54 protein-coding genes, 1 tRNA gene, 1 pseudogene and 1 other annotated feature (1 of these 57 cut by a window edge) are annotated in these 54,567 nt (G+C 42.0%); of the genes and pseudogenes, 15 read left to right on the forward strand and 41 right to left on the reverse strand.

Annotated elements, in window-relative coordinates:
* Positions 1 to 275: the 3' portion of a xanthine phosphoribosyltransferase gene (locus tag WMO37_RS09490; protein ID WP_349154876.1), read on the forward strand. 307 nt of this gene lie to the left of the window's left edge; 275 of the gene's 582 nt are visible here — the last part of the coding sequence; its start codon lies beyond the left edge, outside the window; its stop codon occupies positions 273 to 275.
* 78 nt (positions 276 to 353) lie between these two features.
* Positions 354 to 1,703: a uracil-xanthine permease family protein gene (locus WMO37_RS09495; RefSeq protein WP_349154877.1), complete on the forward strand. Its 1,350-nt coding sequence runs from the start codon at positions 354 to 356 to the stop codon at positions 1,701 to 1,703.
* Positions 1,704 to 1,862: 159 nt separating this feature from the next.
* On the opposite strand, the gene WMO37_RS09500 is transcribed toward WMO37_RS09495, so the two are convergent.
* The 12 genes from WMO37_RS09500 to uvrB form a co-directional block, all read right to left on the reverse strand.
* Positions 1,863 to 2,438 carry a GNAT family N-acetyltransferase gene (locus tag WMO37_RS09500; protein ID WP_022431986.1) on the reverse strand — a complete coding sequence of 192 codons (576 nt, stop codon included), beginning with the start codon at positions 2,436 to 2,438 and terminating at the stop codon, positions 1,863 to 1,865.
* 129 nt (positions 2,439 to 2,567) lie between these two features.
* Positions 2,568 to 3,350 carry an ExeA family protein gene (locus tag WMO37_RS09505; RefSeq protein WP_349154878.1) on the reverse strand — a complete coding sequence of 261 codons (783 nt, stop codon included), beginning with the start codon at positions 3,348 to 3,350 and terminating at the stop codon, positions 2,568 to 2,570.
* Positions 3,301 to 4,080 (reverse strand): Mu transposase C-terminal domain-containing protein, encoded by a 780-nt coding sequence (locus WMO37_RS09510; protein WP_349154879.1) that lies wholly within the window; start codon positions 4,078 to 4,080, stop codon positions 3,301 to 3,303. Before WMO37_RS09510 ends, WMO37_RS09505 begins: the two co-directional genes overlap by 50 nt.
* Positions 4,081 to 4,122: 42 nt before the next feature.
* Positions 4,123 to 4,914, reverse strand: a complete 792-nt coding sequence (locus WMO37_RS09515) for a class I SAM-dependent methyltransferase (RefSeq protein WP_318255921.1) — start codon at positions 4,912 to 4,914, stop codon at positions 4,123 to 4,125.
* A gap of 60 nt (positions 4,915 to 4,974) precedes the next feature.
* Positions 4,975 to 5,227 (reverse strand) — a binding site (T-box leader).
* A 51-nt stretch (positions 5,228 to 5,278) separates the two neighbouring features.
* The gene (locus WMO37_RS09520; RefSeq protein WP_349154880.1) at positions 5,279 to 5,794 is read right to left on the reverse strand and encodes a GrpB family protein; all 516 of its coding nucleotides are present in this window, start codon (positions 5,792 to 5,794) and stop codon (positions 5,279 to 5,281) included.
* Positions 5,795 to 5,810: 16 nt separating this feature from the next.
* Positions 5,811 to 6,065, reverse strand: coding sequence for an inorganic diphosphatase (locus WMO37_RS09525; RefSeq protein WP_227090030.1), 255 nt, complete (start codon positions 6,063 to 6,065; stop codon positions 5,811 to 5,813).
* A 65-nt stretch (positions 6,066 to 6,130) separates the two neighbouring features.
* Positions 6,131 to 6,565, reverse strand: a complete 435-nt coding sequence (locus WMO37_RS09530) for an NUDIX hydrolase (RefSeq protein ID WP_349154881.1) — start codon at positions 6,563 to 6,565, stop codon at positions 6,131 to 6,133.
* Complete coding sequence (locus WMO37_RS09535) at positions 6,565 to 7,200, reverse strand: HD domain-containing protein (RefSeq protein WP_349154882.1); 636 nt, start codon at positions 7,198 to 7,200, stop codon at positions 6,565 to 6,567. Before WMO37_RS09535 ends, WMO37_RS09530 begins: the two co-directional genes overlap by 1 nt.
* Positions 7,201 to 7,343: 143 nt before the next feature.
* A complete protein-coding gene (gene guaA, locus WMO37_RS09540) occupies positions 7,344 to 8,882 on the reverse strand; it encodes a glutamine-hydrolyzing GMP synthase (protein ID WP_022432577.1) in 1,539 nt (512 codons plus the stop codon).
* 203 nt (positions 8,883 to 9,085) lie between these two features.
* On the reverse strand, positions 9,086 to 9,748 hold the full coding sequence (locus WMO37_RS09545; RefSeq protein WP_227090015.1) for an HAD family hydrolase: 663 nt from the start codon (positions 9,746 to 9,748) through the stop codon (positions 9,086 to 9,088).
* Between the two features lie 57 nt (positions 9,749 to 9,805).
* On the reverse strand, positions 9,806 to 12,649 hold the full coding sequence (gene uvrA, locus WMO37_RS09550; protein ID WP_349154883.1) for an excinuclease ABC subunit UvrA: 2,844 nt from the start codon (positions 12,647 to 12,649) through the stop codon (positions 9,806 to 9,808).
* 46 nt (positions 12,650 to 12,695) lie between these two features.
* The gene (gene uvrB / locus WMO37_RS09555; RefSeq protein ID WP_227090013.1) at positions 12,696 to 14,690 is read right to left on the reverse strand and encodes an excinuclease ABC subunit UvrB; all 1,995 of its coding nucleotides are present in this window, start codon (positions 14,688 to 14,690) and stop codon (positions 12,696 to 12,698) included.
* 354 nt (positions 14,691 to 15,044) lie between these two features.
* Here uvrB and WMO37_RS09560 point away from each other — a divergent pair, with 354 nt between their 5' ends.
* The gene (locus tag WMO37_RS09560; protein ID WP_349154884.1) at positions 15,045 to 15,851 is read left to right on the forward strand and encodes a DUF4474 domain-containing protein; all 807 of its coding nucleotides are present in this window, start codon (positions 15,045 to 15,047) and stop codon (positions 15,849 to 15,851) included.
* Positions 15,852 to 15,858: 7 nt separating this feature from the next.
* Positions 15,859 to 16,743: a metallophosphoesterase gene (locus WMO37_RS09565; RefSeq protein ID WP_349154885.1), complete on the forward strand. Its 885-nt coding sequence runs from the start codon at positions 15,859 to 15,861 to the stop codon at positions 16,741 to 16,743.
* A gap of 169 nt (positions 16,744 to 16,912) precedes the next feature.
* On the opposite strand, the gene WMO37_RS09570 is transcribed toward WMO37_RS09565, so the two are convergent.
* The 7 genes from WMO37_RS09570 to WMO37_RS09600 all read right to left on the reverse strand — a co-directional run bounded on the left by WMO37_RS09570 (position 16,913) and on the right by WMO37_RS09600 (position 24,649).
* The gene (locus tag WMO37_RS09570) at positions 16,913 to 18,166 is read right to left on the reverse strand and encodes a S41 family peptidase (RefSeq protein ID WP_227090010.1); all 1,254 of its coding nucleotides are present in this window, start codon (positions 18,164 to 18,166) and stop codon (positions 16,913 to 16,915) included.
* Positions 18,167 to 18,272: 106 nt separating this feature from the next.
* Entirely contained in the window at positions 18,273 to 19,550 is a 1,278-nt protein-coding gene (locus WMO37_RS09575) for a murein hydrolase activator EnvC family protein (protein WP_349154886.1), read from the reverse strand.
* A 116-nt stretch (positions 19,551 to 19,666) separates the two neighbouring features.
* The gene (ftsX, locus tag WMO37_RS09580) at positions 19,667 to 20,572 is read right to left on the reverse strand and encodes a permease-like cell division protein FtsX (RefSeq protein WP_022432569.1); all 906 of its coding nucleotides are present in this window, start codon (positions 20,570 to 20,572) and stop codon (positions 19,667 to 19,669) included.
* A complete protein-coding gene (ftsE, locus tag WMO37_RS09585; RefSeq protein WP_022432568.1) occupies positions 20,562 to 21,248 on the reverse strand; it encodes a cell division ATP-binding protein FtsE in 687 nt (228 codons plus the stop codon). Before ftsE ends, ftsX begins: the two co-directional genes overlap by 11 nt.
* 15 nt (positions 21,249 to 21,263) lie before the next feature.
* Positions 21,264 to 22,355, reverse strand: coding sequence for a PucR family transcriptional regulator (locus WMO37_RS09590; RefSeq protein ID WP_022432567.1), 1,092 nt, complete (start codon positions 22,353 to 22,355; stop codon positions 21,264 to 21,266).
* A 181-nt stretch (positions 22,356 to 22,536) separates the two neighbouring features.
* Positions 22,537 to 23,646, reverse strand: coding sequence for an ABC transporter ATP-binding protein (locus WMO37_RS09595; RefSeq protein ID WP_022432566.1), 1,110 nt, complete (start codon positions 23,644 to 23,646; stop codon positions 22,537 to 22,539).
* 157 nt (positions 23,647 to 23,803) lie between these two features.
* Positions 23,804 to 24,649, reverse strand: coding sequence for a YitT family protein (locus WMO37_RS09600; RefSeq protein WP_022432565.1), 846 nt, complete (start codon positions 24,647 to 24,649; stop codon positions 23,804 to 23,806).
* 402 nt (positions 24,650 to 25,051) lie between these two features.
* Between WMO37_RS09600 and WMO37_RS09605 the strand changes: the two genes are divergently transcribed.
* A complete protein-coding gene (locus tag WMO37_RS09605; RefSeq protein WP_022432564.1) occupies positions 25,052 to 25,228 on the forward strand; it encodes a YjfB family protein in 177 nt (58 codons plus the stop codon).
* Between the two features lie 247 nt (positions 25,229 to 25,475).
* Here WMO37_RS09605 and WMO37_RS09610 read toward each other — a convergent pair whose 3' ends face one another.
* The 7 genes from WMO37_RS09610 to WMO37_RS09640 all read right to left on the reverse strand — a co-directional run bounded on the left by WMO37_RS09610 (position 25,476) and on the right by WMO37_RS09640 (position 31,014).
* Entirely contained in the window at positions 25,476 to 26,729 is a 1,254-nt protein-coding gene (locus WMO37_RS09610) for an SLC13 family permease (RefSeq protein ID WP_349154887.1), read from the reverse strand.
* Positions 26,730 to 26,890: 161 nt separating this feature from the next.
* The gene (locus WMO37_RS09615) at positions 26,891 to 27,826 is read right to left on the reverse strand and encodes a CPBP family intramembrane glutamic endopeptidase (protein ID WP_022432562.1); all 936 of its coding nucleotides are present in this window, start codon (positions 27,824 to 27,826) and stop codon (positions 26,891 to 26,893) included.
* 3 nt (positions 27,827 to 27,829) lie between these two features.
* Positions 27,830 to 28,204 carry a RidA family protein gene (locus tag WMO37_RS09620; RefSeq protein WP_022432561.1) on the reverse strand — a complete coding sequence of 125 codons (375 nt, stop codon included), beginning with the start codon at positions 28,202 to 28,204 and terminating at the stop codon, positions 27,830 to 27,832.
* Between the two features lie 17 nt (positions 28,205 to 28,221).
* A complete protein-coding gene (locus WMO37_RS09625; RefSeq protein ID WP_022432560.1) occupies positions 28,222 to 29,049 on the reverse strand; it encodes a CvfB family protein in 828 nt (275 codons plus the stop codon).
* Between the two features lie 289 nt (positions 29,050 to 29,338).
* Positions 29,339 to 29,411 (reverse strand) — tRNA-Gln (locus WMO37_RS09630).
* 154 nt (positions 29,412 to 29,565) lie between these two features.
* Positions 29,566 to 30,069 (reverse strand): hypothetical protein, encoded by a 504-nt coding sequence (locus WMO37_RS09635; protein ID WP_022432559.1) that lies wholly within the window; start codon positions 30,067 to 30,069, stop codon positions 29,566 to 29,568.
* 33 nt (positions 30,070 to 30,102) lie between these two features.
* The gene (locus WMO37_RS09640) at positions 30,103 to 31,014 is read right to left on the reverse strand and encodes a DUF2156 domain-containing protein (protein ID WP_349154888.1); all 912 of its coding nucleotides are present in this window, start codon (positions 31,012 to 31,014) and stop codon (positions 30,103 to 30,105) included.
* A gap of 202 nt (positions 31,015 to 31,216) precedes the next feature.
* On the opposite strand from WMO37_RS09640, the gene WMO37_RS09645 reads away from it, so the two are divergent.
* The gene (locus tag WMO37_RS09645; protein ID WP_227090003.1) at positions 31,217 to 31,810 is read left to right on the forward strand and encodes a hypothetical protein; all 594 of its coding nucleotides are present in this window, start codon (positions 31,217 to 31,219) and stop codon (positions 31,808 to 31,810) included.
* Positions 31,811 to 31,912: 102 nt separating this feature from the next.
* A complete protein-coding gene (locus tag WMO37_RS09650) occupies positions 31,913 to 32,251 on the forward strand; it encodes a P-II family nitrogen regulator (protein WP_022432556.1) in 339 nt (112 codons plus the stop codon).
* A 236-nt stretch (positions 32,252 to 32,487) separates the two neighbouring features.
* On the opposite strand, the gene WMO37_RS09655 is transcribed toward WMO37_RS09650, so the two are convergent.
* A complete protein-coding gene (locus WMO37_RS09655) occupies positions 32,488 to 33,123 on the reverse strand; it encodes a YesL family protein (protein WP_022432555.1) in 636 nt (211 codons plus the stop codon).
* Between the two features lie 187 nt (positions 33,124 to 33,310).
* Here WMO37_RS09655 and WMO37_RS09660 point away from each other — a divergent pair, with 187 nt between their 5' ends.
* Complete coding sequence (locus tag WMO37_RS09660; RefSeq protein ID WP_022432554.1) at positions 33,311 to 34,000, forward strand: hypothetical protein; 690 nt, start codon at positions 33,311 to 33,313, stop codon at positions 33,998 to 34,000.
* A 31-nt stretch (positions 34,001 to 34,031) separates the two neighbouring features.
* Here WMO37_RS09660 and WMO37_RS09665 read toward each other — a convergent pair whose 3' ends face one another.
* Positions 34,032 to 34,892 (reverse strand): GNAT family N-acetyltransferase, encoded by an 861-nt coding sequence (locus WMO37_RS09665; protein WP_349154889.1) that lies wholly within the window; start codon positions 34,890 to 34,892, stop codon positions 34,032 to 34,034.
* Between the two features lie 177 nt (positions 34,893 to 35,069).
* On the opposite strand from WMO37_RS09665, the gene WMO37_RS09670 reads away from it, so the two are divergent.
* Positions 35,070 to 35,684 carry a hypothetical protein gene (locus tag WMO37_RS09670; RefSeq protein ID WP_227090000.1) on the forward strand — a complete coding sequence of 205 codons (615 nt, stop codon included), beginning with the start codon at positions 35,070 to 35,072 and terminating at the stop codon, positions 35,682 to 35,684.
* 7 nt (positions 35,685 to 35,691) lie between these two features.
* On the opposite strand, the gene WMO37_RS09675 is transcribed toward WMO37_RS09670, so the two are convergent.
* Positions 35,692 to 36,696, reverse strand: coding sequence for a sugar kinase (locus WMO37_RS09675; RefSeq protein ID WP_022432552.1), 1,005 nt, complete (start codon positions 36,694 to 36,696; stop codon positions 35,692 to 35,694).
* Positions 36,697 to 36,890: 194 nt separating this feature from the next.
* On the opposite strand from WMO37_RS09675, the gene WMO37_RS09680 reads away from it, so the two are divergent.
* Positions 36,891 to 37,415, forward strand: a complete 525-nt coding sequence (locus WMO37_RS09680) for a peptidylprolyl isomerase (protein WP_227089998.1) — start codon at positions 36,891 to 36,893, stop codon at positions 37,413 to 37,415.
* Between the two features lie 452 nt (positions 37,416 to 37,867).
* On the opposite strand, the gene WMO37_RS09685 is transcribed toward WMO37_RS09680, so the two are convergent.
* The 7 genes from WMO37_RS09685 to WMO37_RS09715 form a co-directional block, all read right to left on the reverse strand.
* Positions 37,868 to 38,341: a flavodoxin gene (locus WMO37_RS09685; protein WP_022432550.1), complete on the reverse strand. Its 474-nt coding sequence runs from the start codon at positions 38,339 to 38,341 to the stop codon at positions 37,868 to 37,870.
* A 62-nt stretch (positions 38,342 to 38,403) separates the two neighbouring features.
* A complete protein-coding gene (locus WMO37_RS09690) occupies positions 38,404 to 39,657 on the reverse strand; it encodes an erythromycin esterase family protein (RefSeq protein WP_227089996.1) in 1,254 nt (417 codons plus the stop codon).
* 56 nt (positions 39,658 to 39,713) lie between these two features.
* Positions 39,714 to 40,073, reverse strand: coding sequence for a helix-turn-helix transcriptional regulator (locus WMO37_RS09695; protein ID WP_014078281.1), 360 nt, complete (start codon positions 40,071 to 40,073; stop codon positions 39,714 to 39,716).
* Positions 40,074 to 40,262: 189 nt separating this feature from the next.
* Positions 40,263 to 40,685, reverse strand: a complete 423-nt coding sequence (locus tag WMO37_RS09700) for a hypothetical protein (RefSeq protein WP_349154890.1) — start codon at positions 40,683 to 40,685, stop codon at positions 40,263 to 40,265.
* Between the two features lie 159 nt (positions 40,686 to 40,844).
* Positions 40,845 to 41,633: a TPM domain-containing protein gene (locus WMO37_RS09705; protein WP_349154891.1), complete on the reverse strand. Its 789-nt coding sequence runs from the start codon at positions 41,631 to 41,633 to the stop codon at positions 40,845 to 40,847.
* Entirely contained in the window at positions 41,630 to 42,700 is a 1,071-nt protein-coding gene (locus tag WMO37_RS09710; protein WP_349154892.1) for a TFIIB-type zinc ribbon-containing protein, read from the reverse strand. The genes WMO37_RS09705 and WMO37_RS09710 overlap by 4 nt, the downstream gene beginning before the upstream one ends.
* 429 nt (positions 42,701 to 43,129) lie before the next feature.
* Positions 43,130 to 43,420, reverse strand: coding sequence for a hypothetical protein (locus tag WMO37_RS09715; protein WP_227089992.1), 291 nt, complete (start codon positions 43,418 to 43,420; stop codon positions 43,130 to 43,132).
* Between the two features lie 189 nt (positions 43,421 to 43,609).
* On the opposite strand from WMO37_RS09715, the gene fba reads away from it, so the two are divergent.
* The 3 genes from fba to WMO37_RS09730 all read left to right on the forward strand — a co-directional run bounded on the left by fba (position 43,610) and on the right by WMO37_RS09730 (position 47,774).
* Positions 43,610 to 44,473, forward strand: coding sequence for a class II fructose-1,6-bisphosphate aldolase (fba, locus tag WMO37_RS09720; RefSeq protein WP_022431119.1), 864 nt, complete (start codon positions 43,610 to 43,612; stop codon positions 44,471 to 44,473).
* 15 nt (positions 44,474 to 44,488) lie between these two features.
* Positions 44,489 to 45,427: a class B sortase gene (locus tag WMO37_RS09725; RefSeq protein ID WP_349154893.1), complete on the forward strand. Its 939-nt coding sequence runs from the start codon at positions 44,489 to 44,491 to the stop codon at positions 45,425 to 45,427.
* A gap of 235 nt (positions 45,428 to 45,662) precedes the next feature.
* The gene (locus WMO37_RS09730) at positions 45,663 to 47,774 is read left to right on the forward strand and encodes a glutamine synthetase III family protein (protein WP_349154894.1); all 2,112 of its coding nucleotides are present in this window, start codon (positions 45,663 to 45,665) and stop codon (positions 47,772 to 47,774) included.
* 192 nt (positions 47,775 to 47,966) lie between these two features.
* Here the strand turns inward: WMO37_RS09730 and WMO37_RS09735 are convergent, their stop codons facing one another.
* From WMO37_RS09735 to WMO37_RS09750, 4 genes are read right to left on the reverse strand one after another with little or no spacing between them, the layout of a single operon-like run.
* Positions 47,967 to 48,446, reverse strand: a complete 480-nt coding sequence (locus tag WMO37_RS09735) for an S-ribosylhomocysteine lyase (RefSeq protein WP_022431122.1) — start codon at positions 48,444 to 48,446, stop codon at positions 47,967 to 47,969.
* Positions 48,447 to 48,497: 51 nt separating this feature from the next.
* Positions 48,498 to 49,055: an NUDIX hydrolase gene (locus WMO37_RS09740; protein ID WP_022431123.1), complete on the reverse strand. Its 558-nt coding sequence runs from the start codon at positions 49,053 to 49,055 to the stop codon at positions 48,498 to 48,500.
* 4 nt (positions 49,056 to 49,059) lie between these two features.
* Positions 49,060 to 50,016 carry an NYN domain-containing protein gene (locus WMO37_RS09745; RefSeq protein ID WP_022431124.1) on the reverse strand — a complete coding sequence of 319 codons (957 nt, stop codon included), beginning with the start codon at positions 50,014 to 50,016 and terminating at the stop codon, positions 49,060 to 49,062.
* 20 nt (positions 50,017 to 50,036) lie between these two features.
* Positions 50,037 to 50,219 (reverse strand): DUF6472 family protein, encoded by a 183-nt coding sequence (locus tag WMO37_RS09750; protein ID WP_022431125.1) that lies wholly within the window; start codon positions 50,217 to 50,219, stop codon positions 50,037 to 50,039.
* A gap of 260 nt (positions 50,220 to 50,479) precedes the next feature.
* Between WMO37_RS09750 and WMO37_RS09755 the strand changes: the two genes are divergently transcribed.
* Complete coding sequence (locus WMO37_RS09755) at positions 50,480 to 51,355, forward strand: response regulator (protein WP_349154895.1); 876 nt, start codon at positions 50,480 to 50,482, stop codon at positions 51,353 to 51,355.
* A gap of 43 nt (positions 51,356 to 51,398) precedes the next feature.
* Positions 51,399 to 54,107 carry a PocR ligand-binding domain-containing protein gene (locus tag WMO37_RS09760; protein ID WP_349154896.1) on the forward strand — a complete coding sequence of 903 codons (2,709 nt, stop codon included), beginning with the start codon at positions 51,399 to 51,401 and terminating at the stop codon, positions 54,105 to 54,107.
* Between the two features lie 133 nt (positions 54,108 to 54,240).
* Here the strand turns inward: WMO37_RS09760 and WMO37_RS09765 are convergent.
* Positions 54,241 to 54,567: pseudogene (locus WMO37_RS09765) on the reverse strand (hypothetical protein); the annotation flags it as partial.

Here is a 54,567-nt window from a genome sequence, read left to right on the forward strand (position 1 = left end):
GCAAGAATCAGGTGATTGTTTCCAAGAAATTTTTAAGCCCGGACGACCACGTACTGATTATTGATGATTTTCTTGCAAACGGCTGTGCGTTACAGGGGCTTATTTCTATCGTAAATGAAGCAGGCGCAACGGTCGAGGGTATCGGCATTGTCATTGAAAAAGGCTTCCAGTCCGGCGGACGCATTATCCGCAACCTCGGTTATCATCTGGAATCCCTTGCAATTGTAGACAGCATGGATGCCGCAACCGGTACAATTACTTTCCGCCATGAATAAAACAGAAATAAAATACAAAACAACTTAATGTAAAAAGGCAGCGGCGGTAAAACGCACTGCCTGCAAATGGAGAATATCATGAACAAAAATACAACGACCTCAACGGAAAATCTGTATCATCTGAATGGTAAGATTTCCGTAAAACAAGCCATTCCTTTTGGCTTACAACACATACTGGCAATGTTTGTTGCCAATATCGCACCTATTTTTATCGTTGCCGCAGCCAGCGGACTGTCCACAGCTGACAGCGCCTCTTTAATCCAGAGTGCCATGCTGATTGCCGGTATCGGTACTTTAATACAGCTTTTCCCGATTTTTAAAATCGGTTCGGGACTCCCGATTGTTATGGGTATCAGTTTTACGTTTGTATCCGTATTCTGCTACCTCGGACCAACCTACGGCTATAATGCAATTGTCGGCGCGGTATTGGTCGGCGGTATTATTGAGGGTATCTTAGGACTTCTTGCAAAATACTGGATCCGCCTGATTACACCGATTGTTGCCGCAACCGTTGTAACCGCTATCGGATTTTCTTTATTATCCGTTGGTGCGGCTTCCTTTGGCGGCGGCAGCGGCAGTGAAACCTTCGGTTCTGCCACGAACTGGATTCTCGGTACATTTACACTGCTTTGCTGTATCCTTTTTAATATTTTTGCAAAATCATATTTCAAGCAGTTGTCCGTTTTATTCGGACTGATTATGGGCTATATTGCGGCTGTGATTCTGGGTGCGGTGGATTTTTCTTCTCTGGAAGGCACTTCTATCATTGCATTTCCACAGCTACTGCCGTTTAAACCGGAATTTAACATAAACGCTATTATTTCTGTTACTTTAATTTTCCTTGTATCAGCAACAGAAACGATTGGTGATACCTCCGCCCTTGCCGCCGCCGGTTTAAACCGCGAAGCGACTTTAAAGGAAACCTCCGGTTCTATTGCCTGTGACGGTTTTATCAGCGCATTGTCTTCTGTTTTTGGCTGTCTGCCGATTACGTCATTCAGCCAGAATGTCGGACTGGTTGCCATGACAAAGGTTGTCAACCGCTATGCGATTGGCGCCGGTGCCGTGATTATGATTTTAGCCGGAATTTTCCCGTTTTTCGGTTCACTGCTTGCGACACTGCCGGATGCGGTTCTTGGCGGCTGTACACTGATGATGTTTGGTAACATCGTTATCAGCGGACTTCAGATGATTGGAAAATGTGGCTTCTCCCAGAGAAATATCACCATTGCCGCACTTTCTTTAAGTATCGGCATCGGTTTTACACAGGTTCCTGAAATTTTTGATATTTTTCCACAGATTGTAAAGACGGTCTTCGCCGAAAACTGCGTTGCTGTTGTTTTCCTCGTTGCCATTCTTTTAAATCTGGTTTTACCGAAAAACATGGAAGCCGCACCTGCCGCTTCTGATGAATCTGCTGACGCATAAGCAGACTGATGTACTTATTAAAATAAGCCGCAAAGCGCTTTATACCCACCCATAAAATCAGACATTCAGACCTGAATCTGACGATTTATAGGCGGTATATACATACTTTGCGGCTTATTTTTGCTTTACCGATTTCATTATTCTTTCGATATTTTTCTGCTATATCCTGTTTTTTTGTGCCGTCCGGTATGCCACCGGCAGCTGCTGGCTCTGATGCTCTCCAATCATCTTTTCCATCCAGATCATGTCGTACCAACGGTTAAATTTATATCCGCACCGGTGAAATGTGCCGACTGTCTGAAATCCCAGATGTGCATGAAACTGCTCGCTGTTCTTATCCAAATATTCGTCTTCCGTCTGCGGATATCCGATACACGCATACAGGTTGGTGATTCCCATTTGCTTTAAACACTCTGTTAAAGCGGCGTATAGCTGTTTTCCCAGTCCACATTTCTTCGCGGCATGGTCTACATAAATAGACAATTCACACGCCCAGTCATATGCCGCGCGCTCCTTAAATGGTCCTGCATAGGCATATCCGTATACCCTTCCCTCTTTTTCAATGACAAGATACGGATACTTCTGCATAGTCTTCCTCATGCGCTGTTTGAATTCTTCCTTGGACGGCACATCATATTCAAATGTAATCGCCGTATTTTCCACATAATACGCATAGATTTCAAGTATCCGCTGTGCATCCTCTATTTTTGCATCTCTTACTGTATATGCTGTCATGTTTATTTCTCCCTGTGTTGTGTTATTGCTGTTAAAAATTCCATGAGCTGTCACAACTCTGCTCTCACACGTTGTCACAAACTCACTCTTCTTTCTGTCACTGCTTCCGGGGCTCTCGCCCCGGATTTCTTACTCTATTCCTCCAACCATTTCATGGTCAGCTACAAATCGCACCATATGCTCATCTATCAGCCGTTTCTGCTGTTGATATGCGTACATCAGTGTTTTCTCGCAGATTCTGTTGATCATCCGTGGTATGCCTGCGGATACCTTGAAGATTTCATCTTCTGCTCCACTGGTGAACAGATCCTGTTTCACTCCTGCATACGCCATATGTGCCGCGATATATTTGCCAGTTTCTGCCCTGTCCAGGCGGTTCAACACGATATTCATAGCGATTCTCTGTCGGATAGCTGCGTAGCTCTGCAGCCTTAGCTTCTGATCCCACAGCTCTATCTGTCCTACCAGTATCAGACTCATGGGGCTGGCTGAATCAAACCTGTAATTCAAGAGGAAACGAAATTCTTCCAAAGTTTCCTTCCCCAGCAGCCTCTTTGAATCTCCCCGGTAGAACCTTGCCTCCAGTCCCATCTGGTCAAGAAGTCCTGCATACAGCCACCTCGGTGTCAGCTTCGAATCAGACAGATACAGCAGCATATATTTATCCTTTGGGAGTCTGCTTTCAAACATCCGGATAAGCGTTGATTTTCCACATCCCGGATCCGCAGTAACTACCGCAAACAACTGCCTGTCTGCCACGTATGTCAGTCTCCCCAGGGCATCTTCTATCTGCCTCGAACTGTACAGCCTGTCTGCCGGAATATCTCTTGTAAACGGCGTATGCATCAGCTCAAAGAATTCCTCATACATGGCTGCCACCTGCCTTTCCATAATCACCAAAAGAAAGGGCATTTGCTATCAGCCTGTGATCCTCTTTGTATTTCTTTTCCAGAGCATCCAGAAATCTGGATGTTTCCGGTATCTTGTCCGTCATTCCAACCGGTACATCCACCGTTTTATCACAGAAAGCTCCGATACTTACCCGGTGTGCCATGATTGGTTTCATGTCCTGATACACAACCTTTATAGTCTCTGTATTCATGGGGTCATAGGCGATTTCCACCTCTGCATTGGCAAGGGCTGTACTGGCCTCATATTTGACATCTCCAAAGGAAAAAAAGCCTGCATTATCCAGTTTTCTTGTCTCATGATGCAGAAATGCTTCACTTACCACTGTGGCATCCAGAAAGATTAGCCCCCGGGTATCCCTGTTAAACTCCCGCATGGGAGAAATCCCTTCCGCCGGCACCTTTACCCCATGGGATTCATAATACTCATAAATCCCGTCATGAGCTTCCTTCTGGTAATCCTGCTCCAGAAAACACTTCCATTTCTGATTCAGTTCCTCCAGGGAATGCACCTTCGCCACCCTTACTTCCGCGATGAACCGGTCCACCTTCTGGTGAAATTTTTCTATTTTTCCTTTGGACTGACAGGCTCTTGGTTTTGCATGAAGAACGCGGATTCCTAACCTTGCAAGGGCTGTGTGAAGCTGGTTTGTGGTGTACTGTGTCCCGTTATCGAGATAGCAGGCATCACATTTTCCCTGTTTTAAGATTGCCTTATGAAAGGTATCCTCCACTATTTCCTGACGCTGGTTTTGGTTATATCTTTCAAAATCTTATTATTTTCTCCCAATTATAATAACATGATTACTTGCTCCTAAAACCGACTGTTCACGGCATACACTATAATGATAGTCGCACCAAGTTTTGAACTGATTTTCATCCCATTTGTCAACCTTTTGTGATAAAAGAGGAGCTAAACCATCTTGAGCGAAATGGTCTACAATTTTTAATCCATATCTTCGATAAATTGATTCCATTTCATCTTTTGATGAGTAATAAGTATCTGTCCAAAAGCACTTCTCATCATCATGCTTCAGCACACCAGTTTCAATAAGTTGTTTCGCCAAGTGTTCATCCAAATATTTTTCATTGCTCGTAGCAATATATTGAAAAACATAGTATCTTGGAATGTACGCAGTAACCAAAAGCCCGCCTTTCCTTAACACTCTTAGACATTCCTTCATGCATTTTTCTCTCTGCTCTTCTGTAATCAAATGATAAAATGGTCCCATATTGAGAACAATATCAAATGAATCATCTGCGAAACAGGACATATCTGTAGCATCCAAAACAGAAGTATTCATATGATAATTTTTATTGGTAAGAGTTCGATTAATAATGTCTATATGCCTTGGCGTAATATCTGTAGCAGTTACATCATGCCCCTTATCTGCAAACCAGAAAGCATAAATTCCTGTTCCTGCTGCACAATCTAATATTTTACTATTGGTGCCGATAATCTCATCCAAAACTCTTGTAGTTGTTACAAATTCAATTCTTCTTGCATTATTTGTAGTCAAACGATTTTCCTCTTTGTAATTCTCGTAACTGTCAACAACATAATTCATCACTAATTCCTCCGATTCTATTATTTTATGTATTAAAAAAGCTACCCTCCTTAAATTAACTTTAAGGACGATAGCTGATAGCTTCGTGTTACCACCTTAATTCATCTATATTTCGCAATATAGACCTTAGCAAGTACGGAAATTTCTTTCGATACTCTGACGCTGTAATGGGCGTTCCCAGTGTAGCCTAATGAATAAATCAGTCGGTACACGGCTCCAAGACTGGTTCAATATTTCTTCAATAGAGTTTTCCACCAAGCAACTCCTCTCTGTAATTTCCAAAATATTTACTATCTCTCTTCATCGCTTTTTAACATAGTAGATTCATAATTATTTTTTGTCAAGACATACAAAATAAAAATTATTAATTATTGAGAATAATATCTATTATATCTTTCTTTCCTTTAGTGTACAATCCCCTATTATCAGCATACTTACTTTCCAGTTCTTCCTTTACCTTCTGATACTGCAAAGCCATATTCTCATTATCATTTAGATAATCTCTGAAATGAATATAATTTTTCCACTCAGTTCCGTTCCATTTCACAATATGAATATGGTGCGTTCTTGTATCATTTTCCATATCGCCCATTACATAAAGAAGCTGACGTTCCACATCTGAACCTCGATAAAATATTCCCACTTGTCGTAATTGCTCATTATGTAACATTACTTTATCAAAATCAGTTACCCCAACGACAATATCAATAATCGGTTTTGCTTTAATTGCCGGTATTGCTGTACTTCCAATATGCTGTATATCAATAGCATCATCTCCTAATATAGAATTAAGTATTTTGATTGTTTGAATGGCAGCCTCATCCCACTGTTTATCATGTGGTTCAAGCTGCACTATTCCTCTTTTTAATCCTAATGACATAGCAATCTCCTTAATATTACATCACAATTTCACTGTCGAAATATTGTTCCTGAAAATGAATCTGTCTCCTGATTTCTTCCTTTGAAAAAGTTACCCCGTCTGGCACAACTACCCACTTTTCTTCTATATCATCTTTTCTCCGAACAATGGCAATAATTTTACCTGTAAACTTCTTTAGTGGTTCATTTACACCTAATATATAAGCGTCCTGCTCTTCTCCATCTGGTGCCATAACTCCTTCAATGTAACCATAATTTATTGGATAATACATATCCTTATATTCAGGATGATAACTTCCTAATGGTCTATCGACTGTGACAGTTACTGTTGCTCCAATTATAGAATTATCTTTACCTGTAAATACTTTTCTATCAATTTCGGCTGTATCAACGGATATGTCCAGTTCTCAGGCAACTCATCCATAAGCACAACTTTCTCCATCTCGCTATGTAATTCTTTCGCAAACTCTGTTATCTCTGCAAAACAAAGCAGTCCAAATGTTTCTTCACCAGTATCATTTACTCTAGTCTTACCTGTCACCGAATATACGCATATTGGTTTTATCTCAAATTTGATAGCCCCAGTCTCTTCCTGCAACTCCCTTTTAGCTGTTTCAAAAATATTCTCCCCAGCTTCTCTATGCCCTCCCGGCACTTCATATGTATCTCTTTCTTTATGTTTGCAAAATACCCACTTTCCGTTACTCTGTGAGATAATTACTGCAAATTTCAATAGTTCATCATTAACTGTATCATAAAATTTTACTTCCATCACATTTTCCCTTCCCATTCCAGCATAAACTCATTCAGAAATTCCTGCATTACAACCTGTCTATGTTCTGCCAGTTTCTTTCCCTCAGTCGTATTCATCATGTCTTTCAACAAAAGCAACTTTTCATAGAAATGATTAATGCTTGTAGAATCTTGATTATTCCGATACTCTTCTTTATTCATTCCCATTTTAGATTTTATTTCCGGATCATAAATCTTTCTTCCCCTACTACCACCATATGCGAATGTTCTGGCAATTCCAATAGCTCCTATAGCATCAAGTCGGTCTGCATCCTGCACACATTTTCCTTCTATGGTATCAGGTACGACTGAATCAGTTCCTGCAAATGAAACCTCATCTATAATTTTGCATACCGCCTCTATCCTTTTACCATCTATTTTATTAATTGTCATAAAATCAACTGCATTTTTCTTGGTAACATAAGTGTCCGGAAAAAGCTTAATATCGTCAACATCATGTAACAGAGCCGCCAACTGCACTATTTTAACATCTGCATTTTCCTGTTTTGCGATTTTAGTAGCCAGTTTATATACTCGTATTGTATGATAATAGTCATGACCACTACTGTCTCCCGAAAATATACTTTTTATAAATCTCTTTTCATTATCTGTCATCTTTTCTCCTAATCAACCTAGCAAAGCAATATATTGATTTACGAAAGTCATTACTCCACCCACAAATAGAGCCAAAGTAGAGCCATTTTGTAAAACAAATGCCGGAAGCCCGCATAAATACAGGCTTTCGGCATTCTAATCCGTTATTCAAACTCAATCGTAGCCGGCGGTTTGCTCGTGCAGTCGTACAGCACTCTGTTTACCCCTTTGACTTCGTTAACAATTCTGTTTGCAACTGTGCTTAAAACGTCCCATGGAATCTGGGCGCAGTCGGCAGTCATGAAATCGGCTGTGCATACGGCACGGAGTGCAACGGCATAATCATAAGTACGCTCATCGCCCATAACACCGACACTGCGCATATTCGTCAGGGCGGCGAAATACTGTCCAAGACCTTCTACTCCTGCCTTAGCGATTTCTTCACGGTAAATGTAATCCGCATCCTGAACGATACGAACCTTATCTGCCGTTACTTCTCCGATAATACGGATACCAAGTCCCGGTCCCGGAAACGGCTGGCGGTAAACCAGATATTCCGGGATTCCTAACTCCAGTCCGGCTTTTCTTACTTCGTCCTTAAACAGCATACGAAGCGGTTCGATGATTTCCTTGAAATCTACATAATCAGGAAGTCCGCCTACATTATGGTGGGACTTAATCGTTGCAGATTTTCCAAGACCGGATTCAATGACATCCGGATAAATCGTTCCCTGTACAAGATAATCGACAGCACCGATTTTCTTTGCTTCTTCTTCAAATACACGGATAAATTCTTCTCCGATAATCTTTCTTTTTGCTTCCGGTTCTGTAACTCCTGCAAGTTTGCTGTAGAAACGTTCCTGTGCATTGACTCTGATAAAATTCAGGTCATATGGACCATCCGGTCCGAATACAGCTTCTACTTCATCACCTTCATTTTTACGTAGCAGACCGTGGTCTACGAATACGCAGGTCAGCTGCTTGCCGACTGCTTTTGCAAGCATAACGGCCGCAACAGATGAATCCACACCGCCTGATAATGCACAAAGTACTTTACCGTCACCGACTTTTTCACGAATCTGTGCAATCGTTGTTTCCACGAAAGAATCCATTTTCCAGTCACCGGTACATTTACATACATTAAATAAGAAATTGTGCAACATCTTCTGACCTTCTACGGAATGCATTACTTCCGGATGGAACTGTACCGCATATAACTTCTTTTCTGCATTTTCCATAGCCGCAACAGGACAGTTGCCTGTGTGGCCTGTAATCTTAAAACCCTGCGGTGCTTTTGCAATATAATCCGTATGGCTCATCCATGTTGTTGTCGTTGCAGACACTCCTTCAAAAAGCAGGGAAGACGTATCTACTTCAACATCTGTCTTTCCATACTCGCTGACCGGTGCTGTCGCAACTTCTCCACCCAGCTTATATGCCATAAGCTGTGAACCGTAACAGATTCCGAGAATCGGCACACCAATTTCAAAAATTGATTTATCATAAGACGGTGAATCCTCCTTATAAACACTGTTTGGACCACCGGTAAAAATAATACCCTTTGGATTTTTAGCTTTAATGTCTTCCAGACTTGTTGTGTATGGAATCACTTCTGCATATACATTACATTCTCTGACACGTCTTGCAATCAACTGATTGTACTGACCGCCAAAATCAAGAACCAACACTAATTCGCTGTTCACTGTTTTCCTCCTTCTTATTGCGCAATCATTTCCTAATTAACAGAAACTTTTACTTTTGCTGCTCATTGTATTATTTCATTATACAAAACAAATCCATACTTGGCAACCGCCAATTCTGCCTTATTCTGCCTGTTTTACTTCTCTTTTAAAATCTGATTTTTAAAAAGTCATTTTGTAATCCTCTTTGTCAACTCCCGGCAAATTTACACCTGCGCATTTAATTTTTCAATCACGTCCGGCACCTCGCCTAAATGCTCACACACGCAGTAAGTCAGCGCACGAATTGTATCATCAATCTGAATCGTATCCGGCACATGCACGACTTTCATGCCTGCGGCATGTCCCGCCTTAATGCCGTTAATGCTGTCTTCAATGACAATACACTCCTGTGGCGGCACACCAATTCTATCTGCCGCCGCCAGAAAAATATCCGGTTCGGGTTTGCCGTGTTCCACGCTGTCCCCATAAACCACATTGTCCAGATATTCCCATGCACCAATCGTATGCAGCGTCTTTTCAGCACTTTCCCTGCGGGTAGACGTTGCAACTGCACACTTTATTCCGTTTTCACGGATATAATCCAACAATTCAAACAGTCCCTTTTTTATCGGCAAACCTTCTTTTTCCCGAATTTTATAAATATGCTCCGTTCTGAGTTTTCGTGCTTCCCAATAGTCAATTTTGCCATGGTAATAATTGTCAAAAAACTGACAGCTCAATGTGTTGGGTGCGCCCTTAAAGCTGTCAATCAGCCACATCGGCATTTCAACGCCAAGCTGTTCTGCCGCCCAAAGCCACCCTTCGTTAGACTGGCGCTCCGAATCAATCATCACACCGTCCATATCAAATATTACTCCGCGAATCATCTGTCTTTCCACTCTTTCTCAATCGGCTGTATCGCCACACTACTTTTCATTCCCGAACTACTCCGTCTCCAGATACTTCTTCACATACTGCCCGGTATAGGACTTCTTGACCTTTGCAACTTCCTCCGGTGTACCCTTGGCAATCACTGTGCCGCCGCGGTCGCCGCCTTCCGGTCCCATATCAATGATATAATCAGCCGTCTTAATCACATCGAGATTATGCTCGATTACCACCACTGTATTGCCGCCTTCCGTCAGCTTATGCAAAATGTCAACCAGCTTATGCACATCGGCAAAATGCAGTCCCGTTGTCGGCTCGTCCAAAATATAAATCGTCTTTCCCGTGCTTCGCTTTGAAAGCTCCGTTGCCAGCTTGATACGCTGTGCTTCACCGCCGGAAAGCTCTGTAGACGGCTGTCCCAGTTTGACATAAGACAGTCCGACATCATTGAGTGTTTCGATTTTACGGCGGATACTCGGCACATTGTCAAAGAAGGTAACGGCTTCTTCCACCGTCATATCCAGTACATCGTAAATGTTCTTGCCCTTGTACTTAACCTCCAGCGTTTCCCTGTTGTAACGCTTGCCGTCACAGACTTCGCAAGGCACATAAACGTCCGGCAGGAAGTGCATTTCAATTTTAATAATACCGTCACCGGAGCAGGCTTCGCAGCGTCCGCCCTTAACATTAAAGCTGAAACGTCCTTTTTTGTATCCGCGTTCCTTAGCATCGGTTGTTGCCGCAAACAAATCACGAATCATATCGAATACCCCGGTATATGTTGCCGGATTAGAACGCGGTGTCCGTCCGATTGGTGACTGGTCAATATCAATGACCTTGTCCAACTGCTCAATTCCGACAATGTCGTCATGCTTTCCTGCAATACATCTTGCACGGTTTAAAGACTTTGCAAGGTGCTTATACAATATCTCGTTGACCAGTGAACTCTTTCCCGAACCGGAAACACCGGTTACGCAGGTCAGCACACCCAACGGAATATCCACGTCTACATTTTTGAGATTGTTTTCTCTTGCTCCCTTGACCGTAATCCAGCCTGTCGGCTTTTTGCGCTCCTTCGGTACAGGAATCTTAATTCTACCGCTTAAATACGCACCTGTCACCGATTCCTTACAGCGCATAATATCCTCAGCCGTTCCGACTGCCACGACATTTCCACCATTCTTACCGGCACCCGGACCGATATCCACAATATAATCGGCGGCACGCATCGTATCTTCATCATGTTCCACCACCAGCACGGAATTTCCCAGATCACGCAAATGCAGGAGTGTCTTTAACAGCTTGTCATTGTCACGCTGGTGCAGTCCGATACTCGGCTCGTCTAAAATATACGCAACACCTACCAGTCCCGAACCAATCTGTGTTGCCAGACGGATTCTCTGCGCTTCTCCACCCGACAGGGTCGCTGTTGCACGGGACAGTGCCAGATAATCCAGTCCGACATCCATTAAGAACTGGATTCGTGCTTTAATTTCCTTTAAAATCTGACTGCCGATTGCAAGCTGTCTTTCCGAAAGCTGCATATTCTGTAAAAACTCCTGCAATTTAACAATCGAAAGATTGGTAATCTCATAAATATTTTTATCCGCAACAGTCACGGCAAGGGAAGACGGCTTTAAACGCTGACCCTTACATGCCTTACACGGTGTAATCTGCATAAATTCTTCATACTGTTGTTTCATCGTGTCCGAACCGGTTTCACGGTAACGCTTCTGCATATTGCGGATTAAGCCCTCAAACGCTATATCGTACACACCTTCGCCGCGCTGTCCGCGGTAATGCACCTTTACGGAATGTCCGTTTGTTCCGTGAATAATAATATCGCGGATTTCCTGCGGATAATCCTGAAACGGTGTCGAAAGGCTGAAATGATATTCTTCTGCAAGAGCTTTCATAATCGCTCTTGTAAAGCTGCCCTCGTCCGTCACCGACTGCCAGCCCATTGCCACAATCGCACCTTCATCAATGCTTAACCGCTCATCCGGTATCATCAGTCCGACATCAAATTCCATTTTATAGCCCAGTCCGAAACACTCCGGACACGCACCGAACGGATTGTTAAATGAGAAGCTTCTCGGTTCGATTTCTTCAATACTGATTTCACAATCCGGGCAGGCAAAGCTCTGGCAGAAATGCATCGGCTCACCGCCAATGACATCCACTGTCATCAGACCGTCTGCCAGTTTCAGTGTGGTTTCAATCGAATCGGTCAGACGCTTCTGGATTCCTTCCCGCACGGATAAGCGGTCCACTACAATTTCAATATTGTGCTTTTTATTCTTTTCCAGCTTAATCTCATCGGTCAGTTCATACATATTGCCGTCTGCAATTACACGGACATAACCGCTCTTTTTAGCCTGTTCAAACAGCTTGACATGTTCACCCTTTCGTCCGCGGACAACCGGCGCCAGAAGCTGGATTTTCGTCCGCTCCGGCAGCTGCATAATCACATCTACCATCTGGTCAACCGTCTGTTTCTTAATCTCCCTGCCACACTTCGGACAATGCGGAATGCCGACTCTTGCATACAGCAGTCGGAAATAATCGTAAATTTCCGTCACCGTACCGACCGTTGAACGCGGATTGCGGTTCGTAGATTTCTGGTCAATGGAAATCGCCGGAGATAAGCCTTCAATACTCTCTACATTTGGTTTTTCCATCTGTCCGAGGAACTGTCTTGCATAAGAAGACAGGGATTCCATATATCTTCGCTGACCTTCCGCATAAATGGTATCGAATGCCAATGAAGACTTTCCCGAACCGGACAGCCCTGTAAGCACAACCAGCTCGTTTCTTGGAATATCGACCGAAATATTATTCAGATTATGTTCATTTGCTCCGCGTATTTTAATAAACTGCCTGAATTTTCCCTTTTCCATTGTTTCCTCCATTTTCTGACAATGTTTTTCCTTTATTTACTATCATCTACTTATTTTCATAAAGATACTGGTTAATCTCTATCATCTTATCACGCAGGGCCGCAGCTTCCTCAAAGTTTAATTCTGCCGCCGCCTTATGCATATTCTTTTCAATTTCTTTCTTTACCTTTTCCAGTTCCTTGACACTCATGGATTCATAATCCTTCTTTAACGTGTCGGACGGTCTGTCATCTGCCTCTGCCGCTCTTGAAATACTGATTAAATCACGCACTGCTTTGCGGATTGTCTGCGGTGTAATCCCGTGTTCTTCATTATATGCCTGCTGAATCTTTCTGCGGCGCTCTGTTTCCCCGATTGCCTTTTCCATAGACTCCGTAATCTTATCCGCATACATGATAACGTGTCCTTCGCTGTTTCGTGCGGCTCGTCCAATCGTCTGTACCAGTGAGGTTTCCGTTCTTAAAAAGCCTTCCTTATCCGCATCAAGAATGGCAACCAGCGAAATTTCCGGAATATCCAGACCTTCTCTTAAAAGGTTAATGCCGACCAGCACATCAAACGCATCCAGGCGCATATCGCGGATAATGCGCTGTCGCTCCAGTGTATCAATATCCGCATGCAGATATTTTACACGGATTCCCAGTTCTTTCAGATAATCCGTTAAATCCTCTGCCATGCGCTTTGTCAGTGTTGTCACAAGAATCTTGTTATGTTTTTCAGTTTCTTTGTGAATCTCCGATACCAGATCGTCAATCTGTCCGTCAATCGGACGCACGCTGATTTCCGGGTCTAACAGACCTGTCGGGCGGATAATCTGCTCGGCAGACAGCAGTTCGTGGTCCCGCTCGTATGCTGCCGGTGTTGCCGATACAAACAGCATCTGCGAAATCTTATTTTCAAATTCTGTAAAATTCAGCGGTCTGTTATCCTTCGCAGACGGTAGACGGAAGCCGTAATCCACCAGTGTCGACTTTCTGGACTGGTCGCCTGCATACATGCCGCGTATCTGTGGAATCGTGATATGCGACTCATCGACAATAATTAAAAAATCATCCGGAAAGTAGTCCATCAGTGTATACGGCGGCACCCCTGCCGGAAGTCCCGCAAGATGTCTGGAATAATTCTCAATACCCGAACAAAATCCCGTTTCCTGCATCATCTCAATATCAAAATTCGTCCGTTCCGCAATCCGCTGTGCCTCAATCAGCTTATCTTCACTTTTAAAGAACTTTACACGCTCCTCTAACTCCGCTTTGATATTCACAATCGCCTGTTCCATTTTTTCTTTCTCAACAACATAATGGGAGTTTGGGAAAATGGCAATATGGTCTAATTCCAGCTTGACCTCACCTGTCAGTGAATCAATCTGTGCAATCCGGTCTACTTCATCCCCGAAAAACTCCACACGGACCGCGTCGCCGCTGGATGCTGACGGATACACCTCCAAAACGTCCCCGCGCACACGGAATGTACCACGCTTAAAATCCGTATCGCTTCTGACATACTGAATGTCAATCAGCTTGCGGATTACGTCGTCCCTATCCTTTTCCATGCCCGGTCTTAACGAAATCACCATGTTCTGATAATCCACCGGCGCACCTAAACCGTAAATGCACGAAACCGAAGCTACAATAATCACATCCCGCCGCTCTGACAGTGCGGCAGTTGCCGAATGGCGCAGTTTATCAATCTCATCATTAATTGCCGAATCCTTTGCAATATACGTATCACTGGACGGCACATAAGCTTCCGGCTGATAGTAGTCATAATAGGAAACAAAGTACTCTACTGCATTTTCCGGAAAAAACTCCTTCATCTCCCCGTACAGCTGTGCCGCCAGTGTCTTATTATGCGAAATAATCAGTGTCGGCTTCTGCACCCGCTCAATAATATTTGCCATTGTAAATGTCTTGCCCGAACCGGTAACGCCCACCAGCGTTTCAAACTGGTTTCCCTCCTCAAAACCTTTCGCCAGTTTCTCGATTGCCTGCGGCTGGTCGCCGGTCGGCTGATATTCTGATACTAATTTAAAACGCTCCATAACCTCTATCCTCTACTTTCAACACTGCGGCTTCTTTTCTAACTGGATTATACCACACCCATTTTTTAATGTACAGCATTTTCAAACATTTGTTCTATTTTTATTTTCTTTCTATTATAAATGTACTTCATTTAATTATTTCAACATAGGCCACACTTTATACGAATCCGTTTCATCTTCATTTTATCCCGGTTTCTTTCGGCACACATTTCATCTCCACCCGCATATCATAATAAAAACAAGCTCAAGGATTTTCCTATGTACATTTTCTTCGGCATTTTCATCCTGATATGCATTTTTTTTGCGGTCTTTTTTCACCGGCGCAGAAAACGGATTATCCAAAAAATCCGCAATATGAGCCCCTGTGCACAGAAAAAGCTGCTTGACGAACTGATGCAGCCGTTTGGATTTCTCTCCTGCCCACAGCAGAATATTATCACATCCGATATTGATTCGTGGCAGCGCACCTTTGGCTATACACGCCTTTTTGACTACTCTGCACCACATTTTAAAATGGTATTTGACTGCGAACCGGTTTATTTTGACTATGATAACAGAACATGGCTGATTGAATTCTGGAAAGGTCAGTACGGTATCAGCTGCGGCGCCGAAATCGGCATCTACCGTGCCGATACAATTTTGTCACCGGACCGGCTTACCAATGCCCGCTTTGAAAGCATTTCCAATTCCCTCATGCTGCCGCTGTCCATGCAGCTTTTTTATCAAGGCAGACCACTGTTTTGCATCGGACAGACCCACTGGTGGCTGACGGGCTTCCGTCCGGGATTTTTTGCCTATCCACAGGATTTGTCACTGCGCATTTCCATCACCTTTTTAGACCGTGAAATGGCGGACAGCTTCGCCGATGCACTGATTGCCAAAGGGTACTGCCCTTACGATATTGAACTGTGCAGTGCTTCCGTTGCCTTTACCTTCGGCATACCGCACAGCTTCCAGCCGCGCTGTAAACGTCCGTTTGTTACGCACATGGCACAGCACGTAAACCGCATTTATTGTCGTATTTTTAATAAAATCACACGACCTTTTGCCGACTGTTATGAACAGATTCTATATCTGTACTTTTATCTGCCGTTTGCCTTCCGCCGCCTGCTGCGGATGAAACGCCACAAAACGCAGAAATTCCACCGATGCCGGAGGTGACCTGTCTATGAGTGCCAATTCACGTATTACAAATGCCTATGAAAACGCTTTCTGCCTGCCCTTAAATCCTTCATCAAAATATGTACTGTTTAGTGACTGCCACCGCGGAACAGGCAGAAGCAATGATAATTTCCTGAAAAATGAATATCTCTATCTTGCTGCCTTAAAATACTACTTTTCCCACGGCTTTACTTATATTGAACTGGGTGACAGCGATGAACTTTGGGAAAACCGCTCCATGTGCCCGATTCGCGAAATGCATGCTCAAAGTTTTGAACTGCTCTCCCGCTTTTATGCGAAACACCGGTTTTACGCCGTCTACGGTAACCACGATATTACCAAACGCAGTGCCCACTTTAGCGGACGTTGTTTTTCTTCGTGTTTCTGCTGGCAGGAGCAGTGTGAAATCCCGCTGTTTCCCGAAATTACATTTTATCCTGGAATTATTTTAAAAGACTGCGCCAAAAGAAAAGACCTCTTTTTACTGCACGGACATCAAAGTGATTTGTTAAACAGCACCCTCTGGCGGCTTTCACGGTTTCTTGTCCGCTATGTATGGCGTCCTTTGGAATCCCTTGGAATCCCTGATCCAACCAGTGCCGCCAAAAACCACACAAAGAAAAATGCTACGGAAAAGAAGCTGTCCGCATGGGCAAAACAGCACGAACTGATTTTGATTGCCGGTCACACCCACCGCCCCGTTATCGGAAACCGTACCTCTCCGTACTGCAACACCGGAAGCTGTGTATCCCCCGCTGGCATTACTGCGATTGAAATCGAAAACCGTTGTATGACACTTATCAAATGGTCACAGGGCACACGCAGCGATATGTGTCTTCAGGTCTTACGTGAACCGCTCGGCAGCCCGCTGTGCATTGACGATTTTTTGTAATAATTAAAGCCCCTGCAGCAGTCCGGGTTCTTTGTACCGCTCTCCAAAAGATTAGATTTTTACGTCTAACCTTTGGAACCGGTACAATTTATCATGTCTGCCAAAGGGGCTTATTCTTTATCTACTATATATTCATTTTATTTATTTTGTACAGGTTGAAAATTCATATCTATTTCTGCATTTCCTCCATCAGATATTCAACCGCTGTATTCCACTGAGCGTCCTCATTTTCATCTGTTCCCTGTTCTACCGTAATATCCGGTGTCACACCCTGTCCATGGATATTCTGACCGTTTGGTGTGTAATATTTTGCCGTTGTCAGTTTTATGGCACTTCCGTCCGTCAACGGCTTAATCGTCTGAACGATTCCTTTTCCAAAGGTCTGTGTTCCGATAATTTCACCCTTGTCGTAATCCTGCATGGCACCTGCAAAAATTTCCGAAGCACTGGCACTGTTGCCGTTGACTAAAACTGCTATCGGTATATCCAGTTCATGACCGTCTGTCCCCTTATACTCTGTCCTTTTGCCGCTTTTGTTTTCTGTATACACAATCAGCCCATCCGGAAGTGTATAATCCAGCATTTTGACAACCGTATCCAGCACACCACCCGGATTATCCCGCAAATCAATCACAAGTCCCTGCATGCCTGCATCTTCCAACGCCTGCAACGCATCCTTGTACTGCTGCGTCGTAACATCGTCAAATTCCGAAATTGACAAATATCCAATCTGATTTTCCCGCATTTCATATTTTACGGTCTGGGTATGAATTTCATCCCGCACCACATCAACGGAAAAAGCTGTTTCATCACGGATTGCATCCAAATGGACACTGGTTCCCTTGTCACCTTTTATCAACGCCACCGCACTGCTTAAATCCATGTCCGTAATATCAGTTCCGTCCACCGTTGTAATTTTATCGCCATTGCGAAGTCCCGCCGCATAAGCCGGTGCGTCTTCATACGCGTCAATCACCAGCACTGCACCGTCATCACTTTTCTGGCAGACCGCGCCGATACCATAAAACTTTCCGGTTGTGGATTCCACCAGACTCTGATATTCATCCGGTGTATAATAAACCGTATATTTATCACCGTAAGATGCCAGATACGCCTTATAAATCATCTCTTTTGCCGTGTCCGTATCCACATCTTCCATGTAGAACAAATCCATTAAAGAATCCATTGCATTCAGCTTTGCTTCTACCTCGCTGCCAATGCCTTCATCTTCTGTCGTTGCTGTATCCTGCACATAAATTTCACCATTTACGCCTATATGGACAAATCCTTTGTGATAAAAAACGTTTAAAAGAACAACACCTGCCAGTATGGCAATTGACAAACCGGCTATCACACCGAATATCAGACCTCTGCCAAATCCGCTCTTTTTCACCGTCTGCTGATTTTCTTCTAACTCATTCATGCGCTGTCTAAATCCTTCCTGCTGTTTTTACGGCTTCCTTCCTTATAAATATGCTGTTCTGCAGCTATATATCTTCACCTATGCCGTTCTTTATAAGTAATTTTCTTTACAAATACGACTGTGGATTCACATACGTTCCATTCTTAATCATTGCAAAATGCAGATGGACACCATTTGAATTTCCTGTTGTTCCCATCAATCCAATGGTCTGTCCCTGCGTTACGGTATCACCGACCGAAACCTTCAAAGCCGAACAATGCATATAAACCGTACTGAATCCGTTTCCATGGTCAATCGTAATATAATTGCCCGCAGTTGCACTATATTTTGCAATAATAACAGTTCCTGATGCTGAAGCATAAATCGGATCACCGGCAACACCAATACTGACTGCACCGATATCCAGTCCCTTATGCGGCGAACTTCGATCCTCCGTATCACCAAACGGCGATGTAATACGCTTTGAAACCGTTGGCCAGATAAATCCACTGCTTGACGGTGTTGAACTGTTTCCGCTGTTACTGCTGCTATTACTGTTACTATTGCTATTCTGTCCCGAGCTGCTGTTTTGATTCTTCTTTTCTTTCTCGGCTTTTTTTGCTGCCGCATCTTCCTGCTGCTTCTTCGCTACAAGATTTAAGATTTCATTCTCCTGCTCCTGCATCTCTTTTTCAAGCTGCGCCTTTGTCGATGCTGTCTGTGTCGTCTGTGTTGACAGCGCCGCAAGTTCCTGTTCCTTTGCCTGCTGTACCAGAGCCAGCGCTGACTTCTGATCTTCAAGTGAAATCTTCATCGTATCCAGTTCCGCATAATCGCTTTCCAAATTCTGTTTTGTCTGCTCAATATACTGAATCGTTTCTTCATACTCCTGAAGCTTCTGTCTGTCATACTCTGAAATTTTTGTAATATAATCCGCTTTATTTAACAAATCCGCAAGACTCGATGAAGACAGCAAAATGTCCAGATATGTATCTTCATTTCTCTCATACATAAACTGGATTCTTAATTTCATCGAATCATACTGCACATCTGCATCAATTTCAGCCTGTTCCAGATTGACCCTGGCTTCTTCTATCTGATTCTGCATATCCTCAATCTGCGTATTCAGTGACTGCAGACTGCTATCCAGCGTTGACATTTTTCCGTCCAGCTGTTCGATATAACTTTTCGTATCCGCAGATTCCTGTTGGAGCTGTTCCAGCTGTTTTTTCGTATCCTCATACTGACTGCTTAACTGGTCCTGCTTATCTTTTGCCTGATTCAAATCTGTTACTGTATCCCCAAATGCGCGGATTCCGTTTCCAAACGGCGCATTGACATAAATGACCAGCATAAACAGAATAAGAACTACGGAAATCCCTCTTTTTATTCGCCTATGTGCCATACTTTCCTCCATTCTTAAGCGACTATGCCCATCAGGGTATATGTTTCGCCCCAAAAACGAAAGGTGCCACGCAAGAGTCATCTCGTGGCTTTCCTGCGACAGCACCTTGTTGTTCATTAAACGTTTGCGTGCTTCCGTACAGCAAAGAAACTGCCCAGTGCACCAATTCCAATACCCAGCGCGATTGCAACCGGTGTAAGAATCCGGAATACTTCTGATACCGGGAGAAATGCCAGAATGTTATTCAAAATTGAGAATTTATTCAAAACATATGCAATAACATTCTGATACATATAACGGAAAATCACAATCGGAATAATCGCACCGATGATACCAATTGCAATACCCTCTACGAAGAACGGTGCATTAACAAACGCATCCGTTGCTCCGATAAATTTCATAATCGAAATTTCCTCTTTACGGACTGTAATACCAATGACAATCGTATTGGTAATCAGGAAGATGGAAACTGCGAGCAGAATTATAATCACTGCAATTGCCACATATCCAACCAGCTTTGCCGCACTTGACAGACCGCTCGCTGTTGCTTCGGAACGGTTGACCTGACGCACGCCGTCCAGATTTTCAAGATATGTAACCAGCGTTCCCTGCATTCCCGCATCACTTAAATAAACTTCATAGGATGCCGAATTAATCAGCGGATTATCCTTAAAGCCTTCCGCAAGATCCGGATATGCTGCAAAATATTCTGACTTAAAGTTATTCCATGCTTCTTCAGCCGATGTATAATGAACGCTTGAAACCTCTACACGGTTGCTGATTGTATCACCCAGCTTCTTAATCTCTGTATCCGAAAGTCCTTCATCAAAGAACACCGTAACACAGACTTCATTTTCAGCTTTCTTTACCATATACTCAAAATTCATCATAATAGAATAAAAAACGCCAAACAAAAATACACACGCTGTAATGGTGGCAATTGAAGCCAGGGAAAACAGCCTGTTTCTATAAATATTTTTGAAACCCTGTTTCAAATGATAAAATATTGACCTAATCTTCATAGAAATATCCACCTTTTTCCAAATCGCTGATTATTTTACCTTCACTCATGGTAATTGTTCTCTTTTTCATCTGCTGTACAATTTCCATATTGTGTGTTACTACAAGCACCGTTGTTCCCTGCTTATTTGCCTGATTTAAAATCTTCATGATTTCGGCCGAATTGGCAGGATCCAGATTACCGGTCGGTTCATCGCACAGTAAAATTGCCGGACGATTCACTAACGCTCTGGCAATCGCAACTCTCTGCTGTTCACCACCGGATAATTCATTCGGATATGCCTTATACTTGTCCAGCAGACCAACCATGGAAAGCATGGACAATACACGGCTTTTAACCTGTCTTGTCGGTGCTTCAATGACCTGCTGTGCAAATGCAATATTTTCAAATACATTTCTGTCCGGTAACAGACGGAAATCCTGAAAAACAACACCGATATCCCTTCTTAAATAAGGCAGCTTCTTTCTTGTAATTTTATTCAGATATTTTTTATTAACATAAATCTTTCCTGTTGTCGGGTCTAATTCCTTTAACAACAGCTTAATGAGTGTAGACTTACCAGAACCACTCTTACCTACTATAAATACAAACTCACCCTTCTGGACATGCAGATTAATCCCGTTCAACGCCGGGACACCAGAAGAATACGTCTTTGTAACATCCTCTAAGATTATCATCCGTAATCTCCTCCATTAAAATGTATCAATACTTTCCATATACTTCATATATTTTACAACCATCAGCGCAATTTTAAATGTAATCGCATCATCAAATATACGCAAATCCAGTCCTGTACTCTTTTGCAGCTTATCCAGACGATACACCAGTGTATTCCGGTGGATATAAAGCTGTCTGGACGTTTCTGAAACATTCAGGCTGTTTTCAAAAAACTTATTGATGGTTGACAGTGTTTCTTCGTCAAATTCATCCGGCGATTTGCCATCAAAAATTTCCTTAATAAACATCTGGCACAGCGGCATCGGCAGCTGATAAATCAGGCGTCCGATTCCAAGGCGATTGTATGCCACCACATTCTTGTCGCTGTAGAAAATCTTTCCGACATCCAGTGCCATCTTCGCTTCCTTATAAGAACGCGAAACTTCACGAATATCATTGACTATCGTACCGTATGCAATATGTGCAGCACTCATCGCTTCCGTATTGAGCATATCAATAATAACCTCTGCGGTCTTATCCAGCTCATCGTAAGTTTCCGTACCTTTGACTTCCTTTACGAGAATGATATTTTTCTCATCGACCGCCGTGATAAAGTCACGCACTTTTCCCGCAAACAATGTACGCACTGTTTCCAGCGCACTCGTATCCTTTTCATGTTTTGTTTCAATAATATATACGACACGTTTCACATCTGTTTCAATATGAAGCTTTTCAGCTCTTGTATACATATCTACCCTCAGCAGGTTATCCAGCAATAAATTCTTAATGAAATTATCTTTGTCAAACCGCTCCTTATATGCCACAAACAGATTCTGAATCTGAAATGCTGCAAGCTTTCCGAGCATATACACATCGTCGCTTGTTCCTTTTGCTAAAAGAATATATTCTAAATTCTGGTCATCTAATACCTTGAAAAACTGATATCCATTCACTACCTGGCTTTCTGCCGGAGAGTCCATAAATGCAATCGCATCTGCAATGCAGTTTTGCGCATCCTCAAATGTTTTCGCTGCCACTTTACCATCAGCATCTATTACACAGAAATCAACTCTTGATATAGCCTTCAATCCATCAACTGTCGTTTGTAAAATCTGATTTGATATCATCCCAAACTTCCTTTCCTTTGATTTTAGCTAGTTCTTTTACTATTGTAATGCAATTTGCCAAAAAAAAAAAGAGGAAATGCACAATTTCTATACATTTCCTCAAAAATTTCATGAATTTTAGATTTACATTACGATTCTTGGAACCATTTCTACAGATTTCATATCACGTAACTTATTCAAATTAGTGAGTGATAACCTGTTCTGTTTCCTTATCGAATACATGAAGTCTTGCAATATCCATCGCAAACTTAACTGTATCACCAGGACGAGCTGTTGTACGAGGATTAACCTTTGCTGTACATGTTGTCTGTGCAATATCATAGTGAAGGTTAACTTCTGCACCGAGAAGTTCATATACCTTAACCTGAGCTTCAAATGTATGATCAGCATGAGCTGCAACAAACTCTTCATCATCCTTGATATCTTCTGGACGGATACCAACTACTACAGTCTTACCAACATAGCTCTTAAGCTTTTCACTCTTTTCAGCCGGAAGTGTAATAGATACTGTATCGCTCATCTTTAATGTTACCTGTGAACCGCTCTGAACAACTTCAGCATCAATTAAGTTCATCTGAGGTGATCCGATGAAACCAGCAACGAAAAGGTTGTTTGGTGTGTTGTAAAGGTTGCTTGGTGTATCTACCTGCTGGATGATACCATCCTTTAATACAACGATTCTTGTACCAAGTGTCATAGCTTCTGTCTGGTCATGTGTTACATAGATGATTGTTGTTTCAAGTCTCTGATGAAGCTTAGAGATTTCGACACGCATCTGAACTCTTAACTTTGCATCAAGGTTTGAAAGAGGTTCATCCATAAGGAATACCTTAGGGCTACGAACGATTGCACGACCCATGGCAACACGCTGTCTCTGACCACCTGAAAGAGCCTTTGGCTTACGATCAAGTAAATGTTCAATATCAAGAATCTTAGCAGCTTCATGAACAGCCTTATCGATATCAGCCTTTGGTACTTTTCTTAACTTCAGACCGAATGCCATGTTATCATATACTGTCATATGTGGATAAAGAGCATAGTTCTGGAATACCATCGCGATATCTCTATCCTTAGGTTCTACATCATTTACTAACTTATCACCAATCCATAATTCACCTGAACTGATTTCTTCAAGACCAGCGATCATACGAAGAGTTGTAGACTTACCACAACCTGAAGGTCCTACGAAGATGATGAATTCCTTATCAGCGATTTCAAGATTAAAATCCTTTACGGCAACAAAACCGTTCGGATATACTTTACAAACATTTTTAAGTGATAAACTTGCCATTTTAAAATATCCTCCTAAATAAATGACGCCTTTCGCTTTCGCATCTTGCCCGCGTCTGTTGTTGTTATAAATAATACAATAATCAGCCGATAATTACCATATTGTATTTCAACAAATATCTGCGGATATTTTCGTCAAATTTACTATAGACACTGATTTACTGTAACTTTTGTACAAAACCATTCCCCATTACTTCACGAACATCACCAACGATTAAAAAGCTGTTTTCGTCTATTTCCATTACGATTTCTTTCAGATACGGTATCTGTTTGATTGAAACCACGCACAGCAGCACACTTTTTTCCTGCTGCGTATAGACCCCGCTTGCAGGAAACCGTGTAATGCCACGGTGCATTTTTTCCATAACCACCGGTGCAATCTGCTCATTTTTATCGGAAATAATCCACACTGCCCTTGCCTGCTTCGTGCCTTCCAGCACCGTATCTGTCACCAGCGCCGTGACATAAACGGCAATAATGGCATACAGACTGACACTCATTCCGAATACCAGCACACCTGCAATAATAACCGCCATGTCCAGCACCTGAATAATACTTGCCAGTGCATACTGGCGGAAAAACCGGTGCAGCAATACCCCCAGCATATCCGTTCCGCCGGTTGTAAATCCGGATTTTAACACCAGTCCGATACCGGCTCCGCAGGCTGCCCCGCCATACACTGCCGCCAGCAGATAATCCGCTGCATCTACGGGAACTGCCGGAAGCACCGCCAGGTACAGTGTAAGCAGTACCGCCCCGGTAACAGTGTTTTTTATAAATTCTTTTCCTTCTATATAAAATGCAGCAATAAACAATGGCACATTTAATGTAACATTGGTAATCCACAGTGGCACGCCGCCCGCCCATACGCCACCTGTTACACGGTTTACAATGACTCCAATTCCCGAAAATCCGCCGGTCACCATACCCACCGACTGATAAATGCTCTTATATGCTGCCGCCATCAAAAATGTCCCTGCCGCCAAATACAAATACCGCTTCATCCCACACTCCGCTTTCCTTACTTTTCCCACAGTATGCCCGGAAAATGTGCGGACTATACTAACCAGTGAAAATAGTTCGTTCGGCGAAGTTTTCCTCCACCATCCAACAAAGGTGCTGGATCGAAGTTAAGTAACACTATGATAAAATCCCTCCGGGCTGCCACCCTACTCCGGCGAAAATAGTTCGTTCGGCATCGCCACAGTCCAGCAAATGTGCTGGACCAAAGTTAAGTAACACGTTGAGGGACAGCACATTTGCTGGACCATATTTGTATAAAATGTGACATTTTTTCTCTTTTTTCTTCATTTTTTTGTAGAAAAGTGTTGCATTTTCCAAATCCTTGTATTATAATACATACATAAGATACAAACAGTTGATAAGTTATTTGAAAGAGGTGCAATATGGATATAGCTTCTTTATCAACAGCAATGAGCACACAGAACATTTTGAACGATGTCAGTGTTGCGATGCTTAGTAAATCGTTAGATACCGTCGAAGATATGGGCGATGGAATGGTAAAGATTATGGAATCTTCCGTTACTCCTTATCTTGGACAGAATATAGATTACTACGTTTAGTTTTTCTTATTATTTTTTCCTTTCTCATTTTCTTATAAAAAGGGAGTTGTTATGAAGTAATTCATATACAACTCCTTTTTTATTTAGTTTCTAAACATTACTTTGATGTAAGGTTCAGAAACTTTTATATTCTTTTTAACTTATGCATTTCCTTTATGTATCCCCCACTCTCGCTCTGTCCCGGCATTCCTGCTTTTCCTGCGGATTCCGGTTTGTGTTTTGCGCTTCCAATTTTCGTTTTTTCTCTTTAATAAAATACAGCCGCCACAATCCACAAAATCACAAGAAATACAACATTCCAGCCGGTAAATACCAACATATACTTTCCTTTTTCACTTTGTGGTGTAAGCGCATACTGCTTATAAGAAATCAGACTTGCCATTGATGCAATCAGTGTTCCCAGTCCGCCGATATTCGTGCCGAGAATCAGCGCATTGATATTTTCCGTAAAGCCCGACAGCAGCACCGCCGCCGGTACATTACTGATTATCTGGCTTGCAAAAATTGATGCTGCCAGTTCGTGTCCGCCCACATGTGTCCTTAAAAAAGCACTGAAGCCGTCCATATTTTTAATGTTACCCACAAGAATAAAAAATGCCACAAATGTTATCAACAGCATATAATCCGGCTTTGTGAACAACTGTCTGTCCAATACAAAAAGAACACCGATAACAATAGCCAGTAACATTCTGTAATCCAGTACATGAAGCACTGTCAGAATACACAGGAAAAACAATGTCAAATATCCACACAGCCGTACTTTCTCATCTTTTGCATTTTCCCGGACCATTTCCTCTTTATCCGATACTTCCGCCCCTGACATCTTTCTGTCTGACAGCCCTCTGTCTGCTGCCTTTCTGTCTGATATAGCCCTGCCTGCCGCTTTTCTGTCTGCCGCTCCCTGTTCCAAAATAGCTCTCTCCGCCTGCACCTTAATTTCCCTTTTAGGAATACAAAGCGACGTGACCAGCAGTAATCCAAGTGACACCGCCGTCACCGGAAACATCAGCTTTAAAAACGCTGTAACCGGACTGCCCGACAGCGAATACAGATAGAGATTCTGTGGATTCCCGATTGGCGTACACATACTGCCGAGATTCGCCGCAATCGTCTGCATAACAATGACAAAAATCAGATTTTCTGTCAGACCTGCCGCCTGTAATACCGCCACCGCAAACGGCACAAACGTCAGCAGGGCGACATCATTTGTAATCCACATACTGGCAAAAAAGCAGCCAAGTACCAACACCAGCTCCAGTTGTCTTGCATTTTTTACATAACACAGCATTTTTTTGATAAGCCATTCAAACAGTCCCACACTGCGAAAGCCCGCAACTACTGCCATAAAACAAAACAACAGCGCAAGCACGCGGTAATCGATATAACCAAAATAGTCTGCTGACGGGTGAATTATAAACATACTCACCACAGCCAGCAGACCCGCAATGCACAAAACCGTTTCTTTTTTAACAAATGTTACAAGTTTTTTTGCTGCATTCATTTTTCATTTCCTCATTTCAAAAACATTTTAATGTGCCAAATCCGAAAAGCCCATTCATCCCATCCACTTCATCTTTTCGCAGAAAAGGACAATATCGTGACATTTCTATCACAATACTGTCCCCAAAATATTTTTATCCAAAGCATTTTCATCCGGAAACTTTATATAAATTCTATATAAAGCATATATGCAAGTGCCGCCGCAACTGTTGCAATCAGCGGAGGTGTTATAAAACGCTCGCCGTTTTGCGGTTTAAAGCCCTTATGCAGCTGTTCTTTCAGATACTCCCATCGTCCGTTTCTGACTGCAATCTTTTTAAACAGCAGATAGGCAATTCCTAAAAACCCTGCCGCCACAAGTCCAAGCATCACAAGCTGTGCAATAATCACCGGCACACTGTTCATTGAACTTTCCGCTGCTTGCGCACTCTGTTCAAGCAGTTCACTGCCGCCTGATGTCATTGACACCAGCTGCATCAGAATCACCGAATAGGAATTCGCTGCAAAATGTGCCAGCATTGAAGAATACATAGAGCCTGTAGCCTCTACAAGCAGTGCAAATATAATTCCCATTACCGCCGCATAACTTAACTGATTGATATTCAAATGCATCAGCCCAAAGACCAATCCGCTAAGCACCGCTGCCCCTAAAATTCCATTTTTTCTGTAAGAATGATAAATCAATCCACGGAAAACGAATTCTTCCACACACGCAGGCAGTACTGCAATAATCAGAAGCTGCAGCCAAAATGGATATGCAACCAGTTCCTGCACAGATCCCTGCACATAATTTGTTGAAAACAGTCCTGATACACTGTTGATAAATAACATCAGCGGAATCAGCGTATAACCAATCAGCAGGCTTAACAGTCCGTCCGATATCCGCAGTTTCCGGTACGGCATACACGCAATAATATTAATCTTATGGACTGCTACGTAAACCAGTGCCGGAAGCAGTACAATTGCCTGACTGATAAGATAACTGCCCCAAAGCGGTATATTCACACCCGTTACCGCAATAACAGCTCCTGCAAGAATCGTCAGCACAATACTGCTTACAAAAAGTACCGGAATAAATCTGTTAATTCGTTTACACATAGATTACTTCCATGCAATCGCTTCAACTTCAAGTAAAACGTCCTTTGGCAGTCTTGCAACTTCTACACAGGAACGTGCCGGGAACGGTTCTTTGAAATATTTCTTATAAATTTCGTTGATTTTGCCAAAATCGTTCATTTCCTTGATAAATACGGTTGTCTTTACAATATTTTCTACCTTAGAGCCTGAATCTTCTACCAGATGGCAAAGATTTTCAAATGCCTGCTCTGCCTGTGCTTCCACACCCTCTGCAATTTCACCGGTTGCAGGATTTACAGGAATGACACCTGATGTAAATACCATATTATTAATTTCAATTGCCTGTGAGTAAGGTCCAATTGCCCCCGGTGCTCTCTTTGTACTGATAACTTTCTGCATAATACTTTCTCTCCTTTTTACTTTTTCAGCTTGATACAGCTTTCTGCAATCTCAATTTTTCCTTCTTTTAACAGACGCCCGACCGCACGTTTAAACGCATTCTTACTCATATCAAATTCGGCTTTGATAATCTCAGGCGCTGCTTTATCTGTAAAAGGAAGACTTCCGCCTCTTTTTTCAATTGCATGATATATTATACTGGAATCTTCATCCATTTGTATATAGGCTTTTTGTTTCAGACTGATTGACAGTTTATGGTCATCGCGCACTTTCGATACTCTGCCGTGAATTGTATCGCCTATCTGAATCTTTCCGAATACTTCATTTTTCGGAATCATGCCAAAATAACGGTCATCTACCGCTACGTACACACCGTAATCCGGGTTAATTTCAATGACTGTTCCCTGTACGGCGCTGTCTTTTACATATGGACTGTCACAGCTTAAATAATCATATACGCGCATGGTTGCTGCCAGACGGTTACTCTTATCAACATAAAGTGCCGTCAGACAGGTATCACCTTTTTCCACATGCGTTGTCTGCTCTTTAAATGGAAGGAACAAATCCTTTTCCAGTCCCCAGTCTAAAAATGCACCGATTTTACCAACTTCCGAAACCTTTAACTTTGCAATCTGTCCCAGTTCCAGCTTCGGTGTCTTCGTCGTCGCAATCAGACGGTCACTGGAATCACGGTAAACAAAAACCGTCAGTGCATCGCCCACTTCAATATCCTGCGGAACCTGCTTCTTTGGCAGTAAAACTTTATCTTCTTCTGTACCAAGGTAAATACCAAAATCTACGATTTTTACAACATTCAAACATTGTGTTTTTCCTAATTCAATCATACCAATCTCCATTCCGCAGGCATTTTAATGCCGGAGGAATCGCGAACTGAATCTATTCAGTTCTGCGATAAGGACAGTTTTGTGACGCCTGCGGCACAAAACTGTTGTGTAAAAATCTTAGATTTAAGGATTTTCACACCAATCTCCATTCTGAGCAACTTGTTGCGAAGCGGCGATGAGAAATTCGCGAAAGCGATTTCTCATCTGCCATCATAGCTATTTGTTTTGCTCCGAAACAAATAGTTCTATAATGCAAAAAATCCCTCGCAATCATGCGAGGGATAAAGGACTGGGCTTGAGGGACTCGAACCCCCACAATGCTGGAATCAGAATCCAGTGCCTTACCATTTGGCGAAAGCCCAATGTCGTTTGCCGTATGTCGTAACGACAAGATGTATTATATAATAACAAAAAACAAAATGCAAGCACTTTTTTCATTTTTTTCGAAATTTTTTGTTATTTTTTTGCAATTCCAGTATTCATGCGGCTTCCCAGCATTTATTTCTTTGTTATTTTTTAAAATGTCATCAAAACCGGAAACCCTTCCCGGTATTCCTTTACAATGTACGGATGCTCCTTCGCATATTCATAAATGGTTTTTCCAAGTCCGTCTTCAACCAACGCCTTCATCTGTTCCAGCGGCACCTGATTAATTGCCGGACAGGTCGGTGTCAGTGCAATGACATACTTTTCATTTTCCTTCATAATCCGGAGCGGCCATATTTTACAATCAAACGGCTTTTCTTCATTATTTAACGTACAGCCCTTGTGCGCATCCAGAAATTCACAGGCGGCTTCCTCCTCGGAATCCTGCGTACGATATTTCCCTGTTAAATCCATCTGACCGTATTCTTTTCCCGAAACCGTCTGCTTTTTAAACACAACCGGACTGCCCTTCTTTTCCAGTGAATCCATAACCTCTTTCGGAAACAGTGGTGTTTCCCAAAGACTGCATCTTCTGAACGAACAGCAGAAACGGCACTCGGCACACGTTTCTTTTTTCAAAACTTTTGAAAGCATTTTCTCTCCTTCTTTCCAATCAGACCCGCAGATTTATTTTGCAATGTCCTGTGTTTTTAAATGTGCATTATATTTCTTAACCAGCATTTTAGGATGGTAGGACATTTTTGCCTTACGAAGCCCCTCAATTCCGATATCTTCTTCGCGATTCAGCCATGTGCAGTTTAACGTCTGTGCAAACAGCCTGTTAATCGCCGCATATGCACCATTTGTCACACATTCACCGACCGCCTTTTCAAAATGAATATCACACGTATCTTCATTAATATAAGAAGCAACCGTCATCGCCGCCGGTGTATCATTGACGTATAAAAGCCCGCCTGAAAGCTCTAACTGTTCAAAATGCTCCAGCGCTTCTTTGACCGCCGCATATTCTTTTTTCTGCGACTCGTCTTCTTCCTGCAAATGTTCATAATACCACATATCTTCCACAAGCACCGCATCCTGCCAGTTTGCCGCGCCTATCTGCTCAAAGCGGTATTCCGGATACGTCCTTACAAACTTTGAAAAATGATTTTTCTTCTTATGAAATGCCTTTCCTGCCAGATTTGCCAGTTCTTCCTGCGAATAAATGTAGTCGCTGTCCCCCGGATTGCTCTCAAATACAAATGTATCCGGGAAAAACTCCTCTAACATCTGCTTTTGTTCTTCCGTGAGCAGACAGAAGCACAGCGGCTCCCTGCGTTTTTTTGCATCCTCTTTTAATGCTTGCAGTGCTTTTTCCGGGTTGCCTGTGCCTATCGGAAAGGTATATCCCTTTCTTCCGTAATAGCCATTGTAGTGCCGCAGTAAAAAGCCTCTGTAACTGCAAATCTGTATGTCATATTTTTCACGAAGCAGATACATATTGGCAAATGAAACATCACTGCCCATATTTCCTGATTCCGCAATTATTTTCCGAATCCAGTCACCATCGGAAATGGAAGGTGTTGACCATTCAAGCATAACCTTAAAGCTTCTCCGTTCTATCATTATTAAGCGTCTTACGCATTTAATATCCATATTTTGCCCTATTTTAGCATATCGACCGGTACTTCACAACCAACGCGCCATAAAATTTCTCTAAAATCCGTCAAATACATTGACCCTGCATTTTGTTTCCAGTAAAATAGATTATTAGCATATCGAAAGGAGCTCTTAAAAACGTATGAATAAAAAAAATATTTCACTGATTTTAATTGGCATTTTACTGCTTGTGTTACAGTTCTATGTCCGGGTCGGCAATGCCACGATTGATGTCTTTTCTGACGTCATCGGCTTTATCCTGATTGTCATTGGTATTTTACCGCTTGCCCCACGTAATGTGTTATTTAAAAAAGCAAGACTTGCCGCTATTTTAGGAACGGCTGCCGCCGTTATCGGTCAGGCACTACTTTTTAAGGACTGGGGTGACAGCGCTTCCCAGATGCGCACAATGGCTGCCGGTCTTTCTACTATTTTTACAATTTACTTTACTTATTATTTTACAGAAGCCATCATATTAGAAGCAAAATTTCAGGAAAAATCTGCCACAACACGTTCTTTCAGAATCGTATGGCTGTTGCTGGGTGCATTGGTATTTATTCATTATATCGCATTTATGTCCAATATTTCCCTTGCCTCGATTCTTGTCGGTGCAGGTTCCGGCATTTGTGCCATTTACTACTGTTCAACCATGCTGACTGCCTGTAAGCAGCTTTATATGGAAGGTCTTCCTACAAAGCATATGGACATTTCCGCAGAAAAAGCTTCAAAAAAATAAGTGCAGGCAATTGCTGTATTTACATTCTTCGTTTCTGTCTGTACCACATTGACAGATACAGCTGTTGTAGATAAAATAAGCACATAGAGATGGAGATTAGAAATGAAAAAGCTTGAAATTATTATAAGACCTGAGCGTCTTGACGATTTAAAGACAATTTTAAACAGCTGTAATGCACACGGTCTGATGATTACCAATATCATGGGATACGGAAGCCAGAAAGGGCATAAACAAGCTTACAACGGTGTTGATTTTGGCGGTAACCTGCTTCCGAAGGTTAAGGTTGAAACGATTGTCGATGATGATACCGCAGAAAAGATTATTGATTTAGTTATTGAAGAAATTAATACCGGTCTTTACGGCGATGGTAAAATCTTTGTCTACGATGTCTGCGATGCGGTTCGTATCCGTACCGGCGAGCGCGGTGTTGATGCATTATAGTACATTTTTTTAACAGAATATATTTTACGATTATCAACGGGGATAATTACAGACTGTTTCGACAGAGTAATTATCCCCTTTTTGTATATTATTTTCGTTATCTGTATCCCATAACCGTACAGATATAGACGGAATATTTTATTCCAAAAAAAGTCCCGCAGGATACTACCCAATCCTGCGGGACTTTTTATTTTGGTCTTTTACTGCTTTCATTTTCACTACATTTTAACTTTTACTTACAGCTCATCTGTATCCGCTTCATCTTTTTTCACATACTGCTGCAAAATTCTTGAAAAAATAAATGAATCAATATAAAAAATCAATGGAATCGATATAAACATGATACCGACATACTGCATTGTAAAATAAATCAGTCCATATGTAGCAATCATCATGCTGATGGTCTGTGGCAGATGGTGCATGCAAAGCACCAGTGCATTCTTTATCGTTGCAAATACGGTATTGTCAAACTTTGCAAGCACCGGAAATACATACAGCACAACCGCCGCCAGCACAATTAAAATACCGATTGCCGCAAACATCAGCAGCTGTACCAGCGTACCGCCGCCGTCTGCTGCCCATTTTGCACAGACATTAATGTCTACCAGAAGGATTGCCGCAAACGCTGCTAAAATCAGTTCAATCAAAATACTCTGCTTTAAATTCTGCTTAAAGGATTTAAAAAATTCCTTCCAGACATAGCCTTCTTCATCTCTTGCCATTTTCAAAGCCGCATAAAACACCGCCGTCAGCGATGCACCGATTGTAATAACCGGAATACTGCACACCATCGCCAGCAGGGTCAGAATAATAAAATCACCGGCTTTGGTGAGTGTCTTAAAAAATTTACCGTTTATGTCAAATACGCCCATTCTTCTACCTTTCACTCTCTGTATTGATAACATGTATGATTATATATGGATACTGTCGAAAAAGCAAAGCATTTTTCTTACTTTTTCATTAAATATTTCTAAAAGCAAGTGCCTTTTATACAAATTTATGTTACACTGACTAATGTCTTTCAAAACGAAACTGTAAACATTTGCAGAAAGGAGTACTATGAAGCCATTTTTTAAAAAGAAACCTGTAAAAGAACAGATGACTCCGTTTAAAGATTTGACTTTCTCCGAAAAAGTCCACTATATCTGGGAATATTACAAATATTTTATGCTTGCGGCAGTACTTGTAATCATTGCTGTTGTAAGCTTTGTCATCTCTTTTCAGCGTAACAATTATACAACCGCTTTCAGCATGGTTATCATTGACGGCAAAATGACCGGCTACGATACCGGAACCGATGCCATTACGACCGGTTTTACCGGATATCTTGGCATTGACGGCAAAAAGGAACGTGTGGAATGTGATTACAACTATTCCTTAATTCCAAAACTTTTAGACCAGGACGTCAGCGCCAGCCAGCAGAAAATCTACACACTGGCATCCACCGGCTCGATTGACGGTTATATCGCAAGTCCTGATTATATCGATTACTTCTCTACGGATAAAGAGCCGTTTTTAACGGATTTAAGAGAAGTTTTAACCGATAAGGAACTGGAAACCTTAGCCGGTAAAATCATTTACTATACCAAAGAAGACGGTACAAAAATTCCGATTGCACTGGATTTAACCGATACCAAGATCAAGACCGAAACGGACTTTACCATGGATAATCCGTGCTACGGCATCGTTGTAACCGCGCCGAACTTAGAAAATGCTGTCGCCTTTATCCGCTACGCATTCGACTTATAAGTTGATACTGCAGCAGTACCGATTCATTCCGTTAATTGATACTGCAAACATACAGATTCATTCCGTCAATATCCTCCGCATAAACTGTAAATCCCAGTTTTTGTGCGAGGCTGATTGACGGAATATTTTTTTGATGACAGCATAAAAATAAATGACTGCAAAGCTCTCGCTCCTTTACATAATCAAGAATTGCAAGGCACGCTTCCGCGGCATACCCCATGCCCTGCCACGGCTTTCCGATAAGATAGCCCAGTTCTTTTTGTAATTCTCCGTCAATTTCGCGGTTTTCAATCCCCGCCCGTCCGATGACTTTATTATCTTCCTTACGGATCACCAGCCACAAACCATGCTCGAAAAAGCCGTACATATTTTTGATGTACTGTCTTGTAAATTCTTCTTCCTCAGCCCTTTCATACAGCGGTTCAATATACGGACAGTCCCGCAGTGTATCATAGACCTCGTACAGACTGTCTAAATCCGCAAGCTGCATTTCCCGTAAAATCAGCCTGTCGGTTTCTGCAATCTCAAGGGGAAATCTGTAATATCTGCAATAAACGGTTTCCAAGTACATTTTGTCGATTGAATCGGTATTTTCCACGACATATTTTGCACTACCCCTGTAATCAAAGCCGTAACCGATTGACGGAATATTTTTTACAACTTCGGGCAGTTCCGTATCCTGTAAGTCTGTTAAAAGCACCCGCCCCGCCAACGGTTGTAACCGTTTCAACCGCTTATTAAATGTTTCAGACGGTCCTAAGGACTGCAGCTGCTCCCGGCAGAGAATTTTTAAGTCCCTTAGTTCCGGCTGTCTGCGCAGTTTTTCACATATCTTATATTCTTTTTCTTTATCCTGCATGATGACTGCGATTTCCCGCACATTTTTCTGCATATTTTTTATCCACTTTCTTATTTTCTCAATCTTTTTTATTTTTTGCCGATACACATAATATATATATATGATATCAGGGTCAAAGGGTTATTCACCCACATGAGCTTGCTCATAGGTGGGTGAATAACCAACACAAACTTATACCGTTATAATATCAAAGATAAGGAGGACCTGCAAATGTCATCTGCTTTTATAAATTCACTGGGCAGCAGCTTTGGCAGCCTTACAACAACACAAACGAAATCACAGTCAAGAACGAAAAAGAAAACTACGCAGTCCGGTAAAATTGTCGTTAAAAAGAACATGACCGCACAGGGGTATCTGATCCGCATGGCAAATGCCAAATCCCCGGCACAGGTTGCCGGCATTATCCGTGCCGCACGCGCCGATGCCAACGCCATGAAAAATTCAGATGCAGGAAAAACAGCCATTGCCGAAGCCCAAAAAATTGCCGATGCGATTGAAAATAAAGGGACTTTAAAAATCAGCCGTTTAAAAAAGGAACAGCTGCTCCGTCAGAAAAAACAGATTGAAGAATCCTGCGGTGCAAAGAAAAAAGCCGCTTTGACGTCCAAACAGCTTAAAAAGAAAAAACGCGCCCGCAAAGCCGAGGAACGCGCCGATGCCGCAAATGCCATAACACCGTATAAAAAACAAACAGAGGAAGACAACGAATCCAATCCCTCATCTTCCTCTGATATGACTACGCCCGGCAGTGTCATTGACGTTGCGGTTACGGCTGATACCGGCTGCGCACCCGCTGACGCTTCAAGCGTTGATGTCAGTTTATAAAATTTTTTTATCTCTGTACTTCATTTCCGCTTTCAGAAAATGCGAGCTGGCTGACTTCATCTGCCGTAACAAGGTTGAAATCACCGCTTACGGTATGCTTTAAGCAGCTGGCTGCATTTGCAAATTCAACCATTTTCTGAGCATCGTACTTCTGTAAGCAGGCATAAATCAGACCTGCACAGAACGCATCGCCCGCACCGATATAATCTAAAATGTGCATGAAATATTCTTTGCTGTAATAAGCCTTTCCGTCTGTATAAATCATAGACTGTAACTTAAAGGTTGTGATAGAAGTTTCTGTACGCCAAACTGCTGCCACCATTTTAAACGGAAAACGCTTCATGAGTTCTTTTGCAATGTACTCGTTCTTTTCTGTGCCTTCTCCGACCGGCTCAAGCTGGAAAATACCAATCGCATCGTCTTCATTGGCAATACAGATATCTACATACTGGCAGATTTCTGTCATAACCTTGTTTGCCTTTTCACCGCTCCAGAGCTTGCTTCTGTAATTTAAGTCACAGCTGACAGTCATTCCCTTTTCTTTTGCTTTTTTGCAGGCTGTTAAGCAGACCTTAGCCAGTGTATCGCTGATTGCCGGTGTGATTCCTGAAAAATGGAACCATGTTGCATCTTCAAAAATGGCATCCCAGTCAAAATCACTTTCTTCTGCCAGTGCAATTGCTGAACCGCTTCTATTATAAATAACGTTTGATGGTCTCTGGCTGGTCTTCTTTTCCAGAAAATAAATACCAATCTGGTCGCCGCCGCGGACAATCTTACTGACGTCCACACCGTACTGACGCAGTGCATTGACTGCACTCTGACCGATTGCATGTTTTGGAAGCTTAGTTACATAAGCCGCATCCACACCAAAGTTGGATAAAGAAACGGCTGTGTTGGCTTCTCCGCCGCCGTATACGGCTTCAAACGAATGACACTGTGTAAAACGCTCACTGTTTTCCGGTGAAAGACGCAGCATAATTTCACCAAATGTAATAATTTTTTCCTTCATTTTATTCTTTCTCCATTTTCTATATATTGATATGAGTGTCAAAATACCTTTTTCCACTTATTTCATTTTGTGTCGTATTATAGCACATTTTTTGATACATTGTATAGTACATTTGCAAAAAATTTACGTTGACTTTTATGCAATGACTGGATACAATAACGAATATACTTGATATTCAGAAAGGAATTATTATTATGGCAAATCAAAATCCAGTTGTTACATTTACAATGGAAAATGGCGATATTATGAAAGCCGAGCTTTATCCGGAAGTTGCACCAAACACTGTCAACAACTTCATCAGCCTTGTAAAGAAGGGCTTTTATGACGGATTAATTTTCCACAGAATTATTGCAGGTTTCATGATTCAGGGCGGCGACCCGGAAGGTTCCGGCATGGGCGGTCCGGGATATTCTATCAAGGGTGAATTTAACATCAACGGTTTCCAGAATGACTTAAAGCATACAAAGGGTGTTCTTTCCATGGCGCGTGCACAGCACCCTGATTCTGCCGGTTCACAGTTTTTCATTATGCATGAAAACGCACCGCACTTAGACGGACAGTATGCGGCATTCGGCATGCTCACAGAAGGCGTTGACGTCTTAAATAAGATTGCCGAAACCGATACGGACTGGAGCGACAGACCACGCAATCCTCAGGTTATGAAGACGGTTACGGTTGAAACTTTCGGTGTCGATTATCCGGAACCGGAAACACTCTAATCGTTATTGCACATTTTAAAAATTGATAAATTAATAAATTGAACCCGGCAGAATTTCAAATGTATCCGATACATTAAAACTCTGCCGGTTTTTTATTCTGTTTGGCAGGATTTGATAGTCTTAATAGTTTTACTGCATCCATGTCTGGCTTTTTTTCAGTGTAATAGTTAAAGTTCACTTTAAGTCAAGCTTTTTACTTAAATTTTACATTTTTATTATGATGAGCTTTTTGCTGGAATGTCCAATATCTATTGTGCATATGGTGGTATGCGTTTTATGTATAATAAAAGCGGTACCGCATAGACATTTTATCTATACGGTACCGCCCTTTTTTCTTTTATTACATTTACAATACCCGTGCGCCGTTTATTCCATAGACACACACCAGAATGTACAGCACGTATCCGGGAATACACACTGCCTTAAAAATCCCCCTGATTCAGAAAGACTGCTCACTTAATATCCTTTACAAACTGCTCCAGCTTTTCCTTATTATCCTTTGCCTTATCACTGTGACGGTCTGCGAGGGCGACTTCACTTTTTAAATTTTTAAGTTTCTTTGACAACTGTGCAATACATCTGTCATTGTCCCCGCCGCCGCTGAATGTAAAGACAGCATTTATTCTATCAGCCACTCCGTACTTTTTAATAAAGGTGTTTACCGGAGATGCCGGTAAGCCCGCCCATATGGGTGTTCCCAATATAATTTCATCGTAATAATCTATATTATCGGGAACGCCTTTTATTTTCGGTGTTCTTCCAAATGTGGACTGCATTCCGCCGACAAGCATTTTCGCCGCCGGTTTTCGCGGAAGCGGCTTTGCCAAATCGATCTCAAATAATTTTGCGCCCAGTTTTCTTGCAATCTCTTTGGCGGCTTCTTTTGTATTTCCTGTTAATGAATAGTAAATAACTGCTTTGCTCATTGTGTTGTTCTCCATTTGTTCTTTATTTTATATGATTTGATAAACTTGAAGTTTTGCATACGTTATTCTTCTAATATTTTTGTAGGGTTCGCATCCGTTACAAATATCATACTATCATAAAGCACCGCAGGAGGTTGAAACATTCGATAACTTGGAGGAAGAAGTCGCATAATGATTGAGTAGCTTTCTCCAAGTGTTCCCATATAGGTGTATTCAGAAGCCTGCCTACCCAGTTCAGAATTTTCCGGGACTTTAGTAAAATCCAACCAACAAATATCAAATCCCGCCAGTTTTGCCGCCTTTGCTAAAGGGTCATGGGAATAAAACACCTGAATTGTACGCTTTTCAGGCGAACGGGTCGGCATATTGCAATGGGTTTTATAAAAATCGGTACCAATGACATAGTAACCGTTTGCTGCGTCCTTGGAAAGAAGTTTACCCATCGAGTCAGAACTGCCCCATTTTGCGACATGGCTGTTGTGACCTGTCACAAAGATTTTTTCATGCCCATTTCGCTGCTCCTGCTGTAAAATCCACTGTACATTTTCTGCCATAAATTGATCTCTTAATGTAGCACCATCAGCATTTGTCAGAGTTTGAAGCTCGGAATGCTGCATTAAAATATCTACAAAGTGAATTGCATTTTCCGAACCGTTCTTGCTTTCCAATTCTTTCTTCACTTGTGTAAGGGTTTCAATTCGAGTAGATAAATCGCATTCACTGCTCCAGTTTTCACCTTCCACAAGTTTCTGCAAGTTTGTTGTGTCCACTTCCAGTTCTTTGCAAGATTCTTTCAAAAACCTCATGCTGTAAGAAAGCCTCTGCATATCAAAACCGTAAAAGCGAAGGTCTTCGCCTTCCAATGCACTTTCATTGTACTGGCGCATATAGGAGATAAGTTCTGCCATCTCTTCCGTTCTATAAATGGAAAATCCAATCGCTGCGGCTGCTTCCTGTGCTGTCCCCTCACCGCCGTGTATATATCGGTTTACCTGCTCGCAACCGCCGTAGTCACCTTCAAGGGCAAACGCCCTAACACCATTCTTTTTTACCAGCTGCTTGAACACTTCCAGCTTCAACTGCTGAAATTCTGCATTTCCATGAGTAGCTTCTCCCAATGCAATTATTTTTGCACTTTCAGGCACGGTTATATTTTCCACGGGTTCAGCATAAGCTAAAAACTCTTTTGGATTCACATTTTCTCCTGTGCCAAAACCTCCAAAACGCATAAATACAAGTGCCGCTAAAGCCATAACACCTAATAATCCAAAAACGATATATCTTATCTTAAATCTTCTTGTCTTTTTATTCTTCATATCTAATAGACCTTTCCTTTATAATGAATCAGTTGTCTTACATCCGTTTTACACGCTTATTGTACTTCACGTAATAGTTCTTCTGCCGTAGTGTTGAACAATTTTGCAAGTGTAAGCAGATTGGAAGTGCTTGGGTCAGATGCTCCGGTCTCCCATTTAGAGACAGCCTGCCTGCTTACGCCGATAGATTCTGCAACAAACTCCTGCGTCATCTTACACTCTTCACGATGCTGCTTCAAAACCTCACCGAGAGATTTCTTGATGCTGGACTTTTCTTTTCTGACATTGCCTGATTTGACATATCTACTCAATGCTCTTATGAGGAAAATTCCCACAGTGATAAATGCCGCTATCACCGCCACCCCAATTAGCAGTACAATACCAAAAACAATAACTCCTAAAAAATCATATTTCACTTAATTACCTCCTTTCGTGACTTCATGATAGCGAAATTTCATGGTTGCTACCACCAACTATCACGATATTTCTTTGGTTGCGAACGGTTGCGGAACTAAAATAACACTTTTTTATGTAAAAGGCATATATGTAAATTAATAAAACGACAAATCCCGATTTCTCAGTTTCAAAAATTGGAAGTTATCGCTTTACTTTTGTTGTATCTTAGCCAAAATACTTTCTATTACAAGTGTTACTGTTATAAAGGCTCCTACAAGGGTATAGTAGTTTAAGCCATACATCAATGGCAAAAGAGAAATAACTACTGTAATAATGGAAAGGACAAACAATGCTTTGAGAACACCTTTCTTCTTCAATGAAAACAATGAAAGTAAGAAGATGGCAACAGTAAGTGTGGCTGTAATAAGTGGAGCAAAATTTGCATAGCCAAACGGTGTAAGGCTAAAGTATGAGAATGTTTCTTTTACTCTTTCTGTTGGAGATGTTGCAAAAATACAAACTGCTCCCAAGGGTAATAATTCTAACACTATTGTTAAAGCTGGCAAAACCGCTAAGCAGACTTTCTTCATGTTGTATATCTCCTTTACAAATTCCGATTTAATTAACTTCATTATATATTTTCCGGCTAGAGTTGTCTATACATTATCCCCCCCCCGGCAAAGTATTCAAAAAAGCGGAAACCATACTCCTTTCCGTGACCCTGTCACGAAATCGCAATATGATTTCCGCTTCTGCTATTCTTTTAATATTTCACAAAATACCTGTTCAAATTAAAAATGTCCGCCTGAGCTGCCGGAGTTTCCTCCGCCGCCACCGCCGCCGGAACTTCCCGAACTGCTGCTGGATTCAATATGACGTGTAACAACCGTTGTATTGATAAAACGGTCTTCACGTCTTCTGACGTTGAAGTTATGATTCCTGGTATACGTTCTGCTGTCCACTGTCATCTTAGACTTTGCCTGAAACATCATGGCAATGACCGCAGCCGCAGCAACTCCCAGTGAAATTAAAAGCTTCTGTGGCAGATACAGTGACAGTCTGTAAGAAAGGCTGGTATCGAGCTGTTTGCGTACACCTGCAATATATTTTTTACAGCCTGCATAATAATTGCCATCTGAAAGCTTATCTTCCGCTTTTTCACGGATAGCATCTAATTTACTCTGCGTAAAGCTTTTCGTCGTTCTTGCAATACCTGATGTAACCAGCATATCCGCCCGTGACTTCATATCAATGACATAGACAATTGCATCCGGCTCCGAACTGCTTTCATCATAGCCGTAGCTTTCATTAATAATGCCGCGTACATCATTTTCCAGTTCTTTATCGTCCAGTCCTTTGCTCTGTGTCAGAATCACGACATCCGTCTTGCAGGCATCAGATGCTTTCCGGCACATTTTAGTAAGCTGTTCCTTTTCCTTATCGGTAAATAAACCCGCATCATCGACCACATACTCTTTGGACTGCGTATCTGCCCATGCATCCTGCGGCATACCGCCTAAAACTGCTGCCGCTAAAAGGAGCAGGCTCACGAGTAAAATCATTTTCTTTTTCATGTTCATAGCGCAAGCCCTCCTAATGTCAGCACAATCATCATGATTACAAAAATTCCTACAAAGTAAGCAGCTGCTTTTCCTTTGCTGATTGGACGGTCTGCTACGATTTTACCCGTCTGTCCGTTTAAAACGAAGTTAAAATCTTTTCCGTGATAACGGCAGTTTAACATCCATACCGGAAGCAGTGCATATTCGTTGTGCTTATTATTCATGGAAATGTGATTATCCAACACGCTGACAGTCGAATATCCAAGCATTGTGCTTCTTGCAATCTCCGTAATATAACGGTCTACCCTTTTTCTGACACGGCTCTGCATCTGCTCATCGGTGAAATTATACCGTTCTGAAAGATATCCTGACAGATATGGCATTGCAAACGGTTTTAACGCCGTATAGTCAAACGGCTCTAACTTATCCATCGTATCATCGTCCATTTTTTCCGAAGCATCTGCCGGCACTTTTTCAAACTGTGCCTCTACATCACGGTATACGTGAAAATGGTCTGTATATGTATACTCTGTATCGCCGTGGCGCTCGGTTCTGATTTTTTCGGCTTTTGCCGTCATCTCGGTTTCGGCATCGAAATCATACAGCCAAAACGGCACATAAACACCGGAAATTTTTTCAATGGTGCTTTCTGTTGACAGTGTCTTTGGCGTAAGCAGCCCTTTTTTTACCCAGCTTTTATACATTTTCTTTGCTGCTTCCCGGTCAATCTGAAACGGAATGACCGATGACGGTGAAAATTCTCCGCTTAAGCGGTCTTCCACCAGTGACGGATTGCCGCAGAATGAACAGATTGTTGCAGATGTATACTCATCTGCCAGCAATTCTGCACCGCAGCTCTGGCAGTGATACACTTTCATATTCATGCTGCCTTTACCCTTTTGTCCCTCTGACTGTGCAGACTGTGCGTTTTCCCCGGCTTCTGCATCGCTGTAGAGATGTCCGTACTGCTTTTCGTAGTCCTGTACATCCATTTCCATCTGGCAGGATGGGCACTTAAGTTTTTGTGCCGTGCTGTCAAATTCCATTGCCGCCCCGCAATTCGGGCATTTGTACGTTATTGGCATATTCCCTCCATTCCCCTTGATACTTCATCAGGTACACTTTAGTATATTATGATACTTATTATATGATACGCTATCCGTGTAAGCAAGAATCCGCATCATTATATCATCTTTTCTTTAATGCCTTTCGCTGCTTCGCCATGCACGTTATCGTTCTCAAGCCTGATGCAGAACTTTTTGCAAGCACAGTTCTGCTTCGAGCTTTCGTCCGGCACGGCTCATAGCTTTCGGGCATTCATATTTTGTTCATATTTCTTTTAATATCTCTTAACAATATGCACACGTTTTCTTCACTTTTCCTGCATATAATACATTTGTATTAAGAAATTAGCCAATATTTTTTTAATAAAGATTTTTTTCATAATCCCAGTTGTTTAAGTGAATAAACAACTCCTCCCTCTTTTCATCGCCCCTAGCCAGGGCGATGTTTTTTTATCGGATCAAGAAGGAAACAATCATCATCACAATTCCCACAACCAGCATGATAATTCCGGTTTTGCGGTCTTTGTTGACTGCCGGTGACTTTAAATCTTTACGGTCTCTTTCATCATAGAAAATATTCCACTGGTGTCTGGAATTGGATATTTTTACAATTCCGATAAATGCAATCATCATGCCTGCAAAAAACACCATAAACCCCAAAAACGGCAGATATGAAGTTCCACGATAACTCTCACTGTCATTAAAATCAATATCACATAATACACTCTGTAATAATCCCATTGCCTGCACTCCCTTCTGCCTCACCGGCGGATTTTGTATTTATTATACAACATTTTTCACAATACTAACAGTCTGTTATTTTGAAAACATCATAAAACCTTTATAAATTGAGATTGCCGCTTTTATTTTCAGTCAATTTGCGGTATAATCAACCTATATTAAATTAAAAAATATCAGGAGGTACGATTTATGTTGGTTTCTGCAAAAGAAATGTTAACAAAAGCCCGTGAGGGTAAGTATGCTGTAGGTCAGTTTAATATTAATAACCTGGAATGGACAAAGACCATTCTTCTTACAGCGCAGGAATTAAATTCCCCTGTTATCCTCGGCGTATCAGAGGGTGCAGGTAAATACATGGGTGGTTTTAAAACTGTTTCCGGTATGGTAAACGGACTGCTTGAAGGATTAAATATTACCGTTCCTGTGGCTCTGCACTTAGACCACGGTACATATGAAGGCTGCTACAAGTGTATTGAAGCCGGTTTTTCTTCTATTATGTTTGATGGTTCCCACTACCCAATCGCAGAAAATGTTGAAAAAACAACAGAGCTTGTAAAAATCTGTAATGAAAAGGGACTTTCCCTTGAAGCGGAAGTCGGTGCAATCGGCGGTGAAGAAGACGGTGTTATCGGCATGGGTGAGTGTGCTGACCCGAATGAATGCAAGTCAATTGCAGACCTTGGTGTTACAATGCTTGCTGCCGGAATCGGTAACATCCACGGCAAATATCCTGCCAACTGGCCGGGTCTTAGCTTTGAGACACTGGCTGCCGTAAAGGAAAAGGTCGGTGATATGCCGCTCGTTCTCCACGGTGGTACAGGAATTCCTGAAGATATGATTAAGAAAGCCATTTCTTTAGGCGTTGCAAAGATTAATGTCAATACAGAATGCCAGCTTGCTTTCGCTGCTGCCGTAAGAAAGTACATCGAAGCAGGAAAAGACCTTGAAGGCAAGGGATTTGACCCGAGAAAGCTTCTTGCACCTGGCTGTGATGCAATCAAAGAAACTGTCCGTGAAAAAATCGAATTATTCGGTTCTGCAAATAAGGCCTGATTCCGGTAATACAGCATGAACAACGATAAAGAACAGATAACTTCCAATGAAAAATCCGAAGACGTTTTAGCAGATTTATCAAAAGATGAGCATTCCGGAGAGGAGACATCTTCTCCGGAATCTTCCGGTAAAAAGACATTTACGGACACTGACGGTTCAGATTCTGTAAATGCGGACGTTGCCGCAAAGCCGTCTATTTTACGGTGCATTATTTTGATTGCGGCAATATGTGTCTTTTGCTATTCTGCTTTTATGTTGTTTCAGATTTTCTGGGAATACAAAAAAGGCAATGATATTTATGATACCATTCAAAATCAGGTATTAGATACAGACACACCAACTTCTGTCACGCTTGACGATGAAGAAGTCGAAATTCCGTTTGTATATGACCATAAGCAGCTGCTCTCCATCAATTCCGAAGGACTTGGCTATCTTTACATTCCTTCAATTGATGTACGGCTTCCGATGGTCCAGTCTACAGATAATGATTTTTATTTGACCCACACCTTTAATAAGACCGCTAATAAAAACGGCTGTCTTTTTGAGGATTACCGGATTACCGGCGGACTTTCCGCTACCAACGTCATTATTTACGGACACAATATGCACAACGGCAGTATGTTTGGAAAGCTTTCCCGCTATGATGATGAAAGCTTCTATTATACGGAAGGCCACGACATGTTTTATATTTACACTGAAAATAAAATCATGCAGTACCGCATTTTCAGTGCATATATCAGTGAACCTGTCAGTGATACGTACACCTTTAATTTTTCAACGCTTTCCGGATTACAGGATTATGCCAGATCCATGAAAGCACTTTCAATTTATAATACCGGTGTTTCTGTTGATGATGTTTCGCAGGTTGTAACACTTTCTACCTGTACCTCTGACGGTTCGAAGCGTTTTATCGTTCAGGGTGCTTATGTGGGAGAAGCCTTATTAACCTACTGATTTTTGACATTCTTTGTGCTTTTAATTTAATTTTTAAATAAAATACAAAAAAGAACTTGCATTCTTAGACATTTTGCGTTATTTTATTTAAAGACAGAGAGCAAACAAACAAAGTGCTGTCGATAATTAAATAGTAGAACAAAGGTGTTCCATATTTATCTGCATATAAATTGGAATGCCTTTTTTGATTTTACTATTAATATATTAACATAATAAAAGGAAGGAAGACAAAGTTATGAGTGAAAAATTTAACGTAGCTGACATCTTTGGTGAAAATGTATTTAACGATACTGTCATGAAGGAGCGTTTACCAAAGAATGTCTACAAAAACCTCAAATTAGCTATGACAGGCGTTCAGGAATTATCTTTAACAGATGCCGATGTGATTGCAAATGCAATGAAGGACTGGGCAATTGAAAAGGGTGCTACACATTATACACACTGGTTCCAGCCATTGACAGGAACAACTGCTGAAAAGCACGACTCTTTCATTTCAGCACCAAAGGAAAACGGAAAAGTTCTGATGGAATTTTCCGGCAAAGAATTAATCAAAGGTGAACCGGATGCCTCTTCATTCCCTTCAGGCGGACTTCGTGCAACATTTGAAGCAAGAGGCTATACAGCATGGGACTGCACTTCACCGGCTTTTGTCCGTGAAGATGCTACAGGTGCTACACTTTGTATTCCTACCGCTTTTTGTTCTTATACAGGCGAGGCACTTGACCAGAAGACTCCGCTTCTTCGTTCAATGGATGCTATTAATGAACAGTCATTACGTATTTTAAAATTATTCGGCAACACACATTCTAAGAAGGTTACACCTTCTGTCGGTGCTGAACAGGAATACTTCATCGTAGACAGAGAAAAGTATTTACAGAGAAAAGATTTAATCTTCGCAGGCCGTACATTATTCGGTGCCATGCCTCCTAAGGGTCAGGAACTTGATGACCATTACTTCGGTGCTATCCGTGAAAGAATCGGTGCATTCATGAAGGATGTCAACAAGGAACTCTGGAAGCTTGGTGTTTCCGCAAAGACACAGCACAACGAAGTTGCTCCTGCACAGCACGAACTTGCTCCGATTTATGCACAGTGCAACACAGCTACAGATAACAACCAGCTGACAATGGAAGTTTTAAAGAAGGTTGCTTACAGACACGGTCTTGTATGTCTGCTTCATGAAAAGCCATTTGCAGGTGTAAACGGTTCCGGTAAGCACAATAACTGGTCTATCACAACAGATGACGGTATCAATTTATTAGAGCCTGGTAAGACACCTCATGAAAATATCCAGTTCTTACTGGTACTCGGTGCTGTCATGAAGGCTGTTGATACCCATGCTGATTTACTTCGTGAATCTGCTTCTGATGTCGGCAACGACCACAGACTCGGTGCGAACGAAGCACCTCCTGCTATCATCTCTATGTTCCTTGGAGAACAGCTTGAAGATGTTGTTATGCAGTTAATCGACAAGGGTGATGCTACAAGCTCAATCCAGAAGGGTAAGTTAAAGACCGGTGCTTCTACACTTCCTGACTTAAATAAGGATGCTACCGACAGAAACAGAACATCACCGTTTGCTTTCACAGGTAATAAATTTGAATTCCGTATGGTTGGTTCTGCCGACTCTATCGCTCCTGCAAATGTTGTATTAAATACTATCGTTGCAGAAAGCTTTAAAGAAATCGCTGATGAACTGGAAAAGGCTGATAACTTCGACATGGCATGCCATGATATGATTAAAAAGCTTTTCACAGACCATCACAAGATTGTATTCAACGGAAACGGCTATACAGATGAATGGATTGCAGAAGCTGAAAGACGCGGTCTTCCAAACATTCCTTCTATGGTTGATGCAATTCCTGCTCTTACAACACCAAAGGCTGTTAAGCTGTTTGAAAGCTTTGGCGTATTTACAGAAGCAGAATTAAAGTCAAGAGCTGAAATCAAGTACGAAGCTTATGCGAAGGCTATCAATATCGAGGCAAAGGCTATGCTTGATATTACAGGCAAGCAGTTAATCCCTGCTGTAATCGCTTACTCAACAGAACTTGCAAACTCTGTTCTTGCAGTAAAGGAAGCCGGTGCCGATGCTTCTACACAGGCCGATTTATTAACTACCGTAACCGGTTACTTAAAGGAAATGAAGACACAGCTTGCTGCACTGGAAAAGGCTATTGCTGACGGTGCTGAAATCAGCAATGTAGAAGAACAGGCGAAGTTCTTCAGAGATACCGTAAAAACTACAATGGATGCTTTAAGAGCACCTGCCGACAAGCTTGAAATGATTGTTGACAAAGACTTCTGGCCATTCCCTTCTTACGGTGATTTATTATTCGAGGTTTAATTTATAAAGAATTTTACTTAAAAATCGTATGATAACTATATAAAATAAGGGTTGTTCCGATATTTCATTGTCGGAACAACCCTTATTTTGGTCTTTATTGCTTTATTACTTTATCCGCAGCTCTTTAAGCGCAAGGCTAAAACAGCGCTTAATCACTCCGTATCAGATACCCGTTCTGTCTTGTGCTGTTGTCTACTGCGGATACACAAGACGCTCCGGCGCCGGATTATCTAAGACTTCCTGCTTGAACTTTCTCATATAAATCTTGGCAAGATTTAAGTTGTTGTCCAGATAATTTCCGCAGTCCCTCGGAGAATATCCCGGAATTTCGCCCTCATAAGACAGTACGAAATCTGCGGCCTCACGCAGTACCGGCAAAATATCTTCTGATTTTAAATCTCCTGCAAAAATCACATAAAACCCGGTACGGCAGCCCATTGGTCCGAAATAAACCGTCTTATCAGCCCATTCCCTGTGGTTTCTTAAAAATGTCGCAACTAAATGTTCAATAGAATGAATCCCCGGATTGTCCATCGGCGGTTCTTCGTTTGGTCTTGTAAAACGCAGATCAAAGGTTGTCAGCACCTGATCTCCTAAATAATCTTTTCTTGAAACATAAACACCAGTGAGTAAATCAAGATGATTTACCGTAAAACTTGCAATTTTATTCATTTTTTCTGTCCTTTCCTTCTATTCCTGCAATTCAACCGGAATTGCTGTACATCATCCGCGGATTGCTTTTTCCAACATCTTAAATTCACTTTCAAATATACAGTTGCGGATTTCACCTGTCCACAGCTTGTTCTTACATTCGTCAAAATCAATCCAGCGTACAGACTCCACTTCTTCTTCCTGAAGCTTAAAGTCCGAATCCTTCACCGGTTCATCATAAATGTAAACGGCGCTTAATTCATGGTTTTTAAACGGCTTTCCGTCAAAAACCGCTTCCATTGTCCCGTCATGCATTCCGATAAATTTAAGCTTCTCTGGGTCTGCCTTAATTCCCAGTTCTTCTTCCAGCTCCCGCACCGCCGATTCCAGATAATCCTGTCCTGCGGGAATATGCCCTGCCGAGGATATATCATAACAACCGGCATACGCATCTTTTGTTGCGGCTCTTTTTTGCAGTAAAATATCAAATTTCTTTTTATTTTTGTCTGTATAACGCACAAGCCATACGTGCGATGTTCCGTGAATATCCCCGTCCGTATGCACCTGTGTACGCTCTTTGATTTCGCCTGTCAGCTCACCATTTTCTGTACGAATATCTAAATACTCCATGCGCTCACCTTTCGTTTCCTTTTATATATACCATTTTGCGGTTTTCATGAACGGATTCAATCTTTAACACCTTAATGGAACTGATAAACTTCGACAATGTGGAATAACCGTATTCCTTAGCTTTAAATCCCGGATACTTTACATGGATTTTCTGTCCCAGTGCGGCAAGTTCAACTCCTCTGCTGCCGGCTTCCCGCACGCAGGCGATTGCAAAGTCCGTTACCTGCTTTTTATTGCCGTTGTCTTCTTTTAAACGGACAATCACGGTATTGTTGACTTTCTGTAAGTCGAAATTATCAATTTCCTCGATAAATGTAGACAACGAACTGTATCCGTAGTTTCTGACATCAAAATCCGAATATTTCTTCTGCAGACGGCTGCCAATCTCGCCCAGTCCTGTCGGTCTGCCCTTGTCGTCATTTTCAATGACAATTTCAATGATGGCATTTTCAATGACCGCCTGACTGATGATATTTTCAGGAATCCTTTTCTGCTTCCTGACCGGTGTTTCTTCTTCTTCCTCCGCCGCCTCTAACAGCAGTTCCAGATCCGTAAAAACGGAACAGGCTGCCCTGAATGACCGCGGGGTTTTATTTTCTCCCATGCCGATAACGTCCATGCCGGATTCTTTTAAGCGGCTCGCCAGCCTTGTAAAATCACCGTCACTCGATACAATGCAGAACCCGTCCACATTCCCCGTATACAAAATATCCATGGCATCTATAATTAATGTGGAATCGGTTGCATTTTTCCCGACCGTATTGCGGAACTGCTGAATCGGCACAATTGAATTTTCCATAAGTGCATCCTTCCATCTGCCCGCCTGCGGACTCGTCCAGTCCCCGTAAATTCTTTTATATGTAATCACACCGTACTTTGTCATTTCGTCCAAAATATACGCAATATATTTTGAGGAAATGTTATCGGCGTCAATTAACACTGCATAGTGCTTATCTTCCATTCCCTTCTGCCTTCCCTGTCCTACATCTGATGTCTTACAATCTTATATTCATCGTTGCTCTGATAGTATGGACAATTCTTATATTCCGATGCACAAAAACGTGCATAATCATCTTCATCCATATTCACATCACATACATATTCTTCCATTTCTTCATCGTAAACTAAATTGTTGCAGTAATCGCAGCTAATCTGTCCCGCCATGTTATACCTCATTTCCGGACGATTCAATCGCAAAGGTATTTCCCCTGCCATAATGACTATCTGTTTTCGCCCGGAAACAATATAGCCCGCGGCTGGCTTTTACCTGCCGCATAAAAAACCTGTTAATATTATAACAGACGATTCTTCAAATGTATATTCAATTTCCTATAAAAAAAGAGTGCATTATCCATAAAAATTTTATATAATAGAGATAACAAAACAACGTGAACAACTAAATAACAACGCAAGGAGGGGTACTTATGAAATATAAGGTCTTACTAACCGGAAAGAACAATGTTGCAATTGATGAATTTTTCACAAAAATGTATAACAGCTTTGAGTGTCAGACAACGTCCAATCGCTATGAAGATATGATAAGCCATCTGCACGCTTTCAATCCAGATGCTTTTGTCTACTGCTTACAGGACGAACCGGTCGATGATATTACAAAAATTATATCTATGAAAAGCAGGAATGCCGGACAGCTTCCGCTGATTATCATCGGAGATGCTGCCGACTGTGACAAATTTACAAAAGCCGCTGTTAAGGTTGCGGATTTGATACTGCAGCGCCCTTTAACCGCCGCAGTGATTGAACAGCGCATAAATGTCTTTTTAAAACAGAAAAAGCGAATGCACGAACCGATTGCTGAAGAATTAAAAAAAGCAGACCTTGCCTTTAACGAAACATTTCCGCCAAAAACAGATGTGCCGGACGTGACGGATATGCCGGATATACGTGATATTGCAAATATACCGGGAATGACTTCCGGCAAGAAGCATATTCTGGTCATTGACGATGATGCCCGTATGTTAAAAGTCATTAAGCTTCATCTGCATGAAAAATACGATGTCGCAACTGCCATCAGCGGAAAAATCGCTTTAAAATTCTTAGAAACCAAGCACACCGATTTAATTTTACTCGACTATGCCATGCCGGATGAAAACGGTCTTGTCGTACTTGAAAAGCTGCGTGCCAATCCGTCGACCAAAAATATTCCTGTCATCTTTTTAACCGGCATTACCGACCGCAAAAAGATACAGGAGGCACTGGTGATGAAACCGCAGGGTTACCTTTTAAAACCAATTAACAGAAAACGCCTGCTTGCTGCCATCCAGAATACACTTGAATCGTAGTCGCAGCTATGAGAATAAAACTACCTGCGGAAGGAAGATGCCTATGGAAAACGAATTACATTTAACGGATTTAATCGATGTGGAAATGCTGCAAAAAATTCAGGATGCTTTTTCTGACATGACCGGCATTGCTTCCGTCACAACCGATGCTGACGGAGTTGCCGTAACAAAAGGCTCTCATTTTTCAGACTTCTGCATGAAATATACACGTTCTTCACCACTGGGCTGCCAGCGGTGTGAATTATGCGATAAAAACGGGGCGGAGCTGGCACTTAAAAAAGGGGCTTCTTCAACCTATTTCTGTCACGCAGGACTCGTGGATTTTGCCGCACCGATTATTGCGGACGGCAGAATGGTGGGCTGTTTTATCGGCGGTCAGGTGCTGACCGAGCCGCCGGATATTTCAAAAATCATGCAGGTCGCCGATGAACTGGGGGTTGACCCTGCCAGCTACATTCAGGCGGTTATGAAAGTCAATATCGTGGAAAAAAGCCAGATTGACAAAGCAGCAAGCTTTTTATATACCATTGCAAACGGTCTTTCCAATATTGCCTACCACAAATACCAGCTGTTTCAGGCAAATATTGAGATTGAAAAGGTTAACCGCATGAAGTCGGATTTTCTTGCTAATATGAGCCATGAAATCCGTACCCCGATGAATGCTGTAATCGGCATGGCAGAAATGGCGCTGCGTGAAGACCTGCCGCCTGCCGCAAGGGATTATATTACTCAGATTAAAGCCTCTGGAAAGACACTTTTAACCATCATCAATGATATACTGGATTTCTCAAAAATTGAGTCCGGCAAGATGAATATTATTCCGGTGGAATATGAACCAATGTCTACAATCCACGATGTTGCAAATATTATCACCACGCGGATTGGAAGCAAAAATGTTGAGCTGATTTTAGATATTGCACCGGATATCCCTTACAAGCTGTTTGGTGACAGTATCCGTTTTAAACAGATTTTGTTAAATCTTGCCAATAATGCCGTAAAATTCACCAAACACGGACGCGTGCTTTTAAAAATTTATGCGGATCCTGTAGAAAACGGTGAAACTGTTTTACACGCTTCTATTGAAGATACCGGCATCGGTATTAAAAAAGAACATATTGGAAGACTTTTCCGCTCCTTTGAACAGTTAGACAGCAAACGCAACCGCAATATCGAAGGCACGGGACTGGGGCTTGCTATTTCCAAGCTGCTGCTGACGTTGATGCACGGCACTATTTCCGTTGAAAGCGAATACGGTGTTGGCAGTACCTTTTCTTTTACACTGCCGCAAAAGGTCCTGGATGACCGTCCAAGCGGTGTATTTAACAATGATCCGCCGGTTCATGCTGCACTTTTTATTAAAAACAGCCTAGTACAGGAACAGTTGCAAAAGGATCTGGACCGTCTGCATATTGCTTATGACAATTGTACCGTGACCAGGACTGAGCCGGGCAATACACCTGATTATCTTTTTATCGATTATGCGGTATTTTCCTCTGCCATGCAGGATTATATTCAGGCACACCCTGAACTGACCGCTGTATTGATTACAGACTTTTATACTTCGGTCAGTTGCAATTTAAAGAATCTGCACATTGTAAAAAAGCCGCTGTACTCTTTAAATCTGATTTCGATTTTAAAAAATGAAGATCTGCATTTTGATGAAGAAGATGATGCCGACCACTTTGAATTTACGGCACCGGATGCACAGATTTTAATTGTCGATGACAATGCTATTAACCTGACCGTTACGGAAGGACTTTTGAAGCCGCTTGGTATGCAGATTGACACCTGCCTCAGCGGAAAAGAAGCCATTGAAAAAATTTCGTCACAGATGTATGACATTATTTTTATGGATCATATGATGCCGGAACTGGACGGTGTGGAAACAACGCACATTATCCGGCGTTTTCATCCTGAATATGACGATGTTCCGATTATCGCCCTGACTGCTAATGCCATTGACGGTACAAAAGAAATGTTTTTAAAGGAAGGCATGAACGATTTTGTACCAAAGCCGATTGAACTGCAGTTTTTAACTGCAAAAATCAAGCACTGGCTTCCTGCGGAAAAGATTGACCGACAGCACGGTATGTCTGCAAGCAGAAATACCACAGGCACTGACAACACTGTAACTGCCACTAATGCCGCTGCGGACAATACGCAAGCATTTCCGGCGATTGAGGGACTTGATACAAAAGCTGCCATACAGCTTCTTGGCAGCCCGCAGTTATATATGACCGTTCTAAAAGATTACTACCGTGTCATTAAACAGAAGGCAGAACTGATTAAGAAATATGAGCAGCAGGAAGACTGGCACGCCTATACCATTGAAACCCACGCATTAAAAAGCGCTTCCAGACAGATTGGTGCGACTGACCTTGCCGAATCCGCTGCCCGTCTGGAACTTGCCGGTTCCAGACAAGATGCAGCACTCATTCATGAACAGACTGTTTCCCTCCTTCATGATTATTTACAATACCAGTCTATTTTGCAGCCATATTTTCAAAAGGAAGAAAAAATCTCCGCACAGGAAACGATTACTGCACCGGTTCTGGAGAAGCTTTTTTATGCCATGTATGATGCAATTGATAATCTGAACAGCGATACCATGGAATCTACGCTGGAGGAAATGACACACTTTATCTATCCTGACAACCAGCAGGAATTTTTAAATCAGCTAAAGACGGCTGTTTCCGATATTGACGTGGAACAATGCACGAAAATCCTTGATGCATGGAAATCTGTTGTTTAATATCGTATTTTATCAACTACAATACCCCGCAGCGTATTACATTTCTGTTTATACCCTGCGGGGTATTTCTTAAAACGTGTAGCCTTTTTTGTCCATACCGATGATAAACCTGATTTCACGCTGCTTTGCAATCTTATTTTTCTTCTTTTGATATACTTTGCGCCAGTTTTTCTACGGTTTCCTGTGGCAATTCAGCTAATTCTGCGACAGATTTTATGTCATTCCCCATACTAAGAAGTTTTGTGGCAATCTGAATTTTAGTATATTCTTCGCCTTCGCGGCGTCCGCGGTTTAAGATATCTTTTGCTTCATAGTTTAATACTTTTCCGCCCATTGTCCGGCTCACCCCTTTCGCAACATTTTTATATTTAACAGCAAGATGCTCTATGACTTTACGTGACATATCAAGAATAGCAGCTTTGGCATATCTGTTCAAGTCACCCATCTGGCAGGCGATTTC

Origin of the sequence: Lachnospira intestinalis, from assembly GCF_040095895.1 — a bacterium.
Classification (GTDB): domain Bacteria; phylum Bacillota; class Clostridia; order Lachnospirales; family Lachnospiraceae; genus Lachnospira; species Lachnospira intestinalis.

What these genes read in the sequence shown, in the direction of transcription:
- WMO37_RS09505 (WP_349154878.1), bottom strand. Translation starts at nt 3,350, where the DNA reads ATGCCCTTTCTTTTGGTGATTATGGAAAGGCAGGTGGCAGCCATGTAT.
- ftsE (WP_022432568.1), bottom strand. Translation starts at nt 21,248, where the DNA reads ATGATAATCTTAGAGGATGTTACAAAGACGTATTCTTCTGGTGTCCCG.
- WMO37_RS09560 (WP_349154884.1), top strand. Translation starts at nt 15,045, where the DNA reads ATGAGCCCCTGTGCACAGAAAAAGCTGCTTGACGAACTGATGCAGCCG.
- WMO37_RS09625 (WP_022432560.1), bottom strand. Translation starts at nt 29,049, where the DNA reads ATGATTGAATTAGGAAAAACACAATGTTTGAATGTTGTAAAAATCGTA.
- WMO37_RS09545 (WP_227090015.1), bottom strand. Translation starts at nt 9,748, where the DNA reads ATGATTCGCGGAGTAATATTTGATATGGACGGTGTGATGATTGATTCG.
- WMO37_RS09705 (WP_349154891.1), bottom strand. Translation starts at nt 41,633, where the DNA reads ATGAACATGAAAAAGAAAATGATTTTACTCGTGAGCCTGCTCCTTTTA.
- WMO37_RS09565 (WP_349154885.1), top strand. Translation starts at nt 15,859, where the DNA reads ATGAGTGCCAATTCACGTATTACAAATGCCTATGAAAACGCTTTCTGC.
- WMO37_RS09530 (WP_349154881.1), bottom strand. Translation starts at nt 6,565, where the DNA reads ATGGAAGTAAAATTTTATGATACAGTTAATGATGAACTATTGAAATTT.
- WMO37_RS09520 (WP_349154880.1), bottom strand. Translation starts at nt 5,794, where the DNA reads ATGTCATTAGGATTAAAAAGAGGAATAGTGCAGCTTGAACCACATGAT.
- WMO37_RS09665 (WP_349154889.1), bottom strand. Translation starts at nt 34,892, where the DNA reads ATGCAGAAAAATGTGCGGGAAATCGCAGTCATCATGCAGGATAAAGAA.
- WMO37_RS09620 (WP_022432561.1), bottom strand. Translation starts at nt 28,204, where the DNA reads ATGCAGAAAGTTATCAGTACAAAGAGAGCACCGGGGGCAATTGGACCT.
- WMO37_RS09660 (WP_022432554.1), top strand. Translation starts at nt 33,311, where the DNA reads ATGAAGCCATTTTTTAAAAAGAAACCTGTAAAAGAACAGATGACTCCG.
- WMO37_RS09670 (WP_227090000.1), top strand. Translation starts at nt 35,070, where the DNA reads ATGTCATCTGCTTTTATAAATTCACTGGGCAGCAGCTTTGGCAGCCTT.
- WMO37_RS09515 (WP_318255921.1), bottom strand. Translation starts at nt 4,914, where the DNA reads ATGAATTATGTTGTTGACAGTTACGAGAATTACAAAGAGGAAAATCGT.
- WMO37_RS09725 (WP_349154893.1), top strand. Translation starts at nt 44,489, where the DNA reads ATGAACAACGATAAAGAACAGATAACTTCCAATGAAAAATCCGAAGAC.
- WMO37_RS09740 (WP_022431123.1), bottom strand. Translation starts at nt 49,055, where the DNA reads ATGGAGTATTTAGATATTCGTACAGAAAATGGTGAGCTGACAGGCGAA.
- uvrA (WP_349154883.1), bottom strand. Translation starts at nt 12,649, where the DNA reads ATGGAAAAGGGAAAATTCAGGCAGTTTATTAAAATACGCGGAGCAAAT.
- WMO37_RS09650 (WP_022432556.1), top strand. Translation starts at nt 31,913, where the DNA reads ATGAAAAAGCTTGAAATTATTATAAGACCTGAGCGTCTTGACGATTTA.
- WMO37_RS09755 (WP_349154895.1), top strand. Translation starts at nt 50,480, where the DNA reads ATGAAATATAAGGTCTTACTAACCGGAAAGAACAATGTTGCAATTGAT.
- WMO37_RS09525 (WP_227090030.1), bottom strand. Translation starts at nt 6,065, where the DNA reads ATGTATTATCCAATAAATTATGGTTACATTGAAGGAGTTATGGCACCA.
- WMO37_RS09605 (WP_022432564.1), top strand. Translation starts at nt 25,052, where the DNA reads ATGGATATAGCTTCTTTATCAACAGCAATGAGCACACAGAACATTTTG.
- WMO37_RS09680 (WP_227089998.1), top strand. Translation starts at nt 36,891, where the DNA reads ATGGCAAATCAAAATCCAGTTGTTACATTTACAATGGAAAATGGCGAT.
- WMO37_RS09495 (WP_349154877.1), top strand. Translation starts at nt 354, where the DNA reads ATGAACAAAAATACAACGACCTCAACGGAAAATCTGTATCATCTGAAT.
- WMO37_RS09600 (WP_022432565.1), bottom strand. Translation starts at nt 24,649, where the DNA reads ATGAAGCGGTATTTGTATTTGGCGGCAGGGACATTTTTGATGGCGGCA.
- WMO37_RS09675 (WP_022432552.1), bottom strand. Translation starts at nt 36,696, where the DNA reads ATGAAGGAAAAAATTATTACATTTGGTGAAATTATGCTGCGTCTTTCA.
- WMO37_RS09645 (WP_227090003.1), top strand. Translation starts at nt 31,217, where the DNA reads ATGAATAAAAAAAATATTTCACTGATTTTAATTGGCATTTTACTGCTT.
- WMO37_RS09750 (WP_022431125.1), bottom strand. Translation starts at nt 50,219, where the DNA reads ATGGCGGGACAGATTAGCTGCGATTACTGCAACAATTTAGTTTACGAT.
- WMO37_RS09615 (WP_022432562.1), bottom strand. Translation starts at nt 27,826, where the DNA reads ATGTGTAAACGAATTAACAGATTTATTCCGGTACTTTTTGTAAGCAGT.
- WMO37_RS09570 (WP_227090010.1), bottom strand. Translation starts at nt 18,166, where the DNA reads ATGAATGAGTTAGAAGAAAATCAGCAGACGGTGAAAAAGAGCGGATTT.
- WMO37_RS09700 (WP_349154890.1), bottom strand. Translation starts at nt 40,685, where the DNA reads ATGAAGTTAATTAAATCGGAATTTGTAAAGGAGATATACAACATGAAG.
- WMO37_RS09575 (WP_349154886.1), bottom strand. Translation starts at nt 19,550, where the DNA reads ATGGCACATAGGCGAATAAAAAGAGGGATTTCCGTAGTTCTTATTCTG.
- uvrB (WP_227090013.1), bottom strand. Translation starts at nt 14,690, where the DNA reads ATGGAGCGTTTTAAATTAGTATCAGAATATCAGCCGACCGGCGACCAG.
- WMO37_RS09760 (WP_349154896.1), top strand. Translation starts at nt 51,399, where the DNA reads ATGGAAAACGAATTACATTTAACGGATTTAATCGATGTGGAAATGCTG.
- WMO37_RS09710 (WP_349154892.1), bottom strand. Translation starts at nt 42,700, where the DNA reads ATGCCAATAACGTACAAATGCCCGAATTGCGGGGCGGCAATGGAATTT.
- WMO37_RS09535 (WP_349154882.1), bottom strand. Translation starts at nt 7,200, where the DNA reads ATGACAGATAATGAAAAGAGATTTATAAAAAGTATATTTTCGGGAGAC.
- WMO37_RS09685 (WP_022432550.1), bottom strand. Translation starts at nt 38,341, where the DNA reads ATGAGCAAAGCAGTTATTTACTATTCATTAACAGGAAATACAAAAGAA.
- WMO37_RS09635 (WP_022432559.1), bottom strand. Translation starts at nt 30,069, where the DNA reads ATGCTTTCAAAAGTTTTGAAAAAAGAAACGTGTGCCGAGTGCCGTTTC.
- WMO37_RS09500 (WP_022431986.1), bottom strand. Translation starts at nt 2,438, where the DNA reads ATGACAGCATATACAGTAAGAGATGCAAAAATAGAGGATGCACAGCGG.
- WMO37_RS09595 (WP_022432566.1), bottom strand. Translation starts at nt 23,646, where the DNA reads ATGGCAAGTTTATCACTTAAAAATGTTTGTAAAGTATATCCGAACGGT.
- fba (WP_022431119.1), top strand. Translation starts at nt 43,610, where the DNA reads ATGTTGGTTTCTGCAAAAGAAATGTTAACAAAAGCCCGTGAGGGTAAG.
- WMO37_RS09690 (WP_227089996.1), bottom strand. Translation starts at nt 39,657, where the DNA reads ATGAAGAATAAAAAGACAAGAAGATTTAAGATAAGATATATCGTTTTT.
- WMO37_RS09715 (WP_227089992.1), bottom strand. Translation starts at nt 43,420, where the DNA reads ATGGGATTATTACAGAGTGTATTATGTGATATTGATTTTAATGACAGT.
- WMO37_RS09610 (WP_349154887.1), bottom strand. Translation starts at nt 26,729, where the DNA reads ATGAATGCAGCAAAAAAACTTGTAACATTTGTTAAAAAAGAAACGGTT.
- WMO37_RS09730 (WP_349154894.1), top strand. Translation starts at nt 45,663, where the DNA reads ATGAGTGAAAAATTTAACGTAGCTGACATCTTTGGTGAAAATGTATTT.
- WMO37_RS09655 (WP_022432555.1), bottom strand. Translation starts at nt 33,123, where the DNA reads ATGGGCGTATTTGACATAAACGGTAAATTTTTTAAGACACTCACCAAA.
- WMO37_RS09745 (WP_022431124.1), bottom strand. Translation starts at nt 50,016, where the DNA reads ATGGAAGATAAGCACTATGCAGTGTTAATTGACGCCGATAACATTTCC.
- WMO37_RS09735 (WP_022431122.1), bottom strand. Translation starts at nt 48,446, where the DNA reads ATGAATAAAATTGCAAGTTTTACGGTAAATCATCTTGATTTACTCACT.
- WMO37_RS09640 (WP_349154888.1), bottom strand. Translation starts at nt 31,014, where the DNA reads ATGCTTGAATGGTCAACACCTTCCATTTCCGATGGTGACTGGATTCGG.
- ftsX (WP_022432569.1), bottom strand. Translation starts at nt 20,572, where the DNA reads ATGAAGATTAGGTCAATATTTTATCATTTGAAACAGGGTTTCAAAAAT.
- WMO37_RS09590 (WP_022432567.1), bottom strand. Translation starts at nt 22,355, where the DNA reads ATGATATCAAATCAGATTTTACAAACGACAGTTGATGGATTGAAGGCT.